The 57671-nt window shown below is 39.8% G+C and carries 56 protein-coding genes (1 of these 56 running past the window's edge); 55 read left to right on the top strand and 1 reads right to left on the bottom strand.

Annotated features, from left to right (window positions below; all coding sequences use genetic code 11):
* The 28 genes from pyrF to recJ form a co-directional block, all read left to right on the top strand.
* Positions 1–730 carry the 3' portion of an orotidine-5'-phosphate decarboxylase gene (gene pyrF / locus ACO6HM_RS05780; protein WP_485390183.1) on the top strand. Its footprint begins 188 nt before the window's first position, so the window shows 730 of its 918 coding nt (coding positions 189–918); its start codon lies off the left edge, out of view; its stop codon occupies positions 728–730.
* Positions 731–741: 11 nt separating this feature from the next.
* On the top strand, positions 742–1542 hold the full coding sequence (locus ACO6HM_RS05775; RefSeq protein ID WP_485390182.1) for a dihydroorotate dehydrogenase electron transfer subunit: 801 nt from the start codon (positions 742–744) through the stop codon (positions 1540–1542).
* Positions 1542–2450: a dihydroorotate dehydrogenase gene (locus tag ACO6HM_RS05770; protein WP_485390181.1), complete on the top strand. Its 909-nt coding sequence runs from the start codon at positions 1542–1544 to the stop codon at positions 2448–2450. The genes ACO6HM_RS05775 and ACO6HM_RS05770 overlap by 1 nt, the downstream gene beginning before the upstream one ends.
* Before the next feature lie 184 nt (positions 2451–2634).
* The gene (locus ACO6HM_RS05765) at positions 2635–5595 is read left to right on the top strand and encodes a hypothetical protein (protein WP_485390180.1); all 2961 of its coding nucleotides are present in this window, start codon (positions 2635–2637) and stop codon (positions 5593–5595) included.
* A gap of 175 nt (positions 5596–5770) precedes the next feature.
* On the top strand, positions 5771–6661 hold the full coding sequence (locus ACO6HM_RS05760; RefSeq protein ID WP_485390179.1) for an aldose 1-epimerase family protein: 891 nt from the start codon (positions 5771–5773) through the stop codon (positions 6659–6661).
* A 114-nt stretch (positions 6662–6775) separates the two neighbouring features.
* A complete protein-coding gene (locus ACO6HM_RS05755; RefSeq protein WP_485390178.1) occupies positions 6776–7453 on the top strand; it encodes a phosphatase PAP2 family protein in 678 nt (225 codons plus the stop codon).
* 132 nt (positions 7454–7585) lie between these two features.
* Positions 7586–8227, top strand: coding sequence for a CDP-alcohol phosphatidyltransferase family protein (locus ACO6HM_RS05750; RefSeq protein ID WP_485390177.1), 642 nt, complete (start codon positions 7586–7588; stop codon positions 8225–8227).
* Positions 8224–9063, top strand: coding sequence for a phosphatidylserine decarboxylase (locus ACO6HM_RS05745; protein ID WP_485390176.1), 840 nt, complete (start codon positions 8224–8226; stop codon positions 9061–9063). Before ACO6HM_RS05750 ends, ACO6HM_RS05745 begins: the two co-directional genes overlap by 4 nt.
* Complete coding sequence (locus ACO6HM_RS05740) at positions 9056–10294, top strand: S41 family peptidase (protein WP_485390175.1); 1239 nt, start codon at positions 9056–9058, stop codon at positions 10292–10294. The genes ACO6HM_RS05745 and ACO6HM_RS05740 overlap by 8 nt, the downstream gene beginning before the upstream one ends.
* Positions 10295–10357: 63 nt before the next feature.
* Positions 10358–12634 (top strand): EAL domain-containing protein, encoded by a 2277-nt coding sequence (locus ACO6HM_RS05735; protein WP_485390174.1) that lies wholly within the window; start codon positions 10358–10360, stop codon positions 12632–12634.
* Positions 12635–12797: 163 nt separating this feature from the next.
* On the top strand, positions 12798–14891 hold the full coding sequence (locus ACO6HM_RS05730) for a polyribonucleotide nucleotidyltransferase (RefSeq protein ID WP_485390173.1): 2094 nt from the start codon (positions 12798–12800) through the stop codon (positions 14889–14891).
* Positions 14892–14924: 33 nt separating this feature from the next.
* On the top strand, positions 14925–15560 hold the full coding sequence (locus ACO6HM_RS05725; protein ID WP_485390172.1) for a redox-sensing transcriptional repressor Rex: 636 nt from the start codon (positions 14925–14927) through the stop codon (positions 15558–15560).
* A 12-nt stretch (positions 15561–15572) separates the two neighbouring features.
* On the top strand, positions 15573–15932 hold the full coding sequence (acpS, locus tag ACO6HM_RS05720; protein ID WP_485390171.1) for a holo-ACP synthase: 360 nt from the start codon (positions 15573–15575) through the stop codon (positions 15930–15932).
* A 2-nt stretch (positions 15933–15934) separates the two neighbouring features.
* The gene (locus tag ACO6HM_RS05715) at positions 15935–17506 is read left to right on the top strand and encodes an NAD(P)H-hydrate dehydratase (protein WP_485390170.1); all 1572 of its coding nucleotides are present in this window, start codon (positions 15935–15937) and stop codon (positions 17504–17506) included.
* Positions 17503–17994 (top strand): 23S rRNA (pseudouridine(1915)-N(3))-methyltransferase RlmH, encoded by a 492-nt coding sequence (gene rlmH / locus ACO6HM_RS05710; protein ID WP_485390169.1) that lies wholly within the window; start codon positions 17503–17505, stop codon positions 17992–17994. The genes ACO6HM_RS05715 and rlmH overlap by 4 nt, the downstream gene beginning before the upstream one ends.
* 94 nt (positions 17995–18088) lie before the next feature.
* The gene (mscL, locus tag ACO6HM_RS05705; RefSeq protein ID WP_208428980.1) at positions 18089–18508 is read left to right on the top strand and encodes a large conductance mechanosensitive channel protein MscL; all 420 of its coding nucleotides are present in this window, start codon (positions 18089–18091) and stop codon (positions 18506–18508) included.
* A 170-nt stretch (positions 18509–18678) separates the two neighbouring features.
* A complete protein-coding gene (eno, locus tag ACO6HM_RS05700; RefSeq protein ID WP_485390168.1) occupies positions 18679–19986 on the top strand; it encodes a phosphopyruvate hydratase in 1308 nt (435 codons plus the stop codon).
* 184 nt (positions 19987–20170) lie between these two features.
* The gene (gene dtd / locus ACO6HM_RS05695; RefSeq protein WP_208428978.1) at positions 20171–20620 is read left to right on the top strand and encodes a D-aminoacyl-tRNA deacylase; all 450 of its coding nucleotides are present in this window, start codon (positions 20171–20173) and stop codon (positions 20618–20620) included.
* Between the two features lie 80 nt (positions 20621–20700).
* Entirely contained in the window at positions 20701–22797 is a 2097-nt protein-coding gene (locus ACO6HM_RS05690) for a glycogen debranching protein (RefSeq protein WP_485390167.1), read from the top strand.
* Between the two features lie 134 nt (positions 22798–22931).
* Positions 22932–23162, top strand: coding sequence for a hypothetical protein (locus ACO6HM_RS05685; protein ID WP_485379248.1), 231 nt, complete (start codon positions 22932–22934; stop codon positions 23160–23162).
* A gap of 79 nt (positions 23163–23241) precedes the next feature.
* Positions 23242–23478 (top strand): hypothetical protein, encoded by a 237-nt coding sequence (locus ACO6HM_RS05680; RefSeq protein WP_485390166.1) that lies wholly within the window; start codon positions 23242–23244, stop codon positions 23476–23478.
* An 81-nt stretch (positions 23479–23559) separates the two neighbouring features.
* Positions 23560–24048: a hypothetical protein gene (locus tag ACO6HM_RS05675; protein ID WP_485390165.1), complete on the top strand. Its 489-nt coding sequence runs from the start codon at positions 23560–23562 to the stop codon at positions 24046–24048.
* Between the two features lie 27 nt (positions 24049–24075).
* Positions 24076–24480, top strand: coding sequence for a hypothetical protein (locus tag ACO6HM_RS05670; protein ID WP_485390164.1), 405 nt, complete (start codon positions 24076–24078; stop codon positions 24478–24480).
* A gap of 26 nt (positions 24481–24506) precedes the next feature.
* Complete coding sequence (locus tag ACO6HM_RS05665) at positions 24507–25583, top strand: hypothetical protein (RefSeq protein WP_485390163.1); 1077 nt, start codon at positions 24507–24509, stop codon at positions 25581–25583.
* A gap of 24 nt (positions 25584–25607) precedes the next feature.
* Entirely contained in the window at positions 25608–25946 is a 339-nt protein-coding gene (locus tag ACO6HM_RS05660; RefSeq protein WP_485390162.1) for a cyclic-di-AMP receptor, read from the top strand.
* A 114-nt stretch (positions 25947–26060) separates the two neighbouring features.
* A complete protein-coding gene (gene ilvN / locus ACO6HM_RS05655; RefSeq protein WP_485390161.1) occupies positions 26061–26567 on the top strand; it encodes an acetolactate synthase small subunit in 507 nt (168 codons plus the stop codon).
* A gap of 44 nt (positions 26568–26611) precedes the next feature.
* Entirely contained in the window at positions 26612–27637 is a 1026-nt protein-coding gene (gene ilvC / locus ACO6HM_RS05650) for a ketol-acid reductoisomerase (RefSeq protein ID WP_485390160.1), read from the top strand.
* Between the two features lie 429 nt (positions 27638–28066).
* Positions 28067–29791 carry a single-stranded-DNA-specific exonuclease RecJ gene (gene recJ / locus ACO6HM_RS05645; protein WP_485390159.1) on the top strand — a complete coding sequence of 575 codons (1725 nt, stop codon included), beginning with the start codon at positions 28067–28069 and terminating at the stop codon, positions 29789–29791.
* Between the two features lie 125 nt (positions 29792–29916).
* Here the strand turns inward: recJ and ACO6HM_RS05640 are convergent, their stop codons facing one another.
* On the bottom strand, positions 29917–30729 hold the full coding sequence (locus ACO6HM_RS05640; protein WP_485390158.1) for a L,D-transpeptidase: 813 nt from the start codon (positions 30727–30729) through the stop codon (positions 29917–29919).
* A 357-nt stretch (positions 30730–31086) separates the two neighbouring features.
* On the opposite strand from ACO6HM_RS05640, the gene ACO6HM_RS05635 reads away from it, so the two are divergent.
* The 27 genes from ACO6HM_RS05635 to ileS all read left to right on the top strand — a co-directional run bounded on the left by ACO6HM_RS05635 (position 31087) and on the right by ileS (position 57563).
* A complete protein-coding gene (locus ACO6HM_RS05635) occupies positions 31087–31293 on the top strand; it encodes a flagellar FlbD family protein (RefSeq protein ID WP_208428968.1) in 207 nt (68 codons plus the stop codon).
* 108 nt (positions 31294–31401) lie between these two features.
* The gene (locus ACO6HM_RS05630) at positions 31402–32190 is read left to right on the top strand and encodes a motility protein A (RefSeq protein ID WP_485380359.1); all 789 of its coding nucleotides are present in this window, start codon (positions 31402–31404) and stop codon (positions 32188–32190) included.
* Positions 32191–32193: 3 nt separating this feature from the next.
* Positions 32194–33087: an OmpA family protein gene (locus ACO6HM_RS05625; protein WP_485390157.1), complete on the top strand. Its 894-nt coding sequence runs from the start codon at positions 32194–32196 to the stop codon at positions 33085–33087.
* A gap of 19 nt (positions 33088–33106) precedes the next feature.
* Positions 33107–33634 carry a flagellar basal body-associated FliL family protein gene (locus ACO6HM_RS05620; RefSeq protein ID WP_208428965.1) on the top strand — a complete coding sequence of 176 codons (528 nt, stop codon included), beginning with the start codon at positions 33107–33109 and terminating at the stop codon, positions 33632–33634.
* 39 nt (positions 33635–33673) lie between these two features.
* Complete coding sequence (gene fliM, locus ACO6HM_RS05615; protein ID WP_208428964.1) at positions 33674–34654, top strand: flagellar motor switch protein FliM; 981 nt, start codon at positions 33674–33676, stop codon at positions 34652–34654.
* 3 nt (positions 34655–34657) lie between these two features.
* Positions 34658–35776, top strand: coding sequence for a flagellar motor switch phosphatase FliY (gene fliY / locus ACO6HM_RS05610; RefSeq protein ID WP_485390156.1), 1119 nt, complete (start codon positions 34658–34660; stop codon positions 35774–35776).
* Between the two features lie 80 nt (positions 35777–35856).
* Positions 35857–36216 (top strand): flagellar biosynthetic protein FliO, encoded by a 360-nt coding sequence (fliO, locus tag ACO6HM_RS05605; RefSeq protein WP_485390155.1) that lies wholly within the window; start codon positions 35857–35859, stop codon positions 36214–36216.
* Between the two features lie 15 nt (positions 36217–36231).
* Positions 36232–37083: a flagellar type III secretion system pore protein FliP gene (gene fliP / locus ACO6HM_RS05600; protein ID WP_208428961.1), complete on the top strand. Its 852-nt coding sequence runs from the start codon at positions 36232–36234 to the stop codon at positions 37081–37083.
* A gap of 14 nt (positions 37084–37097) precedes the next feature.
* Positions 37098–37406, top strand: coding sequence for a flagellar biosynthesis protein FliQ (gene fliQ, locus ACO6HM_RS05595; RefSeq protein WP_208428960.1), 309 nt, complete (start codon positions 37098–37100; stop codon positions 37404–37406).
* A gap of 30 nt (positions 37407–37436) precedes the next feature.
* The gene (gene fliR / locus ACO6HM_RS05590) at positions 37437–38213 is read left to right on the top strand and encodes a flagellar biosynthetic protein FliR (RefSeq protein ID WP_485378493.1); all 777 of its coding nucleotides are present in this window, start codon (positions 37437–37439) and stop codon (positions 38211–38213) included.
* Positions 38213–39376, top strand: a complete 1164-nt coding sequence (gene flhB, locus ACO6HM_RS05585) for a flagellar biosynthesis protein FlhB (protein ID WP_485390154.1) — start codon at positions 38213–38215, stop codon at positions 39374–39376. The genes fliR and flhB overlap by 1 nt, the downstream gene beginning before the upstream one ends.
* Positions 39377–39415: 39 nt before the next feature.
* Positions 39416–41452 (top strand): flagellar biosynthesis protein FlhA, encoded by a 2037-nt coding sequence (gene flhA / locus ACO6HM_RS05580; RefSeq protein WP_485390153.1) that lies wholly within the window; start codon positions 39416–39418, stop codon positions 41450–41452.
* Positions 41449–42705 carry a flagellar biosynthesis GTPase FlhF gene (gene flhF / locus ACO6HM_RS05575; protein WP_485390152.1) on the top strand — a complete coding sequence of 419 codons (1257 nt, stop codon included), beginning with the start codon at positions 41449–41451 and terminating at the stop codon, positions 42703–42705. Before flhA ends, flhF begins: the two co-directional genes overlap by 4 nt.
* A gap of 29 nt (positions 42706–42734) precedes the next feature.
* Positions 42735–43622, top strand: coding sequence for a MinD/ParA family protein (locus ACO6HM_RS05570; RefSeq protein ID WP_485390151.1), 888 nt, complete (start codon positions 42735–42737; stop codon positions 43620–43622).
* Positions 43623–43642: 20 nt separating this feature from the next.
* Positions 43643–44410, top strand: a complete 768-nt coding sequence (locus ACO6HM_RS05565) for a flagellar brake protein (protein ID WP_485390150.1) — start codon at positions 43643–43645, stop codon at positions 44408–44410.
* A 42-nt stretch (positions 44411–44452) separates the two neighbouring features.
* Positions 44453–45532, top strand: coding sequence for a chemotaxis-specific protein-glutamate methyltransferase CheB (cheB, locus tag ACO6HM_RS05560; protein ID WP_208428954.1), 1080 nt, complete (start codon positions 44453–44455; stop codon positions 45530–45532).
* A complete protein-coding gene (locus tag ACO6HM_RS05555; protein ID WP_485390149.1) occupies positions 45533–47650 on the top strand; it encodes a chemotaxis protein CheW in 2118 nt (705 codons plus the stop codon).
* Positions 47651–47674: 24 nt separating this feature from the next.
* A complete protein-coding gene (locus ACO6HM_RS05550) occupies positions 47675–48166 on the top strand; it encodes a chemotaxis protein CheW (protein ID WP_208428952.1) in 492 nt (163 codons plus the stop codon).
* Positions 48167–48182: 16 nt separating this feature from the next.
* Complete coding sequence (locus ACO6HM_RS05545; protein ID WP_328706792.1) at positions 48183–48809, top strand: chemotaxis protein CheC; 627 nt, start codon at positions 48183–48185, stop codon at positions 48807–48809.
* 67 nt (positions 48810–48876) lie between these two features.
* A complete protein-coding gene (locus ACO6HM_RS05540) occupies positions 48877–49362 on the top strand; it encodes a chemotaxis protein CheD (protein ID WP_485390148.1) in 486 nt (161 codons plus the stop codon).
* Positions 49359–49652: a hypothetical protein gene (locus tag ACO6HM_RS05535; RefSeq protein ID WP_485390147.1), complete on the top strand. Its 294-nt coding sequence runs from the start codon at positions 49359–49361 to the stop codon at positions 49650–49652. The genes ACO6HM_RS05540 and ACO6HM_RS05535 overlap by 4 nt, the downstream gene beginning before the upstream one ends.
* Before the next feature lie 28 nt (positions 49653–49680).
* Positions 49681–50466, top strand: a complete 786-nt coding sequence (locus ACO6HM_RS05530; protein WP_485390146.1) for a sigma-70 family RNA polymerase sigma factor — start codon at positions 49681–49683, stop codon at positions 50464–50466.
* A 98-nt stretch (positions 50467–50564) separates the two neighbouring features.
* Positions 50565–52166: a DUF342 domain-containing protein gene (locus tag ACO6HM_RS05525; protein WP_485390145.1), complete on the top strand. Its 1602-nt coding sequence runs from the start codon at positions 50565–50567 to the stop codon at positions 52164–52166.
* A gap of 18 nt (positions 52167–52184) precedes the next feature.
* Complete coding sequence (locus tag ACO6HM_RS05520) at positions 52185–52526, top strand: hypothetical protein (RefSeq protein WP_485390144.1); 342 nt, start codon at positions 52185–52187, stop codon at positions 52524–52526.
* 10 nt (positions 52527–52536) lie between these two features.
* Positions 52537–53430, top strand: a complete 894-nt coding sequence (locus tag ACO6HM_RS05515; protein ID WP_485390143.1) for a DUF6115 domain-containing protein — start codon at positions 52537–52539, stop codon at positions 53428–53430.
* Between the two features lie 14 nt (positions 53431–53444).
* Positions 53445–54272: a hypothetical protein gene (locus ACO6HM_RS05510; protein WP_485390142.1), complete on the top strand. Its 828-nt coding sequence runs from the start codon at positions 53445–53447 to the stop codon at positions 54270–54272.
* Between the two features lie 132 nt (positions 54273–54404).
* On the top strand, positions 54405–57563 hold the full coding sequence (gene ileS / locus ACO6HM_RS05505; protein ID WP_485390141.1) for an isoleucine--tRNA ligase: 3159 nt from the start codon (positions 54405–54407) through the stop codon (positions 57561–57563).
* Positions 57564–57671: the final 108 nt, after the last annotated feature.

The raw sequence follows: 57671 nt of genomic DNA, 5'->3' as shown, positions 1-57671 counted from the left end.
TTTAATACCTGCTGTAAAGCCTCAGATAGCAATGTATGAGCAGTTTGGCATACCGGGACTTATGGCATTTAAGAAGACTATTGATTATTGTCATGACAGGGGGCTTTTGGTAATAGGAGATGCAAAGCGTGGAGATATAGGTTCTACATCAACAGCCTATGCATTAGGGCATATAGGAAAGGTAAAGATTGGAGGTGCTGAAATTGCTCCGCTTGATGAAGACTTCCTTACCATCAACCCTTATATGGGCTCAGATAGTGTAGTTCCTTTTGTTGAGGAGTGCAAAAAGCACGATAAAGGCTTATTTATCTTGGTTAAGACCTCCAACCCTTCAAGCGGTGAATTTCAGGACCAGAAGGTTGGGAAAAAGGCTGTTTATGAGCTTGTTGGCAAGAAGGTAGATGAGTGGGGAGCAGAGCTTGTAAAGAATGGCTACAGCGATGTGGGTGCTGTAGTTGGCGCTACCTATCCTGAGATGGGAGAGGTACTTAGAGAAATAATGCCAAAGGCATATATACTCGTACCGGGGTACGGGGCTCAGGGAGGTACTGCAGCCGAGCTTAAGCCGTTCTTTAATAAAGACGGCCTCGGTGCTATAGTCAATTCTTCAAGAGGAATCATAGCTGCTTATAAGCAGGATAAGTATGCTGAATACGGTGCTGAAGGCTTTGCTGAGGCTGCAAGGGCGGCTGTGATTGATATGAAGAATGACATTGCATCTATATTCTAAGGAGAAATTTAATGGAATTAAAGTCTAAGATTAAGGCTAAAATACTTGAAAATACTGAGCTTTCTGAAGATGTATTCTCAATGTGGATAGAAGTAGGAAGTATGGCAGGAGAGGCCCAAACAGGACAGTTTGTGTCGCTGTATGTAAATGATGGCTCTAAGCTTTTACCTCGTCCCATAAGTATCTGTGAAATAGACAGAGAAAACGGAAGGCTTAGGCTCGTTTACAGGGTAGTAGGTGAAGGTACTAAGGCTTTCGCAAAGCTTTTACCAAATGTAGACAGCATAGAGGTTGTTGGAAGCCTTGGAAAGGGATTCCCTGTAGATAAAACAGGTGATTCAGTTCTTCTTTTTGGAGGAGGGATAGGAATTCCCCCTCTACTTGAGGCTGTAAAGGAGCTTAAGAAGGATGGCAAGAAGGCCGTAGTGATACTTGGATTTAGAAATAAAGATACCTTCCTTGTAGAAGACTTTAGTAAATATGCAGAAGTAATAATTGCTACTGATGATGGAAGTCTGGGCTGTAAAGGAACAGTAATCGATGTGGCAAATGAAATTAAGGTCGCAGAAAAGTACGGAGTCACTGATATCTTCTCCTGTGGACCTATGCCTATGCTTAGAGGGGTAAAGGAATACGGAGAGAGCAGAGGACTCCCTACCTATATTTCTCTTGAAGAGAGGATGGCCTGTGGTATAGGTGTCTGCCTTGGCTGTGTCTGTGAGACTAAGGAAGTTGACCATCACAGCAATGTGAAAAACACTCGAGTCTGTAAGGATGGACCTGTATTCTTATCTACGGAGGTGGTTATCTAATGGGAAATATGAGTGTGGAAATAGCCGGAGTAAAGCTTAAGAATCCGGTTATGACAGCATCAGGAACCTTTGGTTCAGGTGCTGAATTTATGGACTATATAGATCTTTCCCTTCTCGGTGGGCTTACCACAAAAGGCGTTTCTGATGTGCCTTGGAAGGGCAATCCTACTCCAAGGGTGGCAGAGACTGCTTCAGGTATGCTAAATGCCATAGGTCTTCAAAATCCCGGAATAGATGTGTTTATTAAGAGAGACTTAGAAAAGCTAAGAGGAATTGATACAGTAGTTATGGCAAATGTCTGCGGACATACTACTGAGGAATATGTAGAAGTGGTCAAAAGACTTGCAGACAATGAGGTGGTAAAGCTGCTTGAGATAAATATTTCCTGCCCTAATGTGAAGGCTGGAGGAATTACTTTTGGTACGAATGCTGATGCGGCTTATGAAGTAACAAAGGCCATTAAGAAATATGCCAAGCAGCCTGTGATTATGAAGCTCACCCCTAATGTGACTGATGTAACTGAGCTTGCAAAGGCTTGTGCGGCAGGAGGAGCAGATGGCTTATCTCTAATCAATACACTTACAGGCATGAAGATAGATATTCATAAAAGAAAGTTCGCCCTTGCCAACAAGACAGGAGGTCTTTCGGGACCTGCAGTCAAACCTGTTGCAATCAGAATGGTATACCAGGTAAGGAAGGCTGTAAACTTACCTATCATAGGTATGGGTGGAATAATGACAGGAGAAGATGCTATAGAGTTTCTTATGGCAGGAGCTACTGCGGTAAGCGTAGGTACTGCCAATTTCCACAACCCTGCAGCAAGTGTTCATGTGGTAAAGGGAATTGAAGAATATATGTCAAGATATGAAATAGGTGATATAAACGAGCTCATTGGCTGCGTGGAATAGAGTGTTGTTGGCAGATTTAACCTAAATGTCAAAGAAATGACACAGAATTGTACACAAAGCAGGCAATTAGAAAGGAAAACTTAAGAATTAACTCATAAAAGTGACACAGAAGAATTTTATACTTTGCTCAGAACTTAAGTAAAAGCTTTAACAAACTACAATACACGAATGTGAGGAAAGAACAATGAGAAAAAAGAGTATGAACAAAGCAGTTAAAGGACTTTCATTAGCGCTTGCGCTTTCAATGGGACTTAGCTTTGTGCCTGGGTTTAGCGCAGAGGAGGCTAAGGCAGCCACTAAGAATGGTATAGTATCACACGGAAAGAAGACAGTATATTCTTCTAAGAAGGGTACTTCAGTTTTCATCGGTGGCAAGAAATTAGATCTTGACCTTATAATAAAGGGTAAGAACATTTCTAAGAATGTTAAGTGGACAAGCTCAAAGGGAAGCGTACTTAGCGTAAATAAGAAAACTGGAAAGCTTACAGCAAAGAAGAATGGAAAGGCAGTTATCACAGCAGTATATAAGAACAAGAAGTATAAGGCTCTTGTAAAGGTATATACCAGAGCTGAGAGCGTAGCGGTTGAGGATAATGGAGTAGCTGTATCTGAGATTAAGTTAACAGAGGGCGAGAGCAAGACTCTTAATGTAAGTTACAAGATTTCCGACAAGATTGCTAAGGCAGGTGGAAAGTCTTCTACTTACAACAGCTATGTATCATCAGACAATGCTGCTTCTGTATCTGTTTCAAAAGCTAAGGCTAGTGCTAAGACATTTACTGTAACAGGTAACAAGGCCGGCGAGAGCTATATCGATGTTGTAGGAAGCCAGAGCAGTGCAGCTAAGGCTAATGCTGACAAGTTTAAGGTAACTGCAAGAATCAAGGTTGTGGTTGCTGCTAAGTTTGGCGGAAAGCAGACCGGAGCTAAGAAGATTACTGTTACAGGCAATAATCTTACTTCTAATACAAATGACTATTCAGTTAAACTTGCCGGCGGTGTAAGAGATATTACCAGTGTTAGCGTAAATGCTGCCGGTACTGAAGCTGTGCTTGAGATGACAGCTAACATAACCGATGGTGACTATACAGTTGAATTTGGTGGAAAGACATCTTCTTTTAAGGGAGAGACAGCTAAGCTTTCCAAGATTGATGTTCCTAACAAGTACCTTGTATTAAACGGAGATACCAATGCAGCAGGTGGTACAATCGAGTACAAGATTACAAACCAGTTTGGTGAGGATGTAACAAAGAGTGTTGGAGGACTTAATGTAAATGTTTCAGCAGGTACAGGTACTGCTAATCCTGCTAAGGGCGTTATTGACGTAACTAACATTGCAGCCAATCTTCCACTTAACACACCTGTAACCCTTACTCTTGTAAAGGTTGATGGAATGAACACCATTACTAATACATTCCAGCTTACACTTGCAGCAAAGGCAAAGGCAAGCTCAGTGTCTGTAAAGGGTGTATATAGCACAGTTACAAAGAAGCCTTATGAGCTTACAGTAAACAGCTCAGACAATAACAACGCAAGACTTCTTGTAGAAGTTAAAGACCAGTATGGTAGAAGTATGAAGTCTACGGACGGTGTAAGCATCTATGCAAACGGTGGTCTTACAGGTCTTGGTATCAATAGTTCTACTGCTTACCACGATACACTCGAGGTGGACGGAGTTGACTACATTGCTATTCCTTTCACAGGCGTAAATGATGTTAAGTCAGGTGATGTAACTGTGAACTTTGTTGCACTTTATGGAACAAGCGGAAACAATACTACTTCTACAACAATTAAGATAGCAGGCACAAAGCAGGTATCTAAGTTTAGTGTAACTGCTCCTTCAGAAGTATATGCCGGAGAGTCAACATACTTTAATTTTAATGCTACTAACCCTGCTGGTCAGGCTGTAACAGACTATGCTACACTTAGCAGTGATAAGTATGGTGTTAAGCTTCCTGAGGCCTTCTCCTGGGAGAATACAGCTAATGGAACAGCTAAACTTAAGTATGACGCAACCAAGGATAATTCAGTTAAAAATGTAACCTGGAGCCAGGGACTTACACAGATTACAACAAATGCTGTATTTACAGTACAGTCCAATATGCAGCCTGCAATCACAACCTTTACAGTATATGCACCTGCAGTTCCTTCAAACATCAGAAGCATTTCAGTTGATGGTGTTCTTAAGGGTGGTACTACAGAGAATGTACTTCCTAAGGTTAAGATAGTTGATAACAAGGGCCGCGAACTTTCAAATCTTTCAGCTTATTCTAACTACTATCTTGGAGTAAAGAAGAGCGGAAACGGAAGATTTACAATTACAGCTCCTGGTGCGGCAGTAGCAAACAATGTTACTCTTGTTAAGTTAAGTGAGTTAAACTCTAAGTCACTTAAATTTACAGATTCTAATGCTGCACTTACAGGTAATGAGTCAGAGAACTTCACATTTGCCATCTACAAAGATGCTACAGGAAACAATCCTGTTGCAGGATCTGAGATAAATGTTAAGGTTACAACAGCTGATATAAAGAGCCTCTCAAGCTTTAGCTTAAGCTTACCTTCTGCTGTATACAGTGCAGATGGTAATACAGGCTATGACTCAGTTAGTGCTGTAGTTACAGGTAAGACCTCTGATGGTACAACTGTACAGATTGGAGATGATAACTTTGAGTTAAGAGACACCAAGAACTTAGTAGCCGGTGACAAAGTAGTTCCAAGCCGTGGTAAAGAAGAGGCTAAAAGAGGAGATTTTACCGATACAGTTACAGCCGTTGTCAATGATGGTAAGGGATCAACAGCATCTAAGGACGTGGTAGTTTCTGCAAAGGCTCCTTTAGTTACTAAGGTTGAGGCTGCAACTTCAGAGCTTCCAGCTGGCAGTCTTACAGTTAACGGAATAAGAGATGCACTTGTTATAACTGATAGATATACCGCAGCCGAGAATGGTGTTGCTGCTTCAAGCGCACTTGCAAAGAACACACTTCAGGGAATCAGACTTGTATCTTCTGCATCAGGCAGGGTAACAGCTGATTGGAACAATACAACCAGAGTAACCTTCAATGGTGCGGCAGTAGGTGATATGGTTACTGTTCAGGTTACCTTCGCAGGTGGAGTAAACGGAACCTTTAGCTTCAAGTTAAAGTAATTCACGCTTAGATACAATTTGTAATAAATGCTATAAGGTCACGGGGACAAATAAAGTCCTCGTGGCTTTTTCTTTAAAAAAACACTAATATGCAAAAACTCGTAGTCAAGACTTGATTAAAATGTAATCAGAGGTTAAACTATATTCATTGATTTAATACTAAAGGAGACCGGTTATGAGTTATAGATTAAAAAATGAAGTTCTTGAAATAAGTATTGCAGCAAAAGGGGCAGAATTAACCTCTATAAAGGATGGTTCAGGTAAAGAATACCTTTGGCAGGGAGATGAAAAGTACTGGAGCAGACAGTCACCTATACTTTTTCCATTCGTAGGAAGGCTTAAGAATCAGGAATTTACCTGTGAAGGCAAGAAGTATCATATCATGCAGCATGGCTTTGCGAGAGATATGGAGTTTAAGGTTATAAAAGAGAAAGAAAATGAAATCTGGTTTGAGATAAGGGATAATGAGGAAACACTTAAAATGTATCCTTTTCATTTTGCACTAAGAATAGGCTACCGTCTGAGTGGCAACAAGATAGAGGTGCTTTGGGAGGTAGAGAATACAGGTGATAAAACTATGTATTTTAACATAGGTGCACATCCGGGATTTAATTGTCCTATTGATGGAGAAGCAGACAAGGTAGGATATTCTTTAGAATACAATTCTAAGAGGAATCCTAAGTATTTTGGTGCGGATTATGATACAGGACTTAGGCTCTCAGAGCTTCATGAGCTTAAGCTTGATAATGGCAGAAGTACTATAACCAAGGAGTATTTTGATACTACTACTTACATTTTTGAGGATAATCAAATATCCGAGGTTTCGCTAGTTAGACCAAATGGCAAAAAGATTGTAACTGTTAAGTTTGACATGCCTATACTTGCAATCTGGTCAAAGGAGAGGGCGGATGCTCCTTTTGTATGCCTTGAGCCATGGCACGGACGCTGTGACAGGATGGAATTTGAAGGCGACTTAGCTGACAGAGAGTGTAACATTGTACTTGAGGCAGGTAAGAAGTTTAACAATGTATATAGCATTGAGATTTTTACACCCACATCAAAATAGATATATAGTTGTAAGAAAAAGATTATAATTCCTTAAGAACTCTCGAGTAAAATAGAGTTAAGGTGTCATAGTTTTGATACTCTAATACTTGTTAATAATTAGAAAGGTTTTTTAATGAGAGAGAAGTCCGCTGAAGTTTTATTTATACCAAAGTTTATGTTGGTTCCGCTTTTTATATCGATTACCTGGAATTCAATTACATATTTTGGTTCAAGATTACTTACTACGAACTGGCATCATATAAATGCTGAGATTTCCCTTGATTCTATTATACCTCTTGTACCTTGGACGGTTTCTATATATTTAAGCTGCTATATATATTGGCTGGCTAATTATATCTTGGGTGTAAGACAAAGCAGGGAAGAAGCTTTCAGGTTTATTAGTGCAGATTTTTTTGCAAAAACGATTTGCCTTCTTTGCTTCCTCATCATACCGACTACCAATATAAGGCCTGAGATAGGAAGTGAAGGGTTCTGGAATAAGATTATGATTTGGCTGTATAATACAGATGCTGCTGACAATCTTTTCCCTTCCATTCATTGCCTTACAAGCTGGTTTTGCTATATTGCGGTAAGAGAGAATAAGAGAATACCTAAGCCTTATGTGCTGTTTTCGCTGTTTTTTGCTATATGTATATGTATTTCTACCCTTACAACCAAGCAGCACGTTATAGTTGATGTGATTGGAGGAGTAGGTATTGCAGAAGGCAGCTATTTTGTAGTAAAATATGGTTTTACCGGACTTTATACGAGACTCATTACCAAAATCAATCGAAAACTTAAGTTGGAGTAGGCCGTTTCCTTTGCTGCTTCTCAGGGCTTGTAAAGATGGATAAAAAGAAATTTATTTGGATTATATTATTAGGAAAACCTTGGTGCATCTTGGCTTACAGCTATGCAGCCGGTCTTATTTAAGGGGGATACTATGAAAAAGGGATTGTTAGGATATTATAATTATACAGTTGTGCTTACCTACGTGGGCATGTTAACTGCTTTTATGGGAATCCTGCAGGTATTAAACAGGAATTTTTCTGCTGCGGTGGTCTGCCTGCTTGTGTCGGGAGTTTGTGATATGTTTGATGGAAAGGTTGCTGCTACAAAAGAAAGAGATCGCAATGAAAAGTGCTTCGGTATACAGATTGATTCACTAAGCGACTTGGTAAGCTTTGGAATATTCCCGGCTTTATTTGTATATGTGTTCTTAGACAATGAGGTGGCAGCGGGCTTTATAGCTTCTTTTTATGTCCTTGCTGCTCTTATCCGTCTTGCATACTTTAATGTCCTTGAAGAGGAGAGGCAAAGGCAGAGTACGGGGCTTAGAACCGTGTATTTAGGCCTTCCTGTAACGACAATTGCTCTTCTTCTTCCTGCGGTTCATATTGCGTATGAAAGAGGAATATTTAAGAATAAACTCGCTTACCTTGTTATGTTAATCTTTGTTATGGTTGGCTTCGTTTCGCCTTTTGAAATAAAAAAGCCTAACGCACTTGGCAAAGTTTGTATTATAATACTAGGTGCTTTAGAAGTAATCGGTGTGTTATTTTTGATGGGATGGGATGCGGTATGAGAGAAGATTATTCAGTAAGATTTTTATATAGTACAGTGGCGGGGAGAGCGTTGCTTAAACTGCTTACAAAGCCATCGGTGTCTTATATAGGAGGTAAGTTCTTAGACTCACCTCTTTCAAGAATGTTGATACCTGGGTTTATAAAGAAGAATAATATCTCACTTGAGGGAATAGAGGTGCCTGCAAAGGGCTTCTATTCCTTTAATGAGTTTTTTAAAAGAAGGAAAAAAGAGGTTAAATTTGATAAAAACCGGAATCATTTTATTAACCCTTGTGATGGATATCTTTCTGTGGTAGAATTAAGAGAGGATTCTTCGTTTAAAATTAAAAACACAAGATATGATTTGACGAGCTTACTAAAAGACAGTGTGCTTGCAAAAGAATTTCAAGGCGGTTATGCCCTTATTTACAGGCTTACACCTAAACATTATCACAGATACATATTTTCAGATGATGGTGTAATTGTAAGAACGAAAAGAATAGAGGGAATACTCCACTGCGTAAGGCCTATTGCTTTATCTGTATACCCTGTATTTTCTGAGAATACAAGAGAATATGCTGTGATTAATACTGATAATTTTGGCAAGATTATTCAGATGGAAATAGGAGCACTTATGGTTGGAAAGATATCAAATCATAAGTTAAAGGCCAGGATTGCCAGAGGCCTTGAAAAAGGATGCTTTGAATTTGGAGGATCCACTATTGTGGTATTTGTTAAGAAAGATGAGATAGAATTTAACCCTTATATTTTAAAAAAGTTAAGGAAGTACGCAGAAATATCAGTGACTCTTGGAGAAGTCGTTGCGGTGAAGATGAATGGAGGTAAAGTTGAATAGATTTGTAAAAAAAGCGGGAAGCCTTATGCTTGCATCAACACTTGTACTTGGTATGCCTTTTTACTTTAATACATTAAGAGCAGAGGCTGCAGTTTCTGAGTCAAGGGCTCAGGAGATTAGGACTGAATTAAAGGATCTGATTGACAAAGTAAATCAGAATTATTATGAAGATGTAGATACTAATAAGATTTTAGATGAGGTATTTGAAGAGGCAGATGACAAGACAGGCCTTGACACCATATCCAAGCTTTTTGTAAGCAAGCTAAATGATCCTTATTCTGTATATTATACGGTCAAGGAGCTTGAGAGTTTTAACAGTGCCATGAAGGGTGAATACTACGGAATTGGTATCGAGGTTGCCAAGGATGTGAAGACAGGTGGGATTAAGATAACCAATGTATTTGATGGAAGCCCGGCAAAGAAAGCCAAGCTTAAAAAGGGAGATATTATACTTAAAGCAGGTAAAAAAGACCTGACTAGGCTTGAGATTCTTAAGGCCACCTCTTATTTTAAGGGTAAAAAGGGAAGTAAGGTTACCCTTACTGTACTTAGGGGAAAGTCTACAAAAAAGATGGTTGTAGAAAGAAATGAAGTAATTATACCTACTGTTTCTTCTAAGACCTATACTAACGGAAGAGTAGGGTATATTAAAGTAAACGCCTTTCTTGACAATACAGGTAAAGAATTTGTCAGTGCGTTAAACAAGCTGGTAAAAAAGGATATTGAAGGGCTTGTGATTGATCTTAGGAACAATGGAGGCGGATATGTAGGCACAGCCTATGATATGCTTGATCGTATACTTCCTGATAATACTGATATTTTTTCTTTTGTATACAAGAGCGGTAAGAAGGAGATAGCAAAGACAGGTGAACTTTCAACCGGTGATGACAAAGTATTTAACCTACCTATTGTTATCCTTATGAATAATGAGTCTGCCAGTGCTTCAGAGCTTTTTACCGGAGCCCTAAAGGATAATGGTTATGCAGAAACCGTAGGAGAGACAAGCTATGGCAAAGGAGTGGCTCAGAGTATACTTGAAGTACTTGGAAAGGACGGCAGCACTGTAATAGGAGGACTTAAGCTGACAACAATAAAGTACTACCTCCCAAATGGTGAAAGTATCAATAAAGTAGGTATAACTCCTGACTACAAGATAAAGGATGATAAGAAGACTGCTAAGGATGAGCAGCTTGATTATGCTGTAAAAAAGATTAAGAAAATGATAGATTAACAATATGCTGATATAGGGAAATATTACTTGCAAGTATTAAAAATAAGCTATTGAGGTAAATGAATGGATTCAGTTGTTGTATCGTTTATAAGTATGTTTGCTTGTGCTTTCGTTGTACTTGCTATCTGTCTTATTAGAACGATAAAGAAAAAACAGGCTGTAGCTCCTAAAGTCAGGCTGTTGATTATTGTAAACATAGTCTCTGTAGTTATTCAGGCTGCACTTTTGTTTGCTGAAGATGTACAAACTGCTTTGATGCTTCATACTTTTTATCTGGTCTGCATATGTGGAATCAGGTATGTAGCACTTAAGATAGCGGTTGAAGTCACAAAATATGAGATTACAAATATTAAAATATTCTATTTTGTAGACGCAATTATTGCTTTGGATGTGTTACTTGTTTTAAGTAATATATTCACGCAATTACTTTTTACAACTCAGAAGGTAATGATTGGAAATTGGTACTACTTTACTACAGTTGTACAGCCTCTTGCAACGTTGCATAATATAGTATCTTGTGGCGTTTTGATGTTCATTGCATTTATTATAATTTATAAACTGGCGGGGCTTAGTCCTGCTTATTATGGAAAATACATTATTCTTCTTGCATCCTTCACTATTGCAGTAGTGGTCAACTTGTTATATAAGTTTCTTAATTATGCGGTGGATATATCGGTACTCGGTTACACAGTCAGTGTAGTGATGGTTTATCTGGTTTTGCTGGAGAACAAACAGAAAGCATTAATAGATAAAATGCTCTCACGCATTGTTTTAAAAACAGATGATATTATCGTGTTTCTTGATATTGAAGGTGAATGTGTATTTGTAAATGACGTAGCAAAGAGCTTTTTTGGGGTCAAGGATGATTATTCATTGGTCATTAAACAAATTAGTAAGATGTTTAAGCTAGAGAACTTTGACAGTGAAAGACTTGAGTATTCTACCCTATGTACAATGAGTGACAAAGGTGAGCAGAAGCATTATGACATTGTATATAAGAAGATGTATAGGAATGGAAAACCGGAAGGCAGCTATTACAAAATAAAGGATAGAACCATAGATGTTGATATATTCAACAAGGACAAATACAAGGCTACGCATGACAAGTTAACGGGACTTTATAATAGTGATTACTTTTGCGACAAGGTTGAAGAAATATTAAAGGAGAATCCGGATAAAGATTACTATATTTTATGCTCTGATGTTCAGGATTTCAAACTTATCAATGATTCTTTTGGAAAAGTTGTTGGTGACAAAGTGCTTAACTCAATAGCTTGGAAGCTAAGAGAAAAAATAACTAAGAATACTTTGTATTGCAGGCTTTCAGGAGACAAGTTCTGTATTCTTACAGAGAAAGATAAGTTTGATGAAGAACTATACAAAAGTATAGCAAAAGAAGTATCGATGACCGATGGCATACACTATCCTATCAATATGCAGATAGGTGTGTACTACATTGAGGATAGAAAATTATCTCCATCTATGATGATTGACAGAGCAGGAATGGCTATATCTAAGAACAAGGAAGATTATCAGAATAAGATATTCTACTATGATGATAAGATAAGAGAATTAAAATACTGGGAACAGAGACTTTCAGGTGAACTTGACAATGCCATCAGTGACAATCAGCTAAAGGTGTATCTGCAGGCACAGTGTGATGGGGATGGCAAGGTTATAGGAGCTGAGGCTCTTATCAGGTGGATTCACCCTACCGAAGGTCTGATGCCGCCGTATAGATTCATACCTATGTTTGAGAAAAACGGTCTTATAAGCAAGGTGGATTTGTTTGTATGGAAAGAAGCAGCAAAACTATTAAAGAAATGGCAGAATGAAGGAAATGGTCATTATTATATTTCAGTGAATATTTCGCCTGCAGACTTCTATTTTCTAGATATTTACAAAGAGCTTGTAAGGATAGTTGAAAAATATGAAATTAACCCTGCAAGACTAAAGCTTGAAATCACAGAAACCCTGATTATGAAGGATGTTGAGAGTAGGCTTATGATAGTAGAAAAGCTTAGGGACTTTGGATTTACAGTGGAGATGGACGACTTTGGAAGTGGATATTCTTCACTTAATATGCTTAAGGATATATCTGTAGATGTACTCAAGCTTGATATGGGATTCTTATATAAAACAAAGGATGAAGAAAAGAGCAGGAAGATTATAGGAATGATAGTTCAGCTCTCGAAGGCTCTTGATATGCCTGTAATCTGTGAAGGTGTAGAAACAAAATCACAGTTTGAATTCTTAAGAAATATCAAATGTGATTATTTCCAAGGATATTTGTTTGCGAAACCTGTATCTGTTAAAGAATTTGAAGAAATACATATGTAAATAGGTATATCACACTACTATTGCGATTGGAATGCGGGTGTGATATACTGTTTTTAGCTTTGTTAATTTTTTGCCGAGACTTCTGAAAAGCTGATTCAAAGGAGTCATTTTTTCAGTAGTTTCGGGATTTACAAAGCCAGTATAAAAAGGAGATAGTAAAATTATGTTTAAGAGTTTTAGTATGGAACTTGCAGGACGTACCCTTACAGTAGATATAGACAGGGTTGCCAAGCAGGCTAATGGTGCAGCGCTTATGCACTATGGCGATACAGTTGTTCTTTCTACCTGTACAGCATCAGAGAAGCCAAGAGAAGGTATTGATTTCTTCCCACTTTCAGTGGAATATGAGGAGAAGCAGTATGCTGTAGGTAAGATTCCGGGAGGCTTTAACAAGAGAGAGGGTAAGGCTTCTGAGAATGCGGTACTTACTTCAAGGGTAATTGACCGTCCTATGCGTCCTCTTTTCCCAAAGGATTACAGAAATGATGTTACACTGAACAACCTTGTTCTTAGCGTAGATCCGACCTGCTCTCCTGAACTTACTGCCATGCTTGGTTCAGCTATAGCAACAGCTATATCTGATGTGCCTTTTGACGGACCTTGTGCAACTACGCAGGTAGGTCTTATTGACGGAGAATTTGTAATCAATCCAAGTAATGCCCAGATGGCTTGCTCAGCCCTTAAGCTCACAGTTGCTTCTACAAAAGAGAAGGTTATTATGATAGAGGCAGGTGCTGATGAGCTGCCTGAGGCAAAGATGATTGAGGCTATATATAAGGCTCATGAAATCAACCAGGAGATCATCGCATTTATCGAGAAGATAACAGCAGAGTGTGGCAAGCCTAAGTCAGAGTATGAGAGATATGCAGTACCGGAGGAGTTCTTTGCTGCAATCAAGGAAGTTGTTACACCGGAGGAGATGGAAAAGGCTGTATTTACTGATGAAAAGCAGGTAAGGGAAGAGAACATTTCTGCTATCATGGATAAGCTTAGCGAGCATTTTGCTGAAAATGAAGAATGGCTTCCTTTCCTTTCTGACGCCGTATATCAGTATCAGAAGAAGACTGTCAGAAAGATGATATTAAAAGACCATAAGCGTCCGGACGGCCGTGAGATGTCTCAGATAAGAAAGCTTGCAGCTGAAGTTGATCTCATACCTCGTGTTCATGGCTCAGCTATGTTCACAAGAGGCCAGACTCAGATTTGTAATATTACCACTCTTGCACCTCTTTCAGAGGTTCAGAAGGTGGACGGACTTAATGCAGAAGAGACCTACAAGAGATATATTCATCACTATAACTTTCCTTCATATTCAGTAGGAGAGACAAAGCCATCAAGAGGACCGGGAAGAAGAGAGATAGGACATGGTGCTTTGGCTGAAAGAGCTCTTATACCGGTACTTCCTAGCGAAGAGGAATTCCCATACGCTATCCGTACAGTATCAGAGACTTTCGAGTCAAACGGATCAACTTCCATGGCTTCCACCTGCGCATCCTGTATGTCGCTTATGGCTGCGGGTGTGCCTATTAAGAGGATGGTAGCAGGCATTTCCTGTGGCTTGGTTACAGGTGAGACAGATGAGGACTATGTACTCCTTACAGATATTCAGGGACTTGAAGACTTCTTTGGAGACATGGACTTTAAGGTAACAGGTACAACAGAGGGAATCACGGCTATTCAGATGGATATCAAGATTCACGGCCTTACAAGGGAGATAGTAGAAGGTGCGATCGCAAGAACAAGGGAAGCCAGAATGTTCATCATGGACACCTGTATGAGACCTGCAATAGCAGAGCCTAGACCAAGTGTGAATGAATATGCACCTAAGATTGAGCAGATTAAGATTGATCCTGAAAAAATTGGTGAGGTTGTTGGACAGAAGGGTAAGACCATCAATGCCATCATAGACAAGACAGGAGTTAAGATAGACATTACCGATGAAGGAAATGTAAGTATTTGTGGTACGGACATTGATAAGATAAATGAAGCTAAAGAAATAATAAGAATGATAGTGACTGAGTTTGAAGAAGGTAAGGTTTATACCGGTAAGGTTGTATCAATAAAAGAATTCGGTGCCTTTGTTGAATTTGCTCCTGGTAAAGAAGGAATGGTGCATATTTCTAAGGTTTCAAAAGAGAGAATAAACAATGTTGAAGATGTGCTTACGCTTGGAGATATAGTAAAGACTATCTGCCTTGGAAAAGATAAGATGGGAAGAATATCATTTAGTATTAAGGATGTACCTGCAGGAGTGTAAATCATAACACTGAATGGGGTTGGAGGAAAAAATATGGAGTCAAAGAATATATCTCCTGCGGTCATAAAGAGACTGCCTAGATATTACAGATATCTGGGGGATTTACTGAAATCGGGGATAGACAGGATTTCTTCTAAAGAGTTAAGCGAGAGAATGCAGGTTACGGCATCTCAGATTAGACAAGACTTAAATAATTTTGGGGGCTTCGGTCAGCAGGGTTATGGTTACAATGTAGAGTATCTATACAATGAGATTGCCAAAATTTTGGGGCTTGATAAAGACTACAGCCTTATTATAGTAGGAGCAGGTAATCTAGGAACTGCAATCACGAATTATACTGATTTTGCAAAAAGAGGATTTTATGTAAAGCAGGTCTTTGATATTAAGCCTGAATTAATTGGTAAGAAAATCGGAACTATAGAAATACTTGGAATGGACAGCCTGCCTGATTATATCAAAAATAATCAGGTAGACATAGCTGCCATTACAGTTCCGAAGGAAATGGCAACTGAAACTGCAGCAAAACTCGTAAAGTGCGGTATCAAGGCGATATGGAACTTTGCACCTGTAGATCTTAGATTACCAAAGGATGTTATAGTTGAAACAATTCACCTTTCGGACACTTTGATGAGACTCTCTTATTCACTTAAAAATAAGGGGTCTAAGTAAAGGAATATTAGCTTGATTATAGGGATTGGTAATGATTTAATTGAAAAATCAAGAGTCAAAAAAGCATGCGAAAAGGATGCTTTTTTGTCGTATGTTTTTACTGAGCATGAAAGAGAGCTGATTCAAAAAAAACCTGATAGGGCAGCAGGAAACTGGGCTGTGAAAGAAGCAGTGGCAAAGGCGATGGGAACAGGCTTTCTGGGATTTAAGATAAGAGAGATAGAAGTCCTAAGGGATGAGCTTGGGAAACCCTATGTGAACTTATATGGTAGTGCAAAATTAAAACAAGAGGAACTTGGTATTAAAGCATTCTTTGTTTCAATCTCGGATACCAAAGAATATGTGAGTGCTGTAGCAGTGGCGGAGGGCTGATTATGATAAGACTTGTAGACAGCGAAGGAGCAAAAAAACTAGATGAAGATGCAAGAAAACTTGGCATGCCCGGGATGGTGCTTATGGAAAGAGCGGCTCTGTCTGTGGCGGAGTTTATAAGGGATAAGCTTCTAAGAGATGACGAGGATAAAAAGATTATAGCAGTTTGCGGCTCCGGCAACAATGGCGGAGATGGCATTGCCTGTGCAAGAATACTCCATGAATGGGGGTATAATTCAGAGGTAATAATGGTTGGGAAAAAAGAAAAGTTTACCAATCAGACAAAGCTGCAGATAAGGCTTGCTAAAAATAGCGGAGTAGCAGTTAAAATAGCCAATCCAGCCAAGCTAATTACTGAAAAAAGTGAATTTAACCAGGCTATAGTCATAGATGCGGTATTTGGAGTGGGATTTAAGGGTAAGCTTGAAGGAGACTTGGCTAAGTTTACCGAGTATATCAATATGTTTGATTCAGTGAAGGTAGCGGTGGACATCCCTTCGGGAGTGAATGGCAGCAATGGAAAGGTTGAAGGGGTAGCTGTTAAATGTGATTACACAATTACTTTTGGCGTAAATAAGCTGGGGATAGCCGTATATCCGGGTAAAGATTATGCAGGTGAGATTGTTGTGGCTGACATAGGTTTTCCTAAAAAAGCCCTGGAGATGGTTTCTCCAGATACATTTACCTTTGATGAGTCTCAAATAAGCTACTATATGCCTGAAAGAAGAGAGTACAGCAATAAGGGGGACTTTGGTAAGATACTGATAATAGCGGGTTCAGAGGAAATGTGCGGAGCATCTTTCCTTTCAGCTCTTGCGGCATACAGAACAGGTGGAGGACTTATTAGACTCTTTGTGCCTGAAGCAAACAGACAGTCTCTGCAAAACCTGCTTCCGGAAGCTATACTTACTACATATGAAGATAGTGCTGACAAGGCGATAAGTAAGGTAACTGCAGATAAATTGGAGAAGGCTGTGAAGGAATGGGCAGCCGCGATAGTAATAGGTCCGGGTCTTGGCTTAACCAAAAGGAGCAAGTCTCTGGTTGATAAAACCTTAGAGATATCAGAAGTGAGGACTGTTATAGATGCAGATGGGCTCACACTCTTTAGAGAGATAGTCGAAGAAAGGGAGAAAAGGAATTTTAATCCTGTTAAAGATATGAAAAAGAACTATATCCTTACTCCTCATATCAAAGAATTGGCTGACTTATTATATTTGCCTAAAGAAGAAGTGAAAGAGAATATAGTTCAGATTGCAAAAGAGCTAAAATACTGTAACGGAGAAATAGTTATAAAAGAGGCAAGAACACTGGTTACAGGCAGTGGCAAGTGCTATATAAATAACAGCGGCAACTCTGGCTTGGCAAAGGCCGGCTCGGGTGATGTGCTTACAGGAATACTTGCAGCTTTAATCGCCACTGAAAAACAAAGACCTTTTATGGTAACTCCTCTTGGAGTTTACATTCACGGACTGGCAGGAGATATGCTGAAGGAGAAAAAAGGGAAATACGGAATTATCGCCAGAGAACTGGCTGACGAGGTAGCTGAAGTGATGAAGAGGTATTCGGATTGAAAATAACTATACTTTGTGCAGGTAAGATAAAAGAAAAGTACTTTGAAGCGGGCATTGCAGAGTATACCAAGAGGTTGTCAAGATATACAGTTATTGAAATAAAACAGGTGCAGGATGAAAAAACTCCTGACAACGCATCAGAGGCTGAAGAAGAGAAGATAAAACAGGCTGAAGGGGCGAGAATGCTTGACTTTCTTAAGAAGGCAAAGGGAAGTGACTGCTATGTGTTTGCTCTTGTGATTAAAGGGAAGGAGATAGACTCTGTAGAACTCTCAGAGAAGATATCGGAGCTTACCGTAACGGGAAAGAGCCATCTTGTATTTATCATAGGTGGGTCTTTAGGGCTTTCAGATGAAGTGATTGCGGAATCCGATTATAAGCTTAGCTTTTCAAAGCTTACCTTTCCACACCAGCTTATGAGGCTGATTCTCCTCGAACAGATATATAGGGCATTTAGGATAAAAATGGGTGAACCTTATCATAAATGAGAAATTAATGTTGTTAAATCATTACTTATATGTTATATTAAGACCGACATCATAATGGTTTTAAATAAAACATTTTAAGGAGGAGAAATTCCAAATGAAGAAATTTCTTGAAGAATTTAAGGCATTTGCGCTTAAAGGCAATGTGATGGACCTTGCAGTAGGTGTAATTATAGGTGGAGCTTTTCAGGCTATAGTTACCTCTTTGGTTGGTGATATTATTACACCAATTATCGGTATATTTGCAAGTACTGATTTTTCTAATCTTATAGCTACCATAAATGGTTCTGAAGTAAAGTACGGAGCATTTATTACAGCTATAATCAACTTTATTATAATGGCATTTATCATCTTCTGTATCGTTAAGGGGCTTAATAAGCTTGCTGAGCGTAAAAAGAAGGAAGAGGCAAATGAGCCTACAGAAAAGACCTGTCCATTCTGCCAGAGTACTATCAGCATCAAGGCTACACGCTGTCCACACTGTACTTCTGCACTTGAAGTGGATATGGATATGTAATTTTGCTGTTTAGTATTTGAATGGGACTCATTTGTTAAAAAGTGAGATTTATTCCCAAAAATTTACCACATTTTTTACATTATCTATCTAGTTTTTTTATGCTAATTATGTTATCATCTTAGTGTTTAATAATACTTTACAATGCGGAAAGCATGGAAAGGAAGAAGAAAATGGATTATTTAGGAAATTTAGAAATCGAGAAGGTTATCGGTAGAGAGATTATTGACTCTAGAGGTAATCCAACTGTTGAGGCTGAAGTTATTTTGGCTTGCGGAATAGCAGGTAGAGGAACTGCTCCAAGTGGTGCTTCTACAGGTGAATTTGAGGCTCTTGAGCTTCGTGACGGTGACAAGTCTCGTTATGGTGGTAAGGGTGTTCTTAAGGCAGTTGAGAACATTAATACAGTTATAAATGATGTACTTCAGGGTGTTAGCGCATTTGATATCTATGCAGTTGACGCAGCTATGATTAAGGCTGATGGAACAAAGGATAAGTCAAAGCTTGGTGCCAATGCTATACTTGCTGTATCTATTGCAGCTGCAAGAGCAGCAGCTAATGCTCTTGATATCCCTCTTTACAGATTCTTAGGCGGTGCTAACGGCAACAGACTTCCACTTCCTATGATGAACATCTTAAATGGTGGTGCACACGCTACAAACTCTGTAGATACACAGGAATTCATGATTATGCCTGCAGGTGCTCCAAGCTTTAGAGAAGGTCTTAGAATGTGTGCAGAGGTATTCCACGCACTTCAGGCACTTCTTAAGAAGGAAGGCCACACTACAGCTGTAGGTGATGAGGGTGGTTTCGCTCCTAACCTTAAGGATGATGAGGATGTTATCGAGCATATCATCAAGGCTATAGAGAATGCAGGCTACAAGGCAGGTACAGACTTCGTTATAGCTATGGATGCAGCTTCTTCTGAGTGGAAAGACAAGGAGAAGGGAATTGGACACTACTTACAGCCAAAGTCAGGCAAGAAGTTTACTTCTGATGAGCTTATTGCTCACTGGGAGAGCCTTATCGATAAATATCCTATCTACTCAATCGAGGATGGTCTTGATGAGGAAGATTGGGAAGGCTGGAAGAAGATGACTGAGAAGCTTGGACACAAGGTTCAGCTTGTTGGTGATGATCTTTTCGTTACCAATACAGAGCGTCTTGAGAAGGGTATTAAGCTCGGTGCAGCTAACTCTATCCTTATCAAGCTTAACCAGATTGGTTCAGTATCTGAGACACTTGAAGCTATTAAGATGGCTCATAAGGCAGGATACACAGCAATTTCTTCACACCGTTCAGGTGAGACAGAGGATACAACAATTGCTGACCTTGCAGTAGCTCTTAATACCTGCCAGATTAAGACAGGTGCTCCTTCAAGAAGTGAGCGTGTGGCTAAGTATAATCAGCTTCTTAGAATCGAAGAGGAGCTTGGTGCAGCAGCTTACTGGCCAGGTGTTAATGCATTTAATCGTAGATAATTATTATAAAACAGGGGATATAATTATATAATGGGGGCTTGTCCGGGGTAGATTTATTAGTATTTACCGTACGGAGGCCTGAGTAATTAATTATACATTACTGTATCAGACTGCCGTACCGGTATATTCGGTACGGTGGTTTTGTGTTCTGTCTAATGAATTTTAATTAAAGGGGGATGCTTTTATGCGTTTTATAATTCAGGTTGTGACAAATTCTGATGTAAAGATTGATGGAGAGGTTAGAGGGGCTATTGACAGGGGCTACATGGTGCTTATAGGAGTAGGTAAGGATGATACAAAAGAAATAGCTGACAAGATGATTAAGAAGATGCTGGGCCTTAGAATAATGGCTGATGAGAATGGCAAGACCAATCTTAGCTTAAAAGATGTAAACGGTGAGCTCTTACTTATATCTCAGTTTACCTTATATGCTGATTTAAGCCGCGGCAACAGACCGGGATTCACTACTTGCGGATCTCCGGATATGGCAAAAGAGCTGTATCATTATATAATAGATGAATGTAAAAAACAGGTACCTAAGGTTGAACAGGGTGAATTTGGTGCAGATATGAAGGTTAGTTTGACTAACGATGGACCATTTACCATAATTCTAGACAGTGCAGAACTCAAATAAAGCTGTTTTTTACAGATTATCTTAATGATTGTAAGATGATTACAGCATAAGATGGTATAGGTGTGCAATCGGAGGATAATATGGCAGAAGCGAATAACAATCTCTCATATGAAAGATTTCATATTCGACCAATAGATGAAATTAATGGTTTCAAGGTAAGGCCTGGCCTCTACGAACAAAATGGAGCGACAGCCATTCCCAGTGGTGTTAACTTCACTGTTCCAACCAATGGTGGGACAAGCGTAGAACTTCTTCTTTTTAAGAGCAGGGAAGACGAGCCTTATGCGGTTATACCTTTTCCGGAAACCTACAGAATAGGCAATGTCTATTCTATGATAGTATTTGATTTGAACATTGAAGATTTTGAATATGCTTATAGAGTTGATGGTCCTTATGACAAAGAAAAAGGACTTATCTTTGATAAGAATAATATTCTTTTGGATATGTATGCCAAATCAGTTACAGGGCAGAGTGAATGGGGAAAAAAGCGCAGTAGCAAGTCTTTTTACAAGGCAAGAGTTGTGCGTAATGACTTTGACTGGGGGAGTGAACCTAATCCCAATATGGCTCTTGAAGACCTGGTCATCTACGAAATGCATGTCAGAGGCTTTACAAAGGACGCGTCCTCAGGTGTAAAATACCCGGGTACCTTTGCAGGCGTGATGGAGAAGATTCCATACCTTAAGGACCTTGGCATCAATGCGGTTGAACTGATGCCGGTATTTGAATTTGACGAAATCAAGGACAACAGAATATACAACGGAGAAGTTCTTGTTGACTATTGGGGCTATAATCCGATTAGCTTCTTTGCGCCTAATACCAGTTATGCTGCAAAGGTCGAGGATAACAGCTCAGGTATGGAGCTTAAAAAGCTAATCAAGAGGCTTCATGACAATGGTATCGAGTGTTTTCTGGATGTGGTATTTAACCATACAGCTGAAGGAAACGAGATGGGACCTAGTATCTCCTTTAAGGGCTTTGACAATAACATTTATTATATGCTGACTCCAAGAGGTGAATATTATAACTTCAGTGGCTGTGGCAACACCCTCAACTGCAACCATCCTGTGGTAAGGTATATGATACTTGAATGTCTAAGATACTGGGTGACTGATTACCATGTAGACGGATTCAGATTTGACCTTGCAAGTATACTAGGTAGAAATGAAGACGGGTCACCTATGTCCAATGCTCCACTCTTGCAAAATCTTGCCTACGACCAGATACTGGCCGATGTGAAGCTGATTGCAGAAGCCTGGGATGCAGGCGGACTATATCAGGTAGGAACCTTTCCATCGTGGAACCGCTGGGCAGAGTGGAATGGAAAGTACCGTGACGACATGAGGGATTTCCTTAAGGGAGACATAGGGCTTATGTCCGTTGCTGCCAGAAGAATATTCGGTTCAAAGGACATATATAATCCGGAACACAGGGGGGATAATGCCTCTGTAAACTTCCTTAATTGTCACGATGGATTTACACTCTGGGATATGTATTGCTACAGCCATAAGCACAATGAAGCAAACGGTTGGAACAATACCGATGGAACTGATGATAACAGAAGTTGGAATTGTGGCTGGGAAGGTGAGACTGATAACGAGAATATCAACAAACTCCGCCGCAGGCTCTGTAAGAATGCCATGACAACCTTGCTTTTAAGCAGAGGAGCTCCTATGTTTCTTGCAGGTGATGAATTCCTCAATACACAGTTTGGCAACAATAACACGTATTGTCAGGATAGCCCTATATCTTGGCTTGAGTGGGATCAGTTAGAAAAAAACAGGGAGCATTTTAGGTTCACAAGATATTTGATTAAGTTTAGAAATGAGCATCCTGTAATCAGAAAATACATGGGTGGATGTTCACTTGGCTTTCCTGACTCTTGGGCACTAGGACCTGATCATACCAATGTGCTTAGGGTAATATTTGCAGGAAGAAATGCAGATAATACGGCTGATGACATAGTTTGCGTTGCAATAAATGTACACTGGGAGAGACAGGACTGTTATCTTCCGGAGCTGCCACATTATCTATGTTGGCAGATTGAAACTGATTCTTCGCTTGAAATATATAAAGCAGGCTTCCCTGATACCAGGGATAAAAAGGTAAGAACCAATGGCAACATGATAAATATGGAAGCCAGAAGTACTATGGTATTTTCAGTAGTCAGAGTATAAACTAAATATTATTTAATGTGAGGACTTTCTGTAGGAATGATGATATAATTATCAGGACTGCAGAAAGTTTTTTTGTAATTAAGGAGCCATATAAAGAATGTAATGTTATTAACTACTATTGTAGAGGTGCCAATATGAGGGAAATGGAATTTAAGGTTGAGAGAAATGGACTCTTAAAAGAAGGGGATATAGTAAATGTGATTGAAACAGAGCTAGAGAGCTTTCGTTACTATACTATAGAGCATGCTTATGGTATGAGTGGAAACATACCTCTTACAGAACCACTTAAAAGTTTAACCGGAAAAGTAGTTAAAATGGAAGAAAAACCAAGAGGATTCTATGCTGTGCTTGAATTTGAGGAGTGAATGTATACTTTATGCGATTTAGAATTAAAAGGAAGCGGTATGCCTGCTTAGTTTTAATGAAATAAAAGGTCTTCATGTTGTGACTGTAGCATGGTATAATCCCAGTGGAGAGCTTTACAGGTTTGCGGAAAATGACTTTGGAAGCTATGAGGAAGCAGATGATGACAAAGTTATGGTCAGATTTTGGCTGAATTTGGCGGGAATAGATGAGACAGACTTTGGGAACTGGACAGTGAGAGCTTTCTTAGATGGAGAAATGATAAAAGAGGATAATATAATTATCTCTGGTGATGGGATAAATAAAATTGGAATATGAGGATTAAAGGAGAGGAAATTCTTCCCTCAATATATCGAGAAATAACCTAACCACCTTTTACACCTAGAATAAGGAAAAATAATGGAAGATAGTGTAATTATAAATAGATTTGATAACTTTGATGAAATGAAACGGAAATTAGGAGAAAAAACTATTGTATTTTGTGAAGATGAACAAGATAGATATGCGATAGTCAATATAAATAATTCTTTTGAATTTGGAATGGCATATAACCTTTATGGCATAGAACCAATGTTTGGGTTTGATAATAAAAATGATGTGTGCTATATCGCTGCCGGGCAGAATTTGGTATCAATTGATATCAAAAATAAAGAGATATTATTTAATCAAAAGCTGTTCACAGTAATTTTAGATTTATTCACTATTGAGAATACTATTTATATTTTATGCGATTTAGAATTAATCTGTTATAGTGATAAAAAAGAAAAGTGGAGGACTGCATTTAGAGAGATGGTTACAGATTATGAGCTTTTGGAAAATAGCAGATTATGGATAGATTGCGAGGGTAGAAAAATGATTATAAATTTAAAAGGTGGGATTGTAGAGTAGTATAGATTTATCATGAGCGAGGACAGTATGGAAAACTGGATAGAATATCGAAAGAGAGAGATTCCAAGAGGGAAGTATAAAGCAAAGATTGTATGTGGTGATTCACATTTACTGACTGTAGAACTAAAAAGTGATAAAACTAGGATAATTCTTGGTTTTGGGAGTTGTGAGGCTATTAGAATATTTGAAAGAAAGTTTGTCGATTTAGACTTGTATGAGAATATCGAAGATTTGAAAAAGGATAATTTTTCTAATGTCATATATGAGGTTGAAGGTGGAAAATATTTGAAGGAAGTTATTTTGTATTCTGCAGGTTTTTTGGATCAGCCATATGTAAAGCAATATACTATCATTACAGATAACTTATTGATTGATGCGGTTTATTTAGGGGAGCCGTCTTCACTCTTAAAGAGAATCTATAAACTTGATTAACGATATTTAGAAAGGTTAGCTAAATTATGGAAAACTGGAAGATATATGGTGAAGGAATAGTACCAAAAGGCAAATATTCGGGAAATCTTTTTTATAAAGAAGGAGTAAAGCCTATAATAGAGTTAAAGTCTTGGAATAACGGCGAAATCATGTTTTATGTTAAGTTTGAATTTAATCAGGTTTATTCTGTTAGGGTATTTGAAGACGGAGCTGCATTTAATGAAATTTTTGAAGGTATGATGAAGTTTCCGCCTGACCGCCGTATAAATGTAATATATGAAGTAGAAGATGGTGATTATGCGAGGGATGTAAGGAAAATAGTTGGGAAGAAGCTAACAGGAGCAAGGATTTATCAGTATGTCATATTGACAGAAAACTATTTTTTTGAAGTTGTATCTGATTCAGAACCTATGATTACTCTGATTGAAGAGAAAGCTGAGAAGGAGATTAGGATTGAATATCAAGATGATTATAGGCAGGGGGAAGTTGATTTATTATTTAAACACCTTGAAGAGCCGGTTTATATGTCAAAAAGCGGCTCTTATTATGAGGCAGATGTAGAACTAACAAAGGGGGAATACTATTATAAGTACTTAGGTGAAGATGGTCTGGAGCTTATAGATAAGAAAAACAAATATATCTTCATAGATGAAAGCGGTTGCTGGTCGGTACTTACCATAGATGAAGACGGAGTAGTAGAGAAAGAGATAGAAAGCTCTGCTACGCTTATCGAATACGGGATTTCCCATAAGATGATGGAAGTAGTGCCTGATAAGGCTGAATCAAAGGTATTTGATGTAAGTAGAGACAAGGAAGCAGTATGCCTTCTTAGTTTTAATGAAATAAAAGGTCTTCATGTTGTGACTGTAGCATGGTATAATCCCAGTGGAGAGCTTTACAGGTTTGCGGAAAATGACTTTGGAAGCTATGAGGAAGCAGATGATGACAAAGTTATGGTCAGATTTTGGCTGAATTTGGCGGGAATAGATGAGGAAGACTTTGGGAACTGGACAGTGAGAGCTTTCTTGGATGGAGAAATGATAAAAGAGGATAACATTGTCATTTCTAAAAATGACACAGGGAAAATTGATGAACTGTGCTAGATGTATGATAAGGAGGAATGTTTCATGAAAATGGTTTATGCGATAGTTCACAGTGAGGATGGGGATTCTGTAGCAGAGGCTTTGATGGCTAGCGGATATATAGTGACCAAGCTTGCTACTACAGGAGGCTTTCTTAGGAGAGGCAATACTACTCTTTTAATTGGTGTCGAAGCAGAAGAGGTACAGAAGGTAATTGATATCATCATAAAAGAGTCAGGTAAGAGAGAACAGATTGTGTACAACCTTCCATATTCTCAGACAAGCGGAGTGCCTGTGACCAGCTATAATGCAGTACCAACCACAGTAGACGTGGGTGGTGCTACAATATTTGTGATAGATGTGGAAAGATTCGAAAAGGTATAAGTCTAATATAACTATATGGCATAGCTTACATTACTATCATTACTTGACATTGTGGATACCGATTGATATTATTGAAAACAAGTTTTAATAAAACATGCACAGCTAAGGAGATATATGAATAAAATTGTATTTTCGGTATTTGTAGATAACACCTCCGGTGTACTCAGCAGAGTGGCTGGACTTTTTAGTAGAAGAGGCTTTAATATTGACAGTCTTACCGTTAGTGAAACTGAGTGTCCTGTATACTCAAGAATGACAATAGTTTCTCACGGTGATGACCAGGTATTTGACCAGATTGAAAAGCAGCTTGCAAAGCTTGAGGATGTTAAGGAAGTAAAGGTACTTCATCCAGACAGCTCAGTAACCAGAGAGCTTATATTAGTTAAGCTTAAGGCTTCACAGGCAGACAGACAGGGGATAATTGCCACTTCTGACATCTTCAGAGCCAAGATAGTAGATGTCTCAAGTGAATCCCTTACTGTTGAGCTTACCGGTAATCAGACCAAGATAGAGGCATTTTTAAATCTTCTTGGTAAAGAGAAAATATTAGAGATGGTACGTACAGGTGTTACCGGTCTTGAAAGAGGCTCTAAAGCCCGTGGCGAAATGTGGGACGATTAGTTTTGTAGTCAAAATAAACTTAATAATATACGGAGGAATTAGTTATGTCAAACGCAAGGATATTTTATGAGAAGGATTGTAATCTTTCATTATTAGAGGGAAAGACAATTGCAATAATCGGTTACGGCAGCCAGGGACACGCTCATGCACTTAACCTTAAGGAGTCAGGCTGTAACGTGGTAGTTGGCCTCTATGAGGGAAGCAAATCCTGGGCAAAGGCTGAGTCACAGGGACTTAAGGTGCTTACAGCTGCTGAGGCTGCAAAGGCTGCAGACATAATCATGATTCTCATAAATGACGAACTTCAGGCTAAGCTTTATAAGGAGAGCATTGAACCAAATCTTGTACCTGGCAACATGCTTATGTTTGCGCACGGTTTCAACGTACACTATGGTCTCATTACAGCACCTGAAGGAGTAGATGTAACTATGATAGCTCCAAAGGCTCCCGGACATACGGTTCGTTCTGAGTACTTAGAGGGGAAAGGAACACCTTGTCTTGTTGCTGTACATCAGGATGCTACAGGTAAGGCTCTTGATATGGCACTTGCATATGGAGCAGGTATTGGTGGAGCCAGAGCAGGTATTCTTGAGACAACTTACAGAACTGAGACTGAGACAGACCTTTTTGGTGAGCAGGCTGTACTTTGTGGCGGTGTTTGCGCACTTATGCAGGCAGGTTTTGAGACTCTTGTTGAAGCAGGCTATGATCCAAGAAATGCGTATTTTGAGTGTGTTCACGAGATGAAGCTCATAGTTGACCTCATCTATCAGTCAGGCTTTGCAGGAATGAGATATTCTATATCCAACACTGCTGAGTATGGTGATTATATAACTGGTCCTAAGATTATAACTGATGAGACTAAGAAGGCTATGAAGAAGGTTCTTTCCGATATTCAGGATGGTACCTTTGCTAAGGAATTCTTACTTGATATGAGTGAGGCAGGTGGACAGGTACATTTTAAGGCTATGAGAAAGCTTCATGCTGAGCAGCAGCTAGAGCAGGTTGGTAAGGAGATTAGAAAGCTTTATAGCTGGAATAATGAAGGCGATAAGCTTATAAATAATTAGTTTTACGTTTTAAGGATAAGGGCATGGACTGATTATGGTTCATGCTCTTTTTCTATGCCTAACGCGCTCCCTTAGAGTGGTTACGGTCTACCCTGACATAGTCCAGATTCGCTCCGGCGTTCGCTTCGCTCAGCCTAACGCGCTCCCTTAGGGTGGTTACGGTCTGCCCTGACATAGTCCAGATTCGCTCCGGCGTTCGCTTCGCTCAGCCTAACGCGCTCCCTTAGGCTATGTCAGGGTAGACCTGTGTGGTGAAGGTATGAGGTAGCCTGAGATCTGAAATATAAAAAGAAATTATAGATTTGTCATAATATGACTGCTTATTATGATATAATAACCTTATGTGTTAAATGATTATTTATAAGCTTGTAATAGAGGATAGACGAGAAAGTAAAAGATAGGATGGTGGATATGGTTAGTCGGTGGTACATGAGGACTTTTAGGGGAGATTTTGACGGGATATCTGAGAGGTTTGGGATAAGCAAGATAGCTGCCAGAGTTTTGGTGAACAGGGAAAGAAAGACGGATGCAGAGATAGATGAGTATATAAGGGCTGAGGATATGGAACTAGCTGATCCTTCGCTTATGTGTGATTTAGTGAAGGCTTGTGAGGTTCTTAGTGAAAAGATAGGTACAGGAAAGAAGATAAGGGTAATTGGAGACTATGATGTGGATGGAGTTTGCTCTACTTTCATACTCTATGATTTTTTTAGGAGTATGGGGGCAGATATCAGCTATGTTATTCCTCACAGGGTGCAAGACGGCTATGGAATAAATATAGATATTGTTGACAAGGCCAAGAGTGATGGTATTGATACTATTATTACCTGTGACAATGGTATTGCGGCCTTTACTCAGGTAAAACACGCAAAGGAAATTGGACTAACTGTTCTAATTACAGACCACCACGATATTCCGCTTAATAATGAACTTCCGCCTGCTGACACTGTTACCAACCCTAAAAGGGAGGATTGTAACTATCCTTTTAAGGGACTTTGTGGTGCGGGAGTAGCTTATCAGCTCATTAATTATTATGCCGATAGATATGGAGAGACCTTTAATCAGAGCAAAAAAGTGGTGGAAAGTAAGTATCTGGCCTTTGCAGCTCTTGCCACTGTCTGTGATGTGATGGAGCTGATAGGCGAAAACAGGACTATAGTTAAAAAGGGCTTAAAGGCAATACATAATACTGAAAATATTGGTCTTAGAGCCTTGTTAGAGGTTTCAGAGCTTGTTGATAAGGAGAGCATTACAGTTTATCATTGTGGCTTTATCTTAGGCCCTATGATAAATGCTTCAGGCAGGCTTGAGTCCGCAGTTAAGGCAATTAAGCTGTTTCTTGAAAGTGACAGTGACAGGGCTGAGGCTGAGGCTAAAGAGCTTCAAGAGCTAAACAATGAGAGAAAGGAGATAACTGAGGAGGCTCTTGTAAGGGCTGTCGAGATAGCTGAAAGCCCTGAATACTTGAAAGATAAGATTTTGGTTATCTTAGTCCCTGATTGTCACGAGAGTATAGCGGGTATAGTTGCAGGCAGAATTAAGGAAAAGTTTTATAAGCCTACACTTATTTTTACCTATGCAGAGAGAGGGATTAAGGGTTCAGGCCGATCCATAGAAGACTATAATATGTTTGAAGAAATATCAAAATGCTCTGATTGCTTTGTAAAATTTGGCGGACATCCTATGGCTGCTGGGTTTTCATTGAAGGGAGACTCTACCGAGGAACAGATGGAATATCTTTTTAAATTGAGGAAGCAACTAAATGAAAATACCAGCTTAACTGAGGAGGAACTAAAACCTAAGGTGTTCTTTGACATGGAACTGCCTCCGTATTATGTGTCTGAAAAGCTAATTGAAGAGCTTTCTTCATTTGAGCCCTTTGGTACAGGCAATAGACCGCCAACCTTTGCTAAAAGAGATATCCTAGTGCAGTCCTTTAATATTATAGGGAAGAATGAAAATGCAGTAAGGCTTGAATTTACAGACGGTACAGACGGAAGAGTGTATAAAGGTATTTGGTTTGGAGATGCGAAAGGATTTGAAAGTTATTTTTTAAGCAAAGGCGATAGGAAGCTTGATATAATATATTCTCCACAGATAAATGAGTATAAGGGATTTAGGAATATACAGTTTAAGATAGAAGAATACAGATAAATATAAGAAGAATAAAGATAGGTGTAAATAGAGCCATACAGGCAAGAAGGGTTTGACTGTATGGCTCGTAAATGATTCGGTTTTTAGTAATGCTATGAACTGGAATGTATATGCGTTTTCACAGGTTATTTTATTACTGCTGTAGTGCTTTTTGAGGCGGTATGACCATATTTGTCGGTAACACTGTATGTTACGGTATAATTACCAGGTGTTTCAATATCAATATCATCTTCAATCTCTATATCGTCTGTGATGTCCTTTCCGTCATAAGAGACAGCCTTCACACCTTTTAAGAGGTCGTAGCTTGTATCTTTTGCTGAAAGAGTTATTTTCTTTGGAAGAGTTATAACAGGGTCCGTCTTTATGATAGGGCGTCCCTGACTCCAGGTGTCTGTAGGGTCAAATCCTGTGTATGTAGGATAAGGTGTAGGCTCCGGCTTTCCTAAAGGTCCCGGATTCTTTGATTCATATATGGTTACTCTCGTACCTAGTGAGCAGTTATCATATATCCACTTTGTGTCTGCTGCAGAGAGCCTTACACAGCCATGTGAAGCTGTTGAACCAAGCTTCTCAAATTGTCCCTTCATCAAAGTGCCTGCGTTTAACCTATAGTAGGGAATGGAATGAAAGAGTATCTGACCTACTATCCTTGTGGAGTACTGTCCCCACACATTGTATAAGAGCTGCCTCCAGCGGTATTTCACAGTGGTTCTGTAAGTACCTAGAGGAGTGAGGTTGCCTCCTGATGAGCACAGCATGGCTTTAACCGGCTTATATGAGCCATCTACCTGTCTTTTATATACAGTTACGGTGTTAGCAAGCCTGTTTACCTTGATATGATATTCTTCTGTAGCGGCCTTAGCTGGTAAGGTAAACATAAGAGAGCTGATTAGAATTGCAAAAATAAGCAAATAATTTATTAGTTTCTTTGTTTTCATAATGTCCTTTCTGTAACTTTTTGCCTAAATGGTATAAATTTTAGGTCAAAACTTGCCGATATAGTCATAGCGATAAAAATATTCGTTGTTAGTATAAAGTATAGGGACATAAAAGTAAACCCCATTTGATTCTCTAAGTGTAATATTTCCATAAGAATATTACAAAGATATCAGATAATTACAAAATAAAACCCTGTAATTCTAAATTTCTGTTAATATTTAATTGCTACTTTATATTGATTTTTGCACTAAAAGTCATTATAATAGAAGTAACTGGTTTTTTTTGCTTTTTAAAATCTGTAAGAAAAACTTAAGATTTATTAACAATTTTAATAGTATGTGTATAGGAGGTCAAACGTGATAGACGTTACAAAAATGAACGGTTTGGAGTTTACTATCAATGCTGACCTCATAGAGGTGATTGAGGAGGTTCCTGATACTGTTATTACCCTCACAACAGGGAAAAAAATCATGGTAAAGGAGAGCAGGCTTCAGATTAAAAGCCTCGTCAAGAACTATAAACGTGAGATTTTTACAGGGGCGATTTTGGATAAGGATCAGTAACCCTGTAATTTTGTGTGAAAGCTGCGATATAACCAATATACAAGTTAACATACTTGTATTATAACCACCCTATATGTAGGGAATAAACGAGAACGGAAGGTGACTGGCTTGGATATAGCTACTTTACTTGGACTTGTAATTTCGCTTGGACTTGTGCTTTTCTCAATTATGATGGACAATCCTGCGGCGATTATGGGATTCATCGATTTACCATCGGCACTCATTACCTTTGGTGGTGCTTTCATGATAGTTCTTGCTTCAAACAAGAACATAGGTGAATTTGTTTCCGGACTTAAGAGCTTTACTTTGGTTCTTAAGCCTGTAAGCTTTAATCAGTCTGAGGTAATTAAGGGAATTATCAATCTGTCTAATATTGCAAGAAAAGATGGTTTGCTTGCCCTTGAGGAAGCTTCTCAGAACATAGAAGATCCATTTCTTAAGAAGGGCATACTTCTTATAGTAGACGGTACAGACCCTGAGCTTGTAAGAGGTATTCTTGAGACTGAGATTTCCTGTATCGAAGAGAGGCATAAAAGCAAGTTCGGCTTTTGGGAGACTCTTGCAAGTATGGGACCTGCCTGGGGTATGATTGGTACTCTTATCGGTCTTGTAAACATGCTTGCTAACCTTTCAGATCCAAGTGCTATCGGTCCTGCGATGGCGATAGCGCTGATTACAACCTTCTACGGCTCCTTCCTTGCAAACTGGCTCTGCGCCCCTGTTACCAACAAGCTTAAATCAAACAGTGCAGAGGAGATTATGCTAAAGGGAATTATGGTTGAGGGCATATTATCCATTCAGGCGGGTGAGAACCCTAGAGTAATAGAGGAGAAACTGAAATCATTCTTAACACCTGCTGAACGTGAAGCATTCTCAGAAGGTGGTGGAGAGGAATAAAATATGGCAAGGAAGAAAAAACCGGAAGAGGCCAAGGCGGGCGCTCCCGAATGGATGGCAACCTTCTCTGACCTTATGAATCTGCTCTTATGTTTCTTCGTGCTTTTGTTCTCTATGAGTAGTACTGATACAGCCAAGTACAATGAAATTGTAGAGGCTATTACCTCCTCTTTCAGTATATTTTCGGGTGGTGGCTCCGCGCTTGACCAGGGTGTACTCGTATCAAGTGGAGTAAGCCAGCTCAATGAACTTGCTGAGTATTATTCTAATCTTGCAGTTGAAAATACTGCTGAAGAAGATGGAACAAAAGGCGGGAGTGGAAAGTCGGATTCGGAAAATACCAGTGAGAATAAACCGGAAAAAGATAATGTAAAAAAGGAAATCACTAAGGATGAGGTATTAAAGAAGTACGAGCAGGAAGTTAAAGAAGCCGCTGAAAAGAACTATGAAAAGGCATCTGAGGCTATCAACCAGTTTAAGCTAAATGATACAGTTCAGCTAAAGATGGATACTTCTTATAATTACATAGGACTTAGTATAGATGGATACTTTCTTTTTGATTCAGGACAGGCTGAACTTAAAAAGGGTGCTGACGTGGTACTTGACAAAGCAGCCGGCATCCTTAAGAAGTTTAAGGATACTGACATAGTAATTGAAGGACATACTGACAATGTTCCTCAGACTAATACAGTCAAGTTCAAGAATAACCTGTGGCTTTCAAGTGCCAGAGCGATGACTGTACTTGAGTATCTTACCAATGTGGAACATATGGACCCTAAGAGACTTTCTGCAAGCGGTAAGGGAGAATATGAGCCTATAGCTTCCAATAAGACACCTGAGGGAAGACAGAAGAACAGAAGAGTTGAAATAAAGATATATACTAAAGTTGCTGAATAAAAACTCTAAGGAGATTATTATGAAAAAGAACATGCTTACAATAGTGGCTATTGCTTTAAGCCTTATGAACCTCATACTAACTGCGGTTATTATGCTTTCGGTGGTTTCATCGGCTAAGGCTACCAACGCATTAGTATCAAACATAGCTTCTATTATTGATTTAGAGCTTGAGAATGATACCTCTAAGAACAAGGTATCTATAAGTGATATGGATGTAGTTACCTTTGATAAGTCCTTACAGATTAACCTTAAGGGCTCAGGAGACGGTAAAGACCATTATGCTGTTATCGACCAGATTTCTCTTTACCTGATTAAGACAGAGGATGACTACAAGACTATCTCAGAGAGCATGAAAAATGCAGACACTAAGTCAGGCTATGAGTCCACTATAGATGAGATTGTAAGTAACCAGTTCTCGCAGTATACTAAAGAAGAAGTGCAGAACAACAGAGAGGCTATAAAGGCTGCTGTACTTAAGGCTATTCAGGAGAAGTTCGGTACCCAGACTATGGCTGAAATTGCCTTTAAGAACCTGAGATTACAGTAATAAAACGTAAATGAATTAATTATAGGATGGTGAGGCTTAATGAGTGATATACTCTCGCAGGAAGAGATAGATAAGCTGCTGCGCGGAATTGAGAGCGGAGATGTAGACACGGATGACCTCAAGGAAACAGACGAGAAGGTGGTAAAGGACTATGACTTTGCAAGGCCGTCTAAGTTTTCAAAGGATCATTTACGTACCTTAGAGTCAATATTTGAGCACTATGGCAGGCTTCTCTCTGCCAATTTGCCGGCTTATCTAAGAAAGACTGTTCAGGTTGAGGTTAGAGGTTCTGAGGCCATTACATACCAGGAATTTCAGAACTCGCTTTCCAATCCTGTACTCTTAGCTATAATGAATCTATCGCCACTTAAGGGAAGCTGCATAATGGAGATGTCTAATAACCTTGGATACACCATTATTGACAGACTTTTGGGCGGAGAAGGTAATCCTATTGAAAAGACAAGAGATTTTTCTGAAATAGAAATAGTTGTAATTGAGAGAATCTTAAATATTTGTACAGGGTATTTACAGGAGCCTTGGCACAATGTTGTGGAGATAGACCCGAGGCTTATGCGTATAGAGACCAACTCACAGTACGCACAGATTATTTCACCTCAGGAAATGACGGCTCTTATTACTCTAAGTATCAAGATTGGTACTGTTGAAGGCTTTATGACCTTCTGCCTGCCTTTTACTTCTCTTGAAGAGGTAATGGATAAGCTAAATACTAAGTTCTGGTTCTCAGCTCTTCAGGAAAAGGATGACACCAACTATGGTGAGCAGATTGGAGAGATTATCGACAGAGCCCAGATACCTATCAGAGCAGTGCTTGGCAAGAGTGTTGTGTCTGTCAATGATTTTGTTAATCTACAACCGGGCGATGTGATAAGGCTTAACTCTAAGGTTGAAGATGAATTGGATGTGTTTGTAGGAAATATGAAGAAGTTTAAGGCACTGCCTGGAGCTTCATCAGGTGTATATGCACTTAGAATTACTAAAGTTATTAGGGAGGAAGAATAAGCCATGGACGGAATGCTTTCACAGGAAGAGATAAACGCGCTGCTAGGCGGTATGGGTGAAGATGGTGGTTCGGATTCTTCCGATACACAGGCAGGCGCAGGCAGTGTACCTTTATCAAGCGAGGAAAAGGATGCCATAGGAGAGATTTCTAATATTAGTATGGGTACAGCGGCAACTACGCTTTCTACCCTGCTTAACCAGAAGGTTCTTATAACTACTCCTAATGTATCTATTGCAAATTGGGAAGATATATCGCAGTCATATGACAGGCCTTGTGTATTTATTCAGATTTCATATATTGAAGGCCTTGATGGTAATAATATTCTTATTCTTAGAGAAAAGGATGTTAAGATAATCACAGATCTTATGATGGGTGGAAACGGAGAAGATGTAGATGGAACTGAGCTTTCTGAACTTCATCTATCTGCTATTTGTGAGGCTATGAATCAGATGATGGGCTCAGCTGCCACCTCTATTTCATCAGTACTTGAAAAGAAGGTTGATATCAGCCCTCCAACAGCGAGCCTCATAGATATGGACGGCTCTATAGATGAAGAGGGATTTGGTGATTTCCTTAAGGGAGAGTTTGTAAAGGTTTCATTCAGACTGGAGATAGGGACACTGATTGATAGTGAACTTATGCAGCTTTATCCTATAGATTTTGCAAAGGAGTTGTATAACAAATTTATGTCATCATCAGAATTAGACCAGCCTGCACCAGCAGCACCTACGCCAGCACCTGCACCGGCAGCGCCTACACCGGGACCTGCACCTGCTATGTCAGCACCTCCTCAGGGATATGCACAGCCTATGCAGCCTGCACAGCCGGTAAATGTAGCTCCTGCACAGTTCCAGGCTTTTGATAATACAATCAATCCTCTGATGCAGCAGGAAAATATAGGCCTCATTATGGATGTACCTCTTGAGGTAACTGTAGAGCTTGGAAGAACGAATAAGACCATTAAGGAAATTCTTGACTTCTCGCCGGGTACAATCATTGAGCTAAATAAGCTTGCCGGTGAAGCCATCGACCTCCTTGTAAACGGTAAATACGTGGCAAAGGGTGAGGTTGTAGTTATCGAGGATAACTTTGGTATAAGAATAACTGAAATAATCAAATAATATCTCCGTTAGATGTAGAGCTTATGGTAAGGTGTTTGCCTTATGATGACGCTTGCACACGCTTTTTATGGAGGATAAACATGGTTCTATCAAGAACGGCAGGTACATTAGGCAGCATTGCGCAAATATTCGGAATGCTTGTTGCATTTGCAGTGATAGTCGCTGCTGCCTACTATGTATCTAAGTATTTTAGCAAATATGCACTGAAAACCAGAGAAAATAGCAATATAAAGGTTGTTGAAACAAGCAGGGTTACTGCAGATAAGTATTTGCAGATTGTAGAAGTAGGCGGAAGATACTTCTTAATCGGAATAACCAAAACAAATATCAGCCTTATATCGGAAGTTGATGGAGACCGGATTAAGGCTAACTTACCTGTAGAAACTGAAAGGTTTTCTTTTAAGGAATTTTTGGACAGAGCTAAATCAAAAGAAAAATAAGAAAAGGCTGGTAATATGAGAGAACATCCTTTATGTACGAAAAAGTTTAATTTACTATATCTTGGGATTGTTTTAGTGCTTATATGTACCTCCCTTTTTTTTGTTACTCCGGCTTATGCGATAGACAACAGAACAGGGAATACAGTGGACAGAAGCTCCAATGACAACAATAGCTTTACTACAGGAACTTCTCCATACAATATAGGTATCAATCTCACAACAAATGGTGAACAGAGCGGACTGGCGGCTACGCTTAGGATAGTATTGGTTCTAACCGTACTGGGACTTGCGCCTTCTATCCTCATTCTGCTTACATCTTTTACGAGAATTCTCGTTGTACTTCATTTTGTGAGGTCTGCACTTACTACGCAGACTACTCCGCCCAATCAGGTACTTACAGGTCTTGCGTTATTTCTTACCTGGTTTATAATGTCGCCCATATTTATACAGATAAATACAGAGGCGCTTAAACCGCTTACAGACGGCAATATTACTTTCGAACAGGCTTACGAGATAGGAATAAAGCCTCTAAGAACCTTTATGTACAAGCAGACCAATACCAAGGATATAAGGCTCTTTCTTGATATAGCAGGGATAGAAGAAGTTAAGGATATGGATGAAATACCTACAAATGTGCTGATTCCCGCATTTATAATCAGTGAGCTTAGAGCTGCATTTATCATTGGTTTTTGCATATACATACCTTTCCTTGTTATAGACATGGTTGTGTCCTCTACACTTATGTCAATGGGTATGATGATGCTCCCGCCTACTACCATATCTATGCCTTTTAAGATTCTGCTTTTCATCATGGTAGACGGATGGGATCTGGTTATAGGCAATCTTGTTAAATCATTTGTTAAATAGAATAGGAGGCAGTTATGAGCGCAGATAAGGTCATAGATATTTCCAGAGAAACGGTTATGCTCATACTAAAGTTATCTGCACCTATGCTCCTTGCATCACTTGTGGTAGGTCTTATAATAAGCCTTATTCAGACGATTACATCCATACAGGAGCAGACACTTACCTTTGTACCAAAGCTTATTGTGACTATGCTTATGCTGGTACTTACAGGAGGATGGATGATGACAAGCCTTTCGGAGTTTACTACTGAGCTTTTCTCAGGCTTTGGTGACTACATATATGAGTCAACAGGCTTTATAGGGTACATAGTAACATTACTGTAAACATAACATATAGAAAGTTTGGGGATGAAAATGCAACTGCAGTTTACTGTTGAGAATTTAGAATATTTTTTATTCATAGTTACTCGTGTATCTGCATTTGTGTTTACAGCTCCATTTTTTAGTTTTGGCAGTATTCCAAGGCAGTTTAAGATAGCGTTTACGCTTATTTTCTCTACCTTGCTCTACCTTACTCTTCCCAGTGTGCCTGTCACCTATCCCGGGGTTATAGGGTTTTCGCTTATGGTTATGTCTGAGGCCTTGGCAGGGGCGTTGCTTGGGTATTTTACCAACATAGTTATGACCATACTTAACTTTACAGGCAGACTCATAGATATGGAAATAGGCTTTGCCATGGTTACCATGTATGACCCTGTATTCAAGGTAGATACATCTGTTACAGGAAATCTCTACAATTATTTTGTGATTATCCTTCTTCTGGTAAATGATTTTCATCATTACTTCTTAAAGGCTTTTGTGGATGCCTTTAAGGTAGTTCCTATTGGAAGGGCTGTAATAAGTGCCAATACAGTAAACGTAATAACTTATTTCCTGGGCAATTATTTTATGATAGCAATGAGACTGATGCTGCCGATATATGCCACAATGCTCTTAGTAAATGTGGTGCTTGGTGTTATGGCTAAGGTGGCACCGCAGATGAATATGTTCGTTGTGGGCATTCAGCTTAAACTTCTTGGAGGACTTGTGGTTATGATACTTATGATGTCTATGCTTCCCGGAGTGGCAAATTATATTACCAAAGAAATGCAGGATGTATTCCTAAGGGCGGTGGAGGCGCTTAAATCATAGTGATTTTTTGGGTTAAAGATTGCAAAGATGATAGAAATACTATACAATTAAGGGATAGGAGATTTGCATATAACCTCCAGTTTTTTGGTGAGGGAGGAGATAAGACAGAGAAGGCAACTCCTAAGAAGTTAGATGATGCCAGAAAAGAAGGGCGTGTTGCCAGAAGTTCTGATTTGATAAATGGCTTTATGCTTTTACTTATGTTCTTTGTGCTAAAGCTCTTTGGAGGCATTATGGCTAATCTTTTCCTTGACAGCTTTGTCAAGTATTATAACAAGGCCTCTGATATATCGATGGAAGTATTTGATGTGAGACAGGCTGTGAATCTTAGCAATGAGATTGTTTTAGATATAGTTATTGCAAGCCTGCCTGTACTTATAGGAAGCTTTGTGGTTGCTCTTGTGGGCAACATAGTTCAGGTCGGTTGGAAGGTAACGGGCAAGCCCCTAAAGCCCAAACTTGACAGGTTAAACCCCATAGGTGGGCTTAAGAGGATGTTCTCTCAGGAAAAGGTTGTAGAACTTATCAAATCCATACTTAAGGTACTTGCTATTGCTCTTGTTGCATATAATGAAGTTAAAGACAGATGGAAGTTCATCCTCAATCTCTATGACTTCGAATTTATGCAGGCAATACTTAATATTTTTGATATTGTTTTGGATGTAGGCATCAAAATCAGCGTCATCTTTGTTGTCATAGGACTTGCGGATTTTGGCTATCAGAAGTGGAAACACTTACACGATTTGAGGATGAGTAAGCAGGAAGTTAAAGATGAAATGAAGCAGAGCGAAGGTGATCCTCAGATTAAAGGCCAGATTAGGCAGAAGATGAGAGAGGGAGCCAGAAGAAGGATGATGCAGGATCTTCCTAAGGCGGATGTGGTTATTACTAACCCTACTCATTTTGCTGTAGCAGTCAAATACGATAAGGAGACGGCAGAGGCCCCTTATGTACTTGCAAAGGGTGCTGACTATGTTGCGGCAAATATCAAAGAGATAGCAAAGCAGAACAACATAGAAATAGTTGAGAATAAGCCACTTGCCCGTATGCTTTATTACAACGTGGAAATCGGTGACCAGATACCGCCTGAGCTGTATCAGATGGTTGCGGAGGTACTGGCTTATGTATATAGTGTTAAAAATAAAGAAATACTTATAAGTTAATAATTATTCTTAGATTATAAAGAGAGGAGGGGTGTCTACATGGGAAATAAAGCCGGTTTTGGTATCGGTGGCTTCGTGCTCCTTTCAGTTGTTATGTTTATTATTCCCATTCCAAGTGTGCTTTTGGATGTTTTGTTGGCAGTCAACCTTTCGTTAGCGATGATAGTGCTTTTCAATGCAATGTTTTCAAAAGAAGCTTTGGACATGTCAAGCTTCCCTACAATTTTACTTTTTACTACAATATTTAGAATATCGCTTAATATTTCTTCTACAAGGCTCATTCTCCGTACAGGAGATCCGGGAAACGTAGTTAGGACCTTCGGACAGTTCGTAGGTGGAGGAGATCTTATAGTAGGTATCATTGTATTCTTCATCCTTGTTTTGGTACAGTTTATAGTAATCAACCAGGGTTCTGAACGAGTAGCTGAGGTTTCAGCGAGATTTACACTCGATGCTATGCCCGGTAAGCAGATGGCTATAGATGCTGACCTGAATACAGGTGCTCTTACAGATGAACAGGCAAAGGAAAAAAGACAGAAGATTCAGGATGAAGCTTCTTTCTTCGGCTCAATGGATGGTGCGAGTAAGTACGTAAAGGGAGATGCTATTGCGGGTCTTATTATCTCTGTAATCAACTTTGCGGGAGGTATTGCCCTAGGTGTGCTGCAGAGAGGAATGGATGTAAATACAGCCCTTAGTACATATTCCATACTTACAATCGGTGATGGTCTGGTATCTCAGATTCCTTCCCTCCTTATTTCTCTGGCAACAGGTGTACTGGTAACGAAGGTAAGTAAAGAGGCAGACCTTGGAGATATCCTTGTTAAGCAGTTGTTCTCCATACCAAGAGTGCTTTTCCTGGTTGGAGGAGCGATGATATTCTTTGGTGTGGCTACACCTCTTTCAACGGTTATCTTTGTTCCTATGGGACTAGCCTTCCTGCTATCAGGTTGGAGGATGTCAAAGAACCTTGGAGAAGAAGAAATCGAATCTGAGGTTATTGCAGAAGAAGAGGCTGCAGAAGAAGTCAGAAAACCTGAAAATGTTAACTCACTCCTTCAGGTAGACTCTATAGAGTTAGAGTTTGGATACGGTATCATACCTCTTGCTGATGTAAATCAGGGGGGAGACCTCCTTGACAGAGTAGTAATGATTAGAAGGCAGATAGCTATAGAACTTGGCTGTATAGTTCCTATCATAAGGCTTAGAGATAATATCCAGCTAAATCCCAATCAGTATGTAATTAAGATAAAGGGAGTTCCTGTAAGTGAAGGAGAGATACTCTTTGACCACTACATGGCGATGAACCCCGGATATGTAGAAGAGGAAATCACAGGTATTCCTACCTTTGAGCCTTCCTTTAACCTTCCTGCCATCTGGATAACTGAGTCTCAGCGTGAAAGGGCAGAAACCCTTGGATACACGGTAGTTGACCCACCGTCTATCATAGCTACTCACATTACTGAGATTGTAAGAAGACATATCTGGGAGCTTCTTACAAGGCAGGATGTACAGAATCTTATTGACAACATAAAGGATAAGGACCAGGCTCTTATATCAGAACTTGTGCCTAAACTCCTTAGTGTGGGCGAGATTCAGAAGGTACTCCAAAATCTCCTAAGAGAGAGTATATCGATAAGGGATTTGGTAACTATACTCGAAACCCTTGCGGACTACGCAACAACTACCCACGATACAGATGTGCTTACGGAGTATGTAAGGCAGGGGCTTAAGAGGGCCATATCCAATAAGTATTTTCCTCCTAATGAGACTACCAGTGTAGTAACACTTGATCCAAAGATTGAACAGGAGATTATGAATTCTGTAAAACAGACCGAGCAGGGGGCATATCTTACCATAGACCCTGCTGTTGCACAGAATATAATGGATTCACTTAAGATAGAAATAGACAAGCTCGACAAATTAGGAAAGGTTCCGATAGTAATGACCTCACCAATAGTAAGGATGTACTTCAAGAAGCTGACCATGGACTATTTTGCTGATCTGATAGTGCTTTCTTACAATGAGGTAGAATCTAACGTTGAATTACAATCGGTAGGTATGGTAACTATATGATAATTAAAAAATTTAAGGCGGAAACTGAGAAAGATGCTATCCTTTTGGCAAAAGAAGAACTTGGCGGAGATGCAGTTGTAATGAATATCAAAACTACAACACCAAAGGGATTTTTTAGGTTCTTACGTAAACCATATGTGGAGGTTACGGCTGCAATTGATGAGAACATCGAAAGTAAGCCTAAAACTGAACCTGTTACCGAAGGGGCTGTTCCTAAGCCTGCTCTAAAGCCTGTTCCTCCTGTAGCAAATGAGGTATCTGCTATAGAGAAGAAGCTAAACGACCTTCAGGGACTTCTTGAAAAGCAGTTAAATGATTCCAAAATCAAAGAAATAAGAGATGGTTCAAAGGCGGCAGAAGCTGTGGTAAAACCGTCTGAAATAATAGGTGATTTTTCGGACAGCCTTGAGGCAGACGTTCATGCTGAAGCCGCTCAGGCAGACAAGAATCAGGATAAGAAGGAAAGCAAGCTTAATGCCTGTATGCAGCTCATATACAAGCAGCTTTTAAGCAATGAAGTAGATGAAAAGTATGTGAATGAAATAACAGGTGAAATAGAGAATTCAATTAAGAAGGATGCACAGCTTGACCGCATTCTTGGTGCTGTATATCAGAAGCTTGTCCTTAAGCTTGGACAGCCTAGCCTCATAGAAGCTGCTCCCGGTAAGACTAAGTATGTATTCTTCCTTGGTCCTACAGGAGTAGGGAAAACTACTACCATAGCTAAGATTGCTTCTAGTTTTAAGATTAAAGAAAAGAGAAATATAGGTCTTCTTACCGCCGATACCTACAGGATAGCTGCAGTGGAACAGCTAAGAACCTATGCTAATATACTTGGTATACCGCTAAGTGTGGTATATTCTGCTTCTGAGATACAAGAAGCAAGGAAAGACCTTGATAGATACGAGATTGTTCTTGTGGATACAGCAGGAAGGTCGGATAAAAATATAGAGCAGATTGATGAACTTAAGAGGCTCATTAGTACTGTTCCAGAAGAAGACAGGGAAGTATATCTGGTGCTATCAGCCACAACCAAGTACGGAGACTTGATGCGGATTGCTGAGACCTATAAGGAGGTAGCAGATTATAAGCTCATTTTTACAAAGGTAGATGAGACTGGGACTATAGGAAATATTTACAACATTCTGATGCAGACGGGTGCGAGCCTTTCTTATGTGACATTTGGTCAGAATGTTCCGGATGACATAAGCGCAGCGGATACACAGGCAATTGCAAAACAATTGTTATCATAAATTGTAACTATAAAGAGAATGGGAATAATATGGATCAGGCACAAAATCTTAGAAATATAATTAAAGCTGAAAATGCTGTCCCTGTGCTATCCAGGGTAATAACCATAACCAGTGGTAAAGGTGGAGTAGGTAAGTCAAACCTCGCAATTAACCTTGCTATTTCACTTAGCAGACTGGGTAAGAAGGTGGTAGTGTTGGATGCTGATTTTGGTCTTGCCAACATTGAAGTAATGCTTGGTATAAGACCACAGTACAATCTTTCTGACCTTATGTTCAGAGGAAAGTCTCTCTCAGAGATTATAACGAAGGGGCCGGAAAATGTGGGCTTTATATCAGGAGGCTCGGGCATAAGAGAGATGACTAATCTGACCAAAGATCAGCTTGCCAATCTCTCTGCAAGGCTTTCTGAGCTTGACAGACAGGCAGACGTAGTGATAATCGATACAGGTGCAGGAATTTCAGAAAATGTAATGGAATTTGTAATGTCAAGTGCAGAGGTTCTTCTGGTTGCAACACCTGAACCTACATCTATAACTGATGCCTATGCATTATTAAAGACACTTGACCGTCAGCCTGAGTTTACAAGAGAGCATTGTCATATAAAGCTTATTGCCAACAAGGTAAATGATGATCAAAGTGGTAAGGAATTATTTGAGAAGCTAAGCGTGGTGGCGGACAAGTTTCTAAATATTTCCTTAGAGTACATGGGGGCTGTACCAACGGATAGCAACATCAATAAGGCTGTGATGAAGCAACAGCCTCTGTCTATTGCATTTCCTAAATCACAGGCTTCAAGAGCAATAGATGATATAGCAAAGCTTATAATAGATCCTAAGGGAGAGACTGTTAATAAGTCAAAGAGGAGAGGGCTTGCGGGGATATTTACGGAGACTTTGAGAAGAACATTAAACAGATAAAGAAAGGGCGTAGTTAATATATGGCAACTTATTCTGTTTCTATAGGAGATAAAGTTGATATAGTTCGTCAGGCTTATGTAAGCAAGGATACAGATGAATTTGATACTCTAAGCAGCAAGGTAATAGATGTGATTGATGAAATTACATTCAAGCTTACCATGCCTATGAATAAAACAGTAACCATACCTCTTGAAGAGGGTGAAGAAAGTTATATGTATTTTTATACTGCTTTTGGTATTTTGGCGGCAAGGACGATTGTTACTGAGAGATTTTTTGAGGGCAGTATTGCCGTAATGATTATAAAACTTGTTACAGAGCTCGAAAAGAGCCAGAGAAGGCAGTTTTACAGGCTTCAGTGCTCGATAGGAGCCAGATATCATATACTTACTGAAGATGAAAAACAGGGACTTAGCGATTTTATTGGCGAAAGCAGGTTAATTCAGGAGAATAAAAGCCGATATATAGATTTGGTAGCAGGTAATACCTATCTTTGGGAAGATTGTATCGTAATCGACCTGAGTGGGGGCGGAGTGAAGTTTCTGTCAGATAAGGAGATACCTAAAAATGAGCTTGTCATTCTTGGTATTGAATTTAACGTTGGAGACGATTCAAAAGAACAGTATTTTCTTATGAACGTCATTGGTTCATTTAGAAAATTGTCGGATTCATCGCCTACTAAATACGAAATCAGAACCAAGTTTATGGGGATGAGGGAGATATCGAGGGATACAATAGTTAGGTTTGTATTCGAAGAAGAACGTAGAAACAGGCGTAAAGAGCTGTTATAAAAGGCCTTTGATGCCCGTTTGTAATTAAGAGGTGTATTGAAAATGAAAAAAATTTTGATAATTGATGACTCTGCACTCATAAGAAGGGTACTATCTGATATAATAAAATCCGATAAGAGATTTCAGGTTAAAGATATTGCTCGTGATGGCCTGGAAGGATTGAACCTGCTTCTTACTAACAAGGGAAACTATGATGCGGTAATCTTAGATATCAATATGCCTAAGATGAACGGGCTTGAGTTACTGGCGGAGCTGGTAAGGGTAAAAAATAAAATTCCCGTAATTGTAGTGAGTACTCTTGTAAAAGAAGGAGCATCTGAAACTATCAAGGCTTTGGAATTAGGTGCGTTTGACTTTGTTCTCAAACCTGACAGCTATGCTAAGGTAAGGGAAGAAGTATTTAAGAACAATCTAATCGATAGTCTTGAAGCAGCGACAAAGGCTTTGCCTCTCACAGACAAGGATGCTAATGCATCTGATAAGATGAAGGCTGTTAAAGTGGCTAAAGAATTTGTCTATCCTAAAAGGTTAGGTGCAGGAAACGGAAAGACGCTTATTGCTCTTGCCTGTTCAACTGGTGGTCCTAAAGCACTTCAGACTCTGATTCCTTTGCTTCCGCATAAAATAGGTGCGTCGATGCTGATAGTACAGCATATGCCGGAAGGCTTTACAAAAACTCTGGCGGACAGACTTCAGGAATCAAGTATGGTAAATGTAAAAGAAGCTGATGATGGCGACAGGCTAATGGAAAATCAGCTCTACATTGCAAAGGGAGGATATCAGCTTAGAATTAAAGAACAGTCAGGCGAAAGCTTTATTTCTCTTGAAAAAGATCCTCCAAGAGGAGGCCTAAGACCTTGTGCCGACATCATGTATGAATCCCTTATGGGAAGTGCGTATGACAAGATTGTCTGTGTGGTACTAACCGGGATGGGAGCAGATGGAACAGCCGGAATCAAACAATTGAAACAAACTAACAATGTTTATGTTATAGCCCAGGATGAGCCGACATGTACAGTGTACGGCATGCCAAGGATGGTAGCTGAAGCGGGACTTGTAGATGAAGTTCTGCCATTAGATCAGATTGCCGATGCTATAGTAAAAGCGACGGGGGTACATTAAATGGATACAAGTCAATATTTGGATATTTTCGTAGACGAAACTAAGGAACATATTCAGGTTTTAAGCGATCAGATTATGGTTCTTGAAAAAGAGCCGGACAACAGCGATGCAATTGCAGAAATATTCCGTTCCGCACATTCCTTAAAAGGTATGGCAGGAACCATGGGATTTAAGAGAATGCAGCGCCTTACACACGATATGGAGAACGTGTTCTCCGCAGTTCGTGAAGGAAAAATGAAGGTTAACGACAGCCTCGTAGATACTCTTTTTAGAGGTCTTGATGCTATTCAGGAATATCTTGATTTGATTCAGGAAACTTCTGATGAGGGAGATAATGACAACGAGGCAATTATAAATGAACTCAATCATTTCTTAAATGGTGGAGGCGGCGAAGCGCCTGCGGCTCCTGCAGCAACCTCTACACCTGCTGCAACGGCCTCAGCAGCTGCCACAGCTACTGAAGAGTCAGCAGAGACAAATGCCAAGGCAAAATTTCATGATATCAAATTATCTGAAGTTGAGGAGCATGCTATAAAGAAAGCATTTGATGACAATATGAATGTGTTCGGTGCTACCGTGTATATTCAGGAGTCTTGTCTTCTAAAGGCTGCAAGAGCTTTCCTTGTGTTTAAGGCTCTTGAAGAAATAGGTGAGGTTATTATATCCAGTCCTGCTGTTCAGGAAATTGAAGATGAAAAATTTGATTTTGACTTCAGTCTTATCTTCTTAACAAAGGAGACTGAGAATGAAGTTAGGGCAGCTATACAGAACGTTTCAGAAATCGAAGATGTTGTGATTGAGACTATTGATGAGCCTAAGGCTGACGAACCTAAAAAGGCTGATGAGCCTAAGAAGGAAGAGGTTCCTAAGTCTGCCGCACCTGCTGCAGCAGCTACAGCCGCAGCACCTGCTGCAAAGCAGGATGCAAGCAAGGCTAAGGGAAAAGGAAAGCCTGTAGTCAGCCGTTCAGTCCGTGTGGATATTGAGAAGCTTGACAGCCTTATGAATCAGGTGAGTGAGCTTATTATCGCTAAGAACGGTCTTGTCTCAATGAGCGCAACTGATAAGAGAGACAGCGGTGATATGTCTGCATTTAATGAGCAGATTGAATATCTTGGAACTGTTACCACCAATCTTCATGAGACTGTTATGAAGGTGAGGATGGTACCTATTGAAAGTACAGTTCAGAAGTTCCCACGTATGATCAGAGACCTTTCAAAGAAGCTTGACAAGAAGATGGAACTCTACATGACAGGTGAGGATACTGAGCTTGATAGAACTGTTGTAGATGAGATTGGTGATCCTCTTATGCACCTTCTTCGTAACTCAGCAGACCACGGTCTTGAGTCAAATGAGGAGAGAGTGCGTCTTGGTAAGCCTGAGGTAGGATCAATCTTCCTCGATGCTTATCAGGAAGGAAACAACGTAGTTATAGAAGTACGTGATGATGGTGCAGGTATCAATGTAGAAAAAGTTAAGAAAAAGATGGTTGAAAGAGGACTTGTTCCTGCTGACCAGATTGATACAATAACAGATAAAGAAGCTATAGCTACATTATTCTCACCTAGCTTCTCTACTGCGGATAAGGTAAGTGATGTGTCAGGACGAGGAGTTGGTCTTGATGTTGTTAAGACTAACATTGAATCCCTTGGCGGTACCATTGAGTGTAAGACAGAGCGTGGAGCAGGAAGCAGTTTTACTATCAGACTTCCACTTACACTTGCTATTGTTCAGGCGCTTATGGTAGAGCTTGGCACTGAGAAGTATGCTATACCTCTTGGAAGTATTCAGACAATAGAAGAAGTTACAAAGGACGATATAAAGTACGTTCAGTCTAAAGAGGTAATCAGCCTTCGTGGTACTGTTATCCCTCTTATCAGGCTTGATACACTTCTTGATGTTCCGGAGAGAGAGGCTAATAACGACAATATTGTGATAGTAATTGTAAGAAAGGCTGACAAGCTTGCAGGTCTTGTAGTTGACGGCCTTATAGGACAGCAGGAAATCGTTATCAAGTCAATTGGAAAATACATCAGCACTCCTAAGCTTATAAGTGGCTCTACCATACTTGGTGATGGTGAAGTTGCACTTATCTTGGATGCAAATGTATTACTTTAGTCCGGATGAAAGGGGTATAAACTCATGGATAAAAGAAGTTTAGAGGTAGAAGCTAAACAGTATATAGTTACAAAGCTAGGAACAGAGCAGTATGGAATAGATATTAGTTTTGTAGATAACATTGTAAGAATGACTAGGATTACAAGGGTACCTAAGTCACAGCCTTATTTCAAGGGGATCATCAACCTTAGAGGTGAAGTAATCCCTGTTATGAGCCTTAGGCTTAAATTTGGACTCTCTGATGATGAATTTACAAATGCTACAAGAATCATTATAATAAAGCTTGAAGAGCTGGGCGGCTCAATCGGCATCCTTGTTGATGAGGTAAAAGAGGTAGTAACCATTGCTGATGATTCGATTGAAAAGCCTTCTAACAGCAATAACAGCGAGAAAGCCAAGTACCTTATAGGCGTTGGAAGAGCTCATGATGCACTTATTTCTTTACTTAACATGCAGAATGTCATCATAGAAAAGGATAAGGAAAAGGATAAAGAAAAGGATAAGGAATTGGCATAATTTTGGAGGTACCAGGGTGGCAAATTTTGATTTAAATAATGTTGAAGGAATGCAGTTTGATGTCCTTAGAGAGCTTGGTAATATAGGAGCAGGTAACGCTACTACAGCCCTTTCAAGCATGCTAAATACAAAAGTAGATATGAATGTTCCTAAGGTAGACCTTCTTAGCTTTGAAGAGCTGCACGAAATAATGGGCGGGGCTGAGACAATAGTAGTTGGTATTCTTGTCACACTTGACGAGGATATTGACGGAATGATGATGTTTATGATGAAAACAAAATCAGCCTTTGGACTGGTGGACATTCTCTTTGGAAGGCCTGTAGGTACCACACCTGAGGATGCAGAGCTTGATGAAATGTCATTATCTGCTCTTAAGGAGCTTGGTAACATTATCTCTGGTGCCTACATATCGTCATTGTCCTCAATGACACAGTTAAAAATAAATCAGTCAATTCCATACTTGTCCATTGATATGGCAGGTGCTATACTAAGTGTACCGGCTATTGAATTTGGCAAGCTTGGTGACAAGGCATTGTTGATTGAATCCCAGTTTATGGAGGATGATAACGATGTTACAGGTTATTTTATCCTTACACCTACTTTGGATTCGTACAATAAGATATTGACATCTCTTGGTTTGTGATTCTAATACAATAAAAGTTTGGGAGAGCCACAGGCAGTTTACAGGCTGCCTGTGGATTAGGTTTATTATGGAAAAAATGATAAAAGTCGGAATGGGAGACCTTAAAGTTTGTAAGGCTCCGGATAACCTCACAACGCTGGGACTGGGTTCCTGTGTTGGGGCTGTTGTATATGATAAGACCACTAAAGTCAGTGGTATGTTACATTGTATGCTTCCTGACAGTACAAAAATAGCCAATAATAGCAATATTGCCAAATTTGCAGATACAGGGCTTGACGAACTATTGAAACAAATGTTATCCTTAGGTGCAAGGAAATCTTCTATGATTGCAAAAATAGCTGGAGGAGCTCAGATGTTTGCTTTTTCAAACTCCAATGACATGCTTAGAGTAGGAGATAGAAATGTTGAGGCAGTTAAGGCCAAGTTAAAAGCTCTTGGAATACCTATTGTTGCTTCTGATACCGGTTTGAATTATGGAAGAACGATTGAGTTTTACTCATCAACCGGAGTTCTTTTGATAAAAGCTGTGGGTAAGGGAAGTAAAGAGATATGAAATACAGATATTTACCTGCTACAATTATGTTGTCAGCAGGTGCTATTACGATATTTATATGTATGTATAACAGATACGAAACCCTGCGTAGTCTTGAAATATTATTAGCTGTACTCATAATATTTTTGATTATCGGAAGTCTTACAAAGAAGGCTCTTATTAAGATAATTAATATGGAGAATGAGAATGCGGCAAATGCGAATGCAAATGCCAAAGAACAGGCTGAGATGGAAGAAAACAAAGAAGAAGAGAAGGCTGATAACGAAGACGAAGGTAATCAAGCGAACTAAAATAAGCATATAGAGGAGAGAGTTGTTTATGGCAGATGAAAAAGTTGGGATGAAGTTATGGGAGCAATATGCCAAAAAACCGACTCAGGAAATAAGGGAAAAACTTATTGTTGAATATGCAAACTTAGTTAAAATTATAGCAGGACGTATGTCTATGTATCTCGGCTACAATGTAGAGTATGATGACTTGGTGGGATATGGCGTTTTTGGGCTTATAGATGCAATAGATAAGTTTGACTATGTAAAAGGAGTCAAATTTGAGACATATGCCAGCCTGAGAATTAAGGGTGCAATTCTTGACCAGATTAGGAAGATGGACTGGATTCCCAGAACTACCCGCCAGCGTCAGAAAAAGTTAGAGGCTGCTGAGCGCGCTATCGAAGAGAGATATGGTAGAATGGCTACTGATGAGGAGATAGCTGAGGAGCTTGGTATATCTGTCGAGGAGTATATGAATTGGCAGAGTCAGGTAGGAATGTCGGGTGTTATATCGCTTGATGACTACCTTGAACAGGGTAGCGATTTGGTTGCCGACAATTCAGGCAGCAAGCTTGGAATATCAAGCTATGTACAGCCTGAGGAGGCTGTGGAAAAGGAAGAGCTTAAAGAATCTCTGGCGACTGCAATAGAAGGGCTAACTGAGAAAGAACAAAAGGTTATTGCCCTTTATTACTATGAGGAGCTTACCCTAAAAGAAATAAGCCAGGTGCTTTCCGTATCTGAGTCAAGAGTATCTCAGCTACATACTAAGGCACTTACTAAGCTTAAGGATAAGCTTGGCGATTACATGGATATTTTTACAAGAGCAATGTAAAGACGGTTATTCACAAAATATCCTGTAGTATACAGGCATTAACCACATACTTAGGATTATAGATGGATTACACGGGGAATATTACAGGGAGTGGGTATATGGTTTATAAGAATGCTTTTTTTCAGATGCTTATTAAGGATGCGGTATATATCAAGTATTTTCCGCCCCGTGAGGGTGGAGCACCGCTAAATCTTGATGAATTGGCAAGCTATCTTGGTTCTCATAGCATTGAGATGGACTATAAAGAATTTTCAAAGGCAGTACAGGAGGCTAAGGAGCCGTTTATATTTAAGACAAATACCGAAAAGACTTATCCCGAGGCTGAGAAGATGATAGTCGATATCTCAGATGACGGAATGAAGGCTGTATGCAGGTTTATACCACCTTCAACAGGTGGAAGAATTATGCATAAGGAGGATTTGTTAAAGGACCTTGAGTTTAACGGAGTTAAATTTGGTATAATTGAATCTGCAGTAGACAGCTATATGAACAATAAGCAGTACTGTACAGATTATATTATGGCAAGAGGTAAAGAGCCTATAGACGGACATGATGCCAAGATTATTTATAAATTCAATACCGACTTGCAGGCAAAGCCAAAGGAAAAAGAGGATGGCTCTGTAGACTTCTTTGACCTTGATATCATTGCAAGCGTGGAAGCCGGTGATGAGCTTGCAGAGCTTATCAAAGAAGATGAAGGTACACCGGGGACCGATGTTAGAGGAAGGCTTATTAAGCCATCCAAGGTGGAAAAGCTTGTGCTCAAATATGGTAAAGATATAACCTTATCTGAGGATGGACTTCACCTTATAAGCAATATTTCTGGACACGCAATACTTGATAACGAGAAAAGAGTCAAGGTATCCAATATCTTCGTGGTAAAGGAAGACGTGGACTTATCTACAGGTGATATTAACTATGACGGCAATGTAGAGGTGAAGGGCAATGTCATAAACGGACTGAGGATTAATGCTACCGGAGATGTTGTTATAGGCGGAACTGCCGAAGGCGTTGAGATAGTAGCCGGAGGTAAGATTATACTCAAGCGCGGTATCCGTGGGATGGGCAAGGGAATACTTAAGTCCGGCGGCAATATCGTGGCTAAGTTCCTAGAGAATACCACTGTGAATTCCGGTGGCTATGTGATGGCTGATGCCATTATACATAGCGATGTATCCGCTAAAGGAGATGTTATAGTAAATAGCAAGAAGGGCTATGTAAATGGCGGAACGATAAGGTCAGAGACATTAATCAGAGTTAAAAACGCAGGTTCTGAAATGGGGACTAAGACCAACATGGAAGTGGGTGTGGATCCGACTTTGCTGGTTAAGTTTAAGACCTTGCAAAATAAAATCGAAGAAACAGTCCGGAGAATGGACGTATCAAGTAAGTCAATTGATCTATATAGGAGAAAGCTTCAAAGTGATGGCAAGCTCCCTCCTGACAAGCTGGCTCAGTTTAAGATTCTTGCAATGGAATATAAAAAGGATAGTGAAGATATTGTAACCATGCAGGAAGAATTTGCTGCAGTGCAGGAAGAAATCAACACACAGGATGGCGGTGTCATAGAAGTAGGCAACTTGGTATATCCCGGAGTGAAGGTAGTTGTTGTAGATGCCACCCTTTATGTGAGGGAAATTGTTAAGAACGTTAGATTTGTCAGGGATGGGGCTGACGTTATAGCAAGGCATATGTACTAGGATAGTGAGGTGTAGCTTATGCCTATTCAAAATATTGATAATTATCTTATGCCTAACCGTAGTCAGGAGGTATCAATACATAGAACTGCAGAGGAGAATAGGATACCTGCGGAACAAAGGTTTTTAACTCATGAAGTGAATGCTCAGGCTGACAGAAAGCTTACAAGAACCAATGAAGCGGATAATGCAGCACTTAGAGACTATGGTTTTGATCCCAGAGAAAAGGGTAAAAACGAATACTACGGAGACAAGGATAAGAAAAAGAGAAAAAAGAACAACGAAGATGATGATGAATATTTTTCTGAAGTAATGGATAAGATGATTGAAACTTCCGGAAGGACAATAGACATAAAATTGTAAGTGAGGGTTTATGGATATTATAGTAATGATATGTCTTATAATTGGAGTGGCCTGCATAGGTGCCAGTTTCTTTATTAAAGAAAAGGCCGACATTGATAATCACGAGAAAGAAAAGATTGCGGAAGAAATACGCGGGAGGGCACTTAGTGAAGACAGCGTTAAAAAGGTGATGACGCGCGTTGAGAAGGGCTTTTCTGATAAGCTTTCAGCTATATCTGAGGATAAGCTTGGCGGTTTTGCTGACAAGATGTCTGAAATAGCCAACGATAAGATGCTTGCAATCAATGACATGAGCGGACAGCTTATTGAGAAGATTGAGCAGAACCATAAGGAAGTGATATTCCTTTATGATATGCTAAATGAAAAGAGTGATTACCTTAAGGACTTTTCTGCTAAGATTGACGGCTTAAGACACGAGCTTGAGAGAGAAGAGGAACGGATTAAAGCACTTAACAACGATATTGATGATAAGTTGGTTAAGGTCAAAGAGGTAAGGCAGACTGTGATAGCAAAGCCGGGGAATCCGGTGGCAGCAAAACAGGAGAAATCCCAAAGAGTGCCTACCGGTATTGAACAGGCAAAGGCAGCCAATAAGCCTGCTGAAATCCCTGCTCAGGCTAAGAATCTCGTAAAGATGCAAAAGAAAGAGGTAGAGGACATTCCGTCTGATATAAATGATATCTTTGACGCAGATGAGAGGGACATTTTTAAGGATGCGGAGGTTCCTGAGATTACCGAAGAAATTGATGAGATTGACCTTAGTCCTGAACTTACTGAGGAACTATCCACCAATGATAAGATATTAAAAATGCATTCTGAAGGGAAATCTGTAATGGAAATATCCAAGGAATTAGGTATGGGACAGGGAGAAGTGCAGCTTATACTTGGATTATACGGTAAGTAATGGAGGAAGCATAGGTGAAGTTAAAATATATGCTAAGAGGAATAGGGCTTGGTGCTATTTTAATGGCTGCTATTATGTATTTTGTATATGGGAAGTCTAATAAGGCTCTTAGTGATGATGAAATCAAGACAAAAGCCAGAGAGCTTGGTATGATGACGGTAAGCGAGTTTCAGGAGAAGGAGCTTAATTCGCTGAAAGATAAGATGCCTAATCTCTCTGATATCAAGGTAGATGAAAATGCATCAAAGGTTGAAGGCAGTACATCTAAGACAGAAGATAAAGTGCCAAACACGTCTTCAACAATAAGCAATACACCCAGTGAAGAAAGTGGAGAAACCGGGCAAACCTCAGATGAAGGAAATAAGACCACAGAAGAAGGAACTGCCACAGGAGATAATACCGGCAATGCCGAAACCACAGATACCAAAGCAGAGCCTTCCAAGGAAGGAACAGCACAAGCAGGAACTGCCACAGCCGGAAACTCCACAGATAGTGAGGCCAAAACCTCAGATACCCAAAACAGTAACACCGAGACCGGAAAGTCCAAGCCCGGGGACACCAAAAATAAAAAGGTAACTAAAAAGGCTAAACCAAAGCCAAAGCAGGTTGAAGAAGCACCTAAACCAAGTGTGGCATATGGCAAGGTAAGCTTTACGGTTTCTGTAGGTATGACATCTGAGAGAGTGGCGGCTTCACTTAAGGCATTGGGCATCATAGATGACAGCGCAAAGTTCAACAGATTTCTTGTAAGCAATGGCTATGCATCAAGGATAAAGGTCGGAACCGTTGAACTGCAGGCGGGGCAAAGCTATGCTGAGATAGCATCAAAACTTGTGAAGTAAGTTAAAACTTAATAAGTGAAAATAAAATGAAGGTTGTTAGTCTTAAAGATTGACAAAAGCTCAAATTTAATTTACCATGGTAGGGGCAATTCTTTTGCCCCTACATTTTTTTGATGGAAAGAGGGAATTATAGTGTACAGAGAAGTCAAAACTGATATGAACTTTGTAGACCGTGAAAAGGCTACGCTTAAATTTTGGAATGATAACAAGATTTTTGAAAAATCCATAGAGAGTAGGAAGGATGCTCCTACCTATATGTTCTTTGATGGTCCGCCTACTGCCAATGGCAAGCCACATATAGGACATGTTGAAACCAGAGTAATTAAGGATATGATTCCACGCTATAAGACTATGAAGGGCTATAGAGTGCCTAGAAAAGCAGGCTGGGATACCCATGGACTTCCTGTAGAGATAGAGGTAGAAAAGCTCCTTGGCTTAAACGGCAAAGAGCAGATAGAAGAGTACGGTATGGAGCCTTTCATTGAGAAATGTAAGGAATCTGTATGGAAATTTAAGGGAATGTGGGAAGACTTCTCAGGAACTGTTGGTTTCTGGGCAGATATGGACAACCCTTATGTTACCTATCACGATGATTTCATTGAATCAGAGTGGTGGGCGTTAAAAGAGATATGGAAAAAGGGACTTTTATATAAAGGCCATAAAATAGTGCCTTATTGCCCTCGCTGCGGTACCTCCCTTTCTTCTCACGAGGTTGCACAGGGCTATAAGAATGTAAAAGAGCGTTCTGCGGTAGTTAGATTTAAGGCGGTGGGTGAGGATGCATATTTCCTAGCATGGACAACCACACCTTGGACACTTCCTTCCAACGTAGCTCTTTGTGTGAATCCAGAGGAGAGCTATGTAAAGGTCAAGGCTGCAGATGGATATACCTACTATTTGGCTGAGGCTCTTCTTGACAAGGTACTTGGTGGGCTTGCGGCTGAAGACACCAAGGCCTATGAAATCCTTGAGAGATACAAGGGTTCAGACCTTGAAAAACGTGAGTATGAACCGCTTTTTGCCTGTGCGGGTGAGGCTGCCAAGAAGCAGAACAAAAAGGGACACTACGTAGTTATGGATGATTACGTTACTATGTCAGATGGTACAGGTATAGTTCATATTGCTCCTGCCTTTGGTGAGGACGATGCCAGAATCGGAAGAAAGTATGACCTTCCATTTGTACAGTTTGTTAATGAACAGGGTGAGCTTACTGAGGACACCCCTTTTGCAGGCAAGTTTATCAAGGCTGCGGATCCTCTAGTGCTTCAGGACTTAGAAGACAGAAAGCTGCTTTTTGATGCGCCTAAGTTTGAACACGAATATCCTCACTGCTGGAGATGTGACAGTCCTCTTATTTACTATGCAAAAGAGACATGGTTTATCAAGATGACTGCAGTAAGAGATGATTTGCTTAAAAACAATGCTAAGATTAACTGGATACCTGAAAGTATAGGCAAGGGAAGATTTGGCGATTGGCTTCAGAACGTACAGGACTGGGGACTTTCAAGAAACAGATACTGGGGTACTCCTCTTCCTGCCTGGACCTGTGAGTGTGGTAAGGTGCATGTTATCGGAAGCAAGGCAGAGCTAAAGGAGATGAGTGACAACTGCCCTGATGATATTGAGCTTCACCGCCCATTTATTGACAAGGTAACCATTAAGTGTCCTGACTGTGGTAAGGAAATGCATAGAGTTCCTGAGGTTATTGACTGCTGGTTTGATTCAGGAGCCATGCCTTATGCACAGTATCACTATCCGTTTGAAAATGTGGAACTCTTTAAGAAACAGTTCCCGGCAGACTTCATTTCAGAGGCTGTAGACCAGACCAGAGGCTGGTTCTATTCACTTCTTGCTGAGTCCACGCTTCTTTTCAATGAAGCACCTTACAAGAATGTCATCGTGCTTGGACACGTTCTTGATGAAAACGGACAGAAGATGAGTAAATCTAAGGGAAATGCAGTAGATCCTTTTGATGCACTGGCAAAGCATGGTGCAGATGCAATCCGCTGGTATTTTTATGCCAACAGTGCTCCATGGCTTCCAAACCGTTTCTCAGATAAGCTTGTAACTGAGGGACAGAGCAAGTTTATGAGCACACTTTGGAATACCTATGCTTTCTTTGTGCTCTATGCAAATATAGATGAATTTGATGCTACCAAATATAAGCTTGAGTATGACAAGCTTGCAGTTATGGACAAGTGGCTCCTCTCAAAGCTAAACTCCACTATCAAGGCTGTAGAGGATAACCTTGATAACTATCGTATACTTGAGACTGCCAAGGCGCTTCTTAACTTTGTAGATGAGATGAGTAACTGGTATGTAAGACGCTGCCGTAACCGTTTCTGGGCAAAGGGAATGGAGCAGGATAAGATAAATGCTTACCTAACTCTTTATACAGCCCTTGTAGAGATAAGCAAGGCTGCGGCTCCTATGATTCCTTTTATGACAGAGGAGATATATCAGAACCTTGTTAGAAGCATAGACAAGACTGCTCCTTTAAGCATACATCTGTGTGACTTCCCTAAGGTGGATGAAAGCCATATTGATAAAGAGCTTGAGGACAATATGGAAAAGGTGCTTGAGATAGTTGTGCTTGGACGTGCAGGCAGAAATGAGGCGAATATAAAGAATCGTCAGCCTATTGGCAATATGTATGTGAACTTTGCAACAGGTAAGAATGTTCTTCCTGAAATGTATATGGACATCATAAAGGAAGAGTTAAATGTTAAGAATATAACAATGCTTGATGATGTAAGCAAGTTCAGTGGTTACACCTTTAAGCCACAGCTTAGAACCCTTGGCAAGAGATTTGGAAGCAGACTTAATGCTCTTAAGGAAGTGCTTGCCAATGTGGATGGTGTTAAGGTAATGACAGAGCTTAAAGAAACAGGCAAGACTGTACTAAATGTAGGCGGAGTAGATGAAGAGCTTGCTATGGATGACCTTCTCTATGAGGCCGTACAGGTTGAGGGCTTTGAGACTCAGTCAGAAAATGGAATAACTGTGGTTCTTGACAGAGAGCTTACTCCTGAGCTTATTGAGGAAGGCTTTGTAAGAGAGCTTATAAGTAAAATTCAGACTATGCGTAAGGAAGCAGGCTTTGAGGTGATGGACAAGATTACAGTATATGCTAATGGCAATGAAAAGCTTGAAGCACTTATGCAGAAAAACAAAGACAGCATCCTCACTGATGTAATGGCAACTGAGATTGTAACCGGTTCTTTGGATGGTTATACTAAGGAGTGGAACATCAACGGTGAGAATGTAGAGATGGGTGTAAAGAAGAATTAAGAGTTAAAGAAGGTTATGGGGAAAGGTTTGCGGGTATGCGCAAGCCTTTCTTCTGTAGTGTGCCTTGCGGCGCACGTTTCTAAAGGGTGAAAGTCCCTAATCCGCCCT

Source organism: Catonella sp., from assembly GCF_057250765.1.
This window is presented reverse-complemented; position numbering and strand designations above follow the sequence as displayed.

Bases quoted from the DNA above. Each gene is read 5' to 3' on its own strand.
- mscL (WP_208428980.1), top strand. From the start codon at position 18,089: ATGAAGAAATTTCTTGAAGAATTTAAGGCATTTGCGCTTAAAGGCAAT.
- fliY (WP_485390156.1), top strand. From the start codon at position 34,658: ATGGACGGAATGCTTTCACAGGAAGAGATAAACGCGCTGCTAGGCGGT.
- ACO6HM_RS05625 (WP_485390157.1), top strand. From the start codon at position 32,194: ATGGCAAGGAAGAAAAAACCGGAAGAGGCCAAGGCGGGCGCTCCCGAA.
- ACO6HM_RS05640 (WP_485390158.1), bottom strand. From the start codon at position 30,729: ATGAAAACAAAGAAACTAATAAATTATTTGCTTATTTTTGCAATTCTA.
- ACO6HM_RS05775 (WP_485390182.1), top strand. From the start codon at position 742: ATGGAATTAAAGTCTAAGATTAAGGCTAAAATACTTGAAAATACTGAG.
- fliP (WP_208428961.1), top strand. From the start codon at position 36,232: ATGAGAGAACATCCTTTATGTACGAAAAAGTTTAATTTACTATATCTT.
- ACO6HM_RS05570 (WP_485390151.1), top strand. From the start codon at position 42,735: ATGGATCAGGCACAAAATCTTAGAAATATAATTAAAGCTGAAAATGCT.
- ACO6HM_RS05565 (WP_485390150.1), top strand. From the start codon at position 43,643: ATGGCAACTTATTCTGTTTCTATAGGAGATAAAGTTGATATAGTTCGT.
- ACO6HM_RS05725 (WP_485390172.1), top strand. From the start codon at position 14,925: ATGGAGTCAAAGAATATATCTCCTGCGGTCATAAAGAGACTGCCTAGA.
- ACO6HM_RS05555 (WP_485390149.1), top strand. From the start codon at position 45,533: ATGGATACAAGTCAATATTTGGATATTTTCGTAGACGAAACTAAGGAA.
- ACO6HM_RS05675 (WP_485390165.1), top strand. From the start codon at position 23,560: ATGGAAGATAGTGTAATTATAAATAGATTTGATAACTTTGATGAAATG.
- dtd (WP_208428978.1), top strand. From the start codon at position 20,171: ATGCGTTTTATAATTCAGGTTGTGACAAATTCTGATGTAAAGATTGAT.
- ACO6HM_RS05515 (WP_485390143.1), top strand. From the start codon at position 52,537: ATGGATATTATAGTAATGATATGTCTTATAATTGGAGTGGCCTGCATA.
- ACO6HM_RS05620 (WP_208428965.1), top strand. From the start codon at position 33,107: ATGAAAAAGAACATGCTTACAATAGTGGCTATTGCTTTAAGCCTTATG.
- ACO6HM_RS05755 (WP_485390178.1), top strand. From the start codon at position 6,776: ATGAGAGAGAAGTCCGCTGAAGTTTTATTTATACCAAAGTTTATGTTG.
- fliO (WP_485390155.1), top strand. From the start codon at position 35,857: ATGGTTCTATCAAGAACGGCAGGTACATTAGGCAGCATTGCGCAAATA.
- ACO6HM_RS05770 (WP_485390181.1), top strand. From the start codon at position 1,542: ATGGGAAATATGAGTGTGGAAATAGCCGGAGTAAAGCTTAAGAATCCG.
- recJ (WP_485390159.1), top strand. From the start codon at position 28,067: ATGAGGACTTTTAGGGGAGATTTTGACGGGATATCTGAGAGGTTTGGG.
- ACO6HM_RS05535 (WP_485390147.1), top strand. From the start codon at position 49,359: ATGAAATACAGATATTTACCTGCTACAATTATGTTGTCAGCAGGTGCT.
- ACO6HM_RS05760 (WP_485390179.1), top strand. From the start codon at position 5,771: ATGAGTTATAGATTAAAAAATGAAGTTCTTGAAATAAGTATTGCAGCA.
- ACO6HM_RS05530 (WP_485390146.1), top strand. From the start codon at position 49,681: ATGGCAGATGAAAAAGTTGGGATGAAGTTATGGGAGCAATATGCCAAA.
- ilvC (WP_485390160.1), top strand. From the start codon at position 26,612: ATGTCAAACGCAAGGATATTTTATGAGAAGGATTGTAATCTTTCATTA.
- ACO6HM_RS05735 (WP_485390174.1), top strand. From the start codon at position 10,358: ATGGATTCAGTTGTTGTATCGTTTATAAGTATGTTTGCTTGTGCTTTC.
- ACO6HM_RS05765 (WP_485390180.1), top strand. From the start codon at position 2,635: ATGAGAAAAAAGAGTATGAACAAAGCAGTTAAAGGACTTTCATTAGCG.
- fliQ (WP_208428960.1), top strand. From the start codon at position 37,098: ATGAGCGCAGATAAGGTCATAGATATTTCCAGAGAAACGGTTATGCTC.
- ACO6HM_RS05750 (WP_485390177.1), top strand. From the start codon at position 7,586: ATGAAAAAGGGATTGTTAGGATATTATAATTATACAGTTGTGCTTACC.
- ACO6HM_RS05520 (WP_485390144.1), top strand. From the start codon at position 52,185: ATGCCTATTCAAAATATTGATAATTATCTTATGCCTAACCGTAGTCAG.
- ACO6HM_RS05665 (WP_485390163.1), top strand. From the start codon at position 24,507: ATGGAAAACTGGAAGATATATGGTGAAGGAATAGTACCAAAAGGCAAA.
- ACO6HM_RS05660 (WP_485390162.1), top strand. From the start codon at position 25,608: ATGAAAATGGTTTATGCGATAGTTCACAGTGAGGATGGGGATTCTGTA.
- flhA (WP_485390153.1), top strand. From the start codon at position 39,416: ATGGGAAATAAAGCCGGTTTTGGTATCGGTGGCTTCGTGCTCCTTTCA.
- fliM (WP_208428964.1), top strand. From the start codon at position 33,674: ATGAGTGATATACTCTCGCAGGAAGAGATAGATAAGCTGCTGCGCGGA.
- ACO6HM_RS05670 (WP_485390164.1), top strand. From the start codon at position 24,076: ATGGAAAACTGGATAGAATATCGAAAGAGAGAGATTCCAAGAGGGAAG.
- cheB (WP_208428954.1), top strand. From the start codon at position 44,453: ATGAAAAAAATTTTGATAATTGATGACTCTGCACTCATAAGAAGGGTA.
- eno (WP_485390168.1), top strand. From the start codon at position 18,679: ATGGATTATTTAGGAAATTTAGAAATCGAGAAGGTTATCGGTAGAGAG.
- ACO6HM_RS05730 (WP_485390173.1), top strand. From the start codon at position 12,798: ATGTTTAAGAGTTTTAGTATGGAACTTGCAGGACGTACCCTTACAGTA.
- ACO6HM_RS05685 (WP_485379248.1), top strand. From the start codon at position 22,932: ATGAGGGAAATGGAATTTAAGGTTGAGAGAAATGGACTCTTAAAAGAA.
- ACO6HM_RS05540 (WP_485390148.1), top strand. From the start codon at position 48,877: ATGGAAAAAATGATAAAAGTCGGAATGGGAGACCTTAAAGTTTGTAAG.
- ACO6HM_RS05525 (WP_485390145.1), top strand. From the start codon at position 50,565: ATGGTTTATAAGAATGCTTTTTTTCAGATGCTTATTAAGGATGCGGTA.
- ACO6HM_RS05715 (WP_485390170.1), top strand. From the start codon at position 15,935: ATGATAAGACTTGTAGACAGCGAAGGAGCAAAAAAACTAGATGAAGAT.
- ACO6HM_RS05690 (WP_485390167.1), top strand. From the start codon at position 20,701: ATGGCAGAAGCGAATAACAATCTCTCATATGAAAGATTTCATATTCGA.
- fliR (WP_485378493.1), top strand. From the start codon at position 37,437: ATGCAACTGCAGTTTACTGTTGAGAATTTAGAATATTTTTTATTCATA.
- ilvN (WP_485390161.1), top strand. From the start codon at position 26,061: ATGAATAAAATTGTATTTTCGGTATTTGTAGATAACACCTCCGGTGTA.
- ACO6HM_RS05745 (WP_485390176.1), top strand. From the start codon at position 8,224: ATGAGAGAAGATTATTCAGTAAGATTTTTATATAGTACAGTGGCGGGG.
- flhF (WP_485390152.1), top strand. From the start codon at position 41,449: ATGATAATTAAAAAATTTAAGGCGGAAACTGAGAAAGATGCTATCCTT.
- ACO6HM_RS05550 (WP_208428952.1), top strand. From the start codon at position 47,675: ATGGATAAAAGAAGTTTAGAGGTAGAAGCTAAACAGTATATAGTTACA.